General features: G+C 65.2%; 47 protein-coding genes (1 of these 47 cut by a window edge). 32 read left to right on the top strand and 15 right to left on the bottom strand.

Annotation, left to right across the window (positions count from 1 at the left end; all coding sequences use genetic code 11):
* From E2I15_RS22395 to tolQ, 3 genes are all read left to right on the top strand, one after another.
* A partial coding sequence (locus tag E2I15_RS22395; RefSeq protein WP_196238927.1) for a superoxide dismutase occupies positions 1 to 264 on the top strand: 264 nt, incomplete at its 5' end.
* Between the two features lie 187 nt (positions 265 to 451).
* Positions 452 to 838: a fluoride efflux transporter CrcB gene (crcB, locus tag E2I15_RS22390; RefSeq protein WP_137479081.1), complete on the top strand. Its 387-nt coding sequence runs from the start codon at positions 452 to 454 to the stop codon at positions 836 to 838.
* A 746-nt stretch (positions 839 to 1584) separates the two neighbouring features.
* Positions 1585 to 2298, top strand: a complete 714-nt coding sequence (tolQ, locus tag E2I15_RS22385; protein ID WP_016846954.1) for a protein TolQ — start codon at positions 1585 to 1587, stop codon at positions 2296 to 2298.
* Positions 2299 to 2310: 12 nt separating this feature from the next.
* Here the strand turns inward: tolQ and E2I15_RS39320 are convergent, their stop codons facing one another.
* Positions 2311 to 2457 carry a hypothetical protein gene (locus E2I15_RS39320; RefSeq protein ID WP_246729432.1) on the bottom strand — a complete coding sequence of 49 codons (147 nt, stop codon included), beginning with the start codon at positions 2455 to 2457 and terminating at the stop codon, positions 2311 to 2313.
* Between E2I15_RS39320 and E2I15_RS22380 the strand changes: the two genes are divergently transcribed.
* The 10 genes from E2I15_RS22380 to E2I15_RS22335 all read left to right on the top strand — a co-directional run bounded on the left by E2I15_RS22380 (position 2396) and on the right by E2I15_RS22335 (position 14306).
* Positions 2396 to 2800: a biopolymer transporter ExbD gene (locus E2I15_RS22380; protein ID WP_063709267.1), complete on the top strand. Its 405-nt coding sequence runs from the start codon at positions 2396 to 2398 to the stop codon at positions 2798 to 2800. The two genes, E2I15_RS39320 and E2I15_RS22380, sit on opposite strands and share 62 nt — an antisense overlap.
* 30 nt (positions 2801 to 2830) lie before the next feature.
* Positions 2831 to 3763 carry a cell envelope integrity protein TolA gene (tolA, locus tag E2I15_RS22375; protein ID WP_137478958.1) on the top strand — a complete coding sequence of 311 codons (933 nt, stop codon included), beginning with the start codon at positions 2831 to 2833 and terminating at the stop codon, positions 3761 to 3763.
* Positions 3764 to 3800: 37 nt separating this feature from the next.
* Positions 3801 to 5159: a Tol-Pal system beta propeller repeat protein TolB gene (gene tolB / locus E2I15_RS22370; protein ID WP_092080739.1), complete on the top strand. Its 1359-nt coding sequence runs from the start codon at positions 3801 to 3803 to the stop codon at positions 5157 to 5159.
* Positions 5160 to 5343: 184 nt separating this feature from the next.
* Positions 5344 to 7668 (top strand): putative bifunctional diguanylate cyclase/phosphodiesterase, encoded by a 2325-nt coding sequence (locus E2I15_RS22365; RefSeq protein ID WP_155262513.1) that lies wholly within the window; start codon positions 5344 to 5346, stop codon positions 7666 to 7668.
* A gap of 183 nt (positions 7669 to 7851) precedes the next feature.
* Positions 7852 to 8586 (top strand): N-acyl amino acid synthase FeeM domain-containing protein, encoded by a 735-nt coding sequence (locus tag E2I15_RS22360; RefSeq protein ID WP_170991517.1) that lies wholly within the window; start codon positions 7852 to 7854, stop codon positions 8584 to 8586.
* 271 nt (positions 8587 to 8857) lie between these two features.
* Positions 8858 to 9340 (top strand): peptidoglycan-associated lipoprotein Pal, encoded by a 483-nt coding sequence (gene pal, locus E2I15_RS22355; RefSeq protein ID WP_021078622.1) that lies wholly within the window; start codon positions 8858 to 8860, stop codon positions 9338 to 9340.
* Positions 9341 to 9590: 250 nt separating this feature from the next.
* Positions 9591 to 10634 carry a tol-pal system protein YbgF gene (ybgF, locus tag E2I15_RS22350; protein ID WP_170991518.1) on the top strand — a complete coding sequence of 348 codons (1044 nt, stop codon included), beginning with the start codon at positions 9591 to 9593 and terminating at the stop codon, positions 10632 to 10634.
* Between the two features lie 52 nt (positions 10635 to 10686).
* The gene (gene tilS / locus E2I15_RS22345; RefSeq protein ID WP_137478962.1) at positions 10687 to 11721 is read left to right on the top strand and encodes a tRNA lysidine(34) synthetase TilS; all 1035 of its coding nucleotides are present in this window, start codon (positions 10687 to 10689) and stop codon (positions 11719 to 11721) included.
* Between the two features lie 259 nt (positions 11722 to 11980).
* Positions 11981 to 13903 (top strand): ATP-dependent zinc metalloprotease FtsH, encoded by a 1923-nt coding sequence (gene ftsH, locus E2I15_RS22340; protein WP_028335979.1) that lies wholly within the window; start codon positions 11981 to 11983, stop codon positions 13901 to 13903.
* Positions 13904 to 13916: 13 nt separating this feature from the next.
* On the top strand, positions 13917 to 14306 hold the full coding sequence (locus tag E2I15_RS22335) for a DUF3052 family protein (protein ID WP_137478963.1): 390 nt from the start codon (positions 13917 to 13919) through the stop codon (positions 14304 to 14306).
* A gap of 104 nt (positions 14307 to 14410) precedes the next feature.
* Here E2I15_RS22335 and E2I15_RS22330 read toward each other — a convergent pair whose 3' ends face one another.
* Entirely contained in the window at positions 14411 to 15910 is a 1500-nt protein-coding gene (locus tag E2I15_RS22330) for a hypothetical protein (protein ID WP_137478964.1), read from the bottom strand.
* 394 nt (positions 15911 to 16304) lie between these two features.
* On the opposite strand from E2I15_RS22330, the gene E2I15_RS22325 reads away from it, so the two are divergent.
* Positions 16305 to 16979, top strand: coding sequence for a TetR/AcrR family transcriptional regulator (locus tag E2I15_RS22325; protein ID WP_026191806.1), 675 nt, complete (start codon positions 16305 to 16307; stop codon positions 16977 to 16979).
* 93 nt (positions 16980 to 17072) lie between these two features.
* A complete protein-coding gene (locus E2I15_RS22320; protein ID WP_016841620.1) occupies positions 17073 to 17501 on the top strand; it encodes an OsmC family protein in 429 nt (142 codons plus the stop codon).
* Between the two features lie 69 nt (positions 17502 to 17570).
* On the opposite strand, the gene pyk is transcribed toward E2I15_RS22320, so the two are convergent.
* Entirely contained in the window at positions 17571 to 19007 is a 1437-nt protein-coding gene (gene pyk, locus E2I15_RS22315) for a pyruvate kinase (protein WP_026191805.1), read from the bottom strand.
* Positions 19004 to 19612 carry a DUF1036 domain-containing protein gene (locus E2I15_RS22310; RefSeq protein ID WP_137478965.1) on the bottom strand — a complete coding sequence of 203 codons (609 nt, stop codon included), beginning with the start codon at positions 19610 to 19612 and terminating at the stop codon, positions 19004 to 19006. The genes pyk and E2I15_RS22310 overlap by 4 nt, the downstream gene beginning before the upstream one ends.
* Before the next feature lie 197 nt (positions 19613 to 19809).
* On the opposite strand from E2I15_RS22310, the gene E2I15_RS22305 reads away from it, so the two are divergent.
* The 3 genes from E2I15_RS22305 to E2I15_RS22295 all read left to right on the top strand — a co-directional run bounded on the left by E2I15_RS22305 (position 19810) and on the right by E2I15_RS22295 (position 22486).
* Positions 19810 to 20112, top strand: coding sequence for a DUF1244 domain-containing protein (locus E2I15_RS22305; protein ID WP_050422684.1), 303 nt, complete (start codon positions 19810 to 19812; stop codon positions 20110 to 20112).
* A gap of 174 nt (positions 20113 to 20286) precedes the next feature.
* A complete protein-coding gene (locus E2I15_RS22300; protein WP_016841616.1) occupies positions 20287 to 20559 on the top strand; it encodes a DUF2312 domain-containing protein in 273 nt (90 codons plus the stop codon).
* Between the two features lie 163 nt (positions 20560 to 20722).
* Positions 20723 to 22486 carry an adenylate/guanylate cyclase domain-containing protein gene (locus E2I15_RS22295; protein ID WP_137478966.1) on the top strand — a complete coding sequence of 588 codons (1764 nt, stop codon included), beginning with the start codon at positions 20723 to 20725 and terminating at the stop codon, positions 22484 to 22486.
* Positions 22487 to 22525: 39 nt separating this feature from the next.
* On the opposite strand, the gene E2I15_RS22290 is transcribed toward E2I15_RS22295, so the two are convergent.
* From E2I15_RS22290 to E2I15_RS22280, 3 genes are all read right to left on the bottom strand, one after another.
* Positions 22526 to 24124: a peptidoglycan L,D-endopeptidase MepK gene (locus E2I15_RS22290; protein ID WP_137478967.1), complete on the bottom strand. Its 1599-nt coding sequence runs from the start codon at positions 24122 to 24124 to the stop codon at positions 22526 to 22528.
* 264 nt (positions 24125 to 24388) lie between these two features.
* Positions 24389 to 26695 (bottom strand): L,D-transpeptidase family protein, encoded by a 2307-nt coding sequence (locus E2I15_RS22285; protein WP_137478968.1) that lies wholly within the window; start codon positions 26693 to 26695, stop codon positions 24389 to 24391.
* Between the two features lie 307 nt (positions 26696 to 27002).
* Positions 27003 to 28493, bottom strand: coding sequence for a sigma-54-dependent transcriptional regulator (locus E2I15_RS22280; RefSeq protein WP_137478969.1), 1491 nt, complete (start codon positions 28491 to 28493; stop codon positions 27003 to 27005).
* Between the two features lie 142 nt (positions 28494 to 28635).
* On the opposite strand from E2I15_RS22280, the gene E2I15_RS22275 reads away from it, so the two are divergent.
* The 10 genes from E2I15_RS22275 to E2I15_RS22235 all read left to right on the top strand — a co-directional run bounded on the left by E2I15_RS22275 (position 28636) and on the right by E2I15_RS22235 (position 37649).
* Complete coding sequence (locus tag E2I15_RS22275; protein ID WP_137478970.1) at positions 28636 to 30552, top strand: M3 family oligoendopeptidase; 1917 nt, start codon at positions 28636 to 28638, stop codon at positions 30550 to 30552.
* A gap of 244 nt (positions 30553 to 30796) precedes the next feature.
* Complete coding sequence (locus E2I15_RS22270; protein WP_016841611.1) at positions 30797 to 30949, top strand: aa3-type cytochrome c oxidase subunit IV; 153 nt, start codon at positions 30797 to 30799, stop codon at positions 30947 to 30949.
* Between the two features lie 144 nt (positions 30950 to 31093).
* Positions 31094 to 32218, top strand: coding sequence for a Re/Si-specific NAD(P)(+) transhydrogenase subunit alpha (locus tag E2I15_RS22265; RefSeq protein ID WP_137478971.1), 1125 nt, complete (start codon positions 31094 to 31096; stop codon positions 32216 to 32218).
* An 11-nt stretch (positions 32219 to 32229) separates the two neighbouring features.
* Complete coding sequence (locus E2I15_RS22260; protein ID WP_137478972.1) at positions 32230 to 32547, top strand: proton-translocating transhydrogenase family protein; 318 nt, start codon at positions 32230 to 32232, stop codon at positions 32545 to 32547.
* A 43-nt stretch (positions 32548 to 32590) separates the two neighbouring features.
* Positions 32591 to 33988 carry an NAD(P)(+) transhydrogenase (Re/Si-specific) subunit beta gene (locus E2I15_RS22255; RefSeq protein WP_018268744.1) on the top strand — a complete coding sequence of 466 codons (1398 nt, stop codon included), beginning with the start codon at positions 32591 to 32593 and terminating at the stop codon, positions 33986 to 33988.
* A 10-nt stretch (positions 33989 to 33998) separates the two neighbouring features.
* On the top strand, positions 33999 to 34169 hold the full coding sequence (locus E2I15_RS38840; RefSeq protein WP_170991519.1) for a hypothetical protein: 171 nt from the start codon (positions 33999 to 34001) through the stop codon (positions 34167 to 34169).
* Between the two features lie 15 nt (positions 34170 to 34184).
* The gene (locus E2I15_RS22250; RefSeq protein ID WP_170991520.1) at positions 34185 to 35003 is read left to right on the top strand and encodes an alpha/beta hydrolase; all 819 of its coding nucleotides are present in this window, start codon (positions 34185 to 34187) and stop codon (positions 35001 to 35003) included.
* Positions 35004 to 35057: 54 nt separating this feature from the next.
* Entirely contained in the window at positions 35058 to 36155 is a 1098-nt protein-coding gene (locus E2I15_RS22245) for a calcium:cation antiporter (RefSeq protein WP_137478973.1), read from the top strand.
* A gap of 40 nt (positions 36156 to 36195) precedes the next feature.
* Positions 36196 to 36480 carry a cupin domain-containing protein gene (locus E2I15_RS22240; RefSeq protein WP_028340624.1) on the top strand — a complete coding sequence of 95 codons (285 nt, stop codon included), beginning with the start codon at positions 36196 to 36198 and terminating at the stop codon, positions 36478 to 36480.
* Positions 36481 to 36755: 275 nt separating this feature from the next.
* Positions 36756 to 37649: a hypothetical protein gene (locus E2I15_RS22235; protein ID WP_137478974.1), complete on the top strand. Its 894-nt coding sequence runs from the start codon at positions 36756 to 36758 to the stop codon at positions 37647 to 37649.
* 48 nt (positions 37650 to 37697) lie between these two features.
* Here the strand turns inward: E2I15_RS22235 and E2I15_RS22230 are convergent, their stop codons facing one another.
* On the bottom strand, positions 37698 to 38360 hold the full coding sequence (locus E2I15_RS22230; protein WP_137478975.1) for a tetratricopeptide repeat protein: 663 nt from the start codon (positions 38358 to 38360) through the stop codon (positions 37698 to 37700).
* A 113-nt stretch (positions 38361 to 38473) separates the two neighbouring features.
* On the bottom strand, positions 38474 to 38770 hold the full coding sequence (gene rpsU, locus E2I15_RS22225; RefSeq protein ID WP_021078544.1) for a 30S ribosomal protein S21: 297 nt from the start codon (positions 38768 to 38770) through the stop codon (positions 38474 to 38476).
* Positions 38771 to 39034: 264 nt separating this feature from the next.
* On the opposite strand from rpsU, the gene aqpZ reads away from it, so the two are divergent.
* A complete protein-coding gene (aqpZ, locus tag E2I15_RS22220) occupies positions 39035 to 39757 on the top strand; it encodes an aquaporin Z (RefSeq protein ID WP_137478976.1) in 723 nt (240 codons plus the stop codon).
* A 174-nt stretch (positions 39758 to 39931) separates the two neighbouring features.
* On the opposite strand, the gene E2I15_RS22215 is transcribed toward aqpZ, so the two are convergent.
* Both E2I15_RS22215 and purE read right to left on the bottom strand, forming a co-directional pair.
* Positions 39932 to 41038, bottom strand: a complete 1107-nt coding sequence (locus E2I15_RS22215) for a 5-(carboxyamino)imidazole ribonucleotide synthase (protein ID WP_137478977.1) — start codon at positions 41036 to 41038, stop codon at positions 39932 to 39934.
* Complete coding sequence (purE, locus tag E2I15_RS22210; RefSeq protein WP_137478978.1) at positions 41035 to 41523, bottom strand: 5-(carboxyamino)imidazole ribonucleotide mutase; 489 nt, start codon at positions 41521 to 41523, stop codon at positions 41035 to 41037. The genes E2I15_RS22215 and purE overlap by 4 nt, the downstream gene beginning before the upstream one ends.
* A gap of 331 nt (positions 41524 to 41854) precedes the next feature.
* Here purE and E2I15_RS22205 point away from each other — a divergent pair, with 331 nt between their 5' ends.
* Positions 41855 to 42385: a GGDEF domain-containing protein gene (locus E2I15_RS22205; protein WP_502707177.1), complete on the top strand. Its 531-nt coding sequence runs from the start codon at positions 41855 to 41857 to the stop codon at positions 42383 to 42385.
* Between the two features lie 14 nt (positions 42386 to 42399).
* Here the strand turns inward: E2I15_RS22205 and E2I15_RS22200 are convergent, their stop codons facing one another.
* The 3 genes from E2I15_RS22200 to E2I15_RS22190 form a co-directional block, all read right to left on the bottom strand.
* Complete coding sequence (locus E2I15_RS22200) at positions 42400 to 42651, bottom strand: hypothetical protein (RefSeq protein WP_018268738.1); 252 nt, start codon at positions 42649 to 42651, stop codon at positions 42400 to 42402.
* Positions 42652 to 42717: 66 nt separating this feature from the next.
* Positions 42718 to 42927, bottom strand: coding sequence for a hypothetical protein (locus E2I15_RS22195; protein ID WP_028336001.1), 210 nt, complete (start codon positions 42925 to 42927; stop codon positions 42718 to 42720).
* A 196-nt stretch (positions 42928 to 43123) separates the two neighbouring features.
* The gene (locus tag E2I15_RS22190) at positions 43124 to 43330 is read right to left on the bottom strand and encodes a YdcH family protein (RefSeq protein WP_016847372.1); all 207 of its coding nucleotides are present in this window, start codon (positions 43328 to 43330) and stop codon (positions 43124 to 43126) included.
* Between the two features lie 240 nt (positions 43331 to 43570).
* Between E2I15_RS22190 and E2I15_RS22185 the strand changes: the two genes are divergently transcribed.
* Positions 43571 to 43756 carry a YdcH family protein gene (locus E2I15_RS22185; protein WP_016847370.1) on the top strand — a complete coding sequence of 62 codons (186 nt, stop codon included), beginning with the start codon at positions 43571 to 43573 and terminating at the stop codon, positions 43754 to 43756.
* Between the two features lie 96 nt (positions 43757 to 43852).
* Here the strand turns inward: E2I15_RS22185 and E2I15_RS22180 are convergent, their stop codons facing one another.
* Positions 43853 to 44968 (bottom strand): NAD(P)/FAD-dependent oxidoreductase, encoded by a 1116-nt coding sequence (locus E2I15_RS22180; RefSeq protein ID WP_338134467.1) that lies wholly within the window; start codon positions 44966 to 44968, stop codon positions 43853 to 43855.
* Between the two features lie 261 nt (positions 44969 to 45229).
* On the opposite strand from E2I15_RS22180, the gene E2I15_RS22175 reads away from it, so the two are divergent.
* Positions 45230 to 46803, top strand: partial view of a sensor domain-containing protein gene (locus E2I15_RS22175; protein ID WP_137478981.1) — the 5' portion only. It continues 1114 nt past the right edge of the window; 1574 of the gene's 2688 nt are visible here — the first part of the coding sequence; the start codon lies at positions 45230 to 45232; the stop codon falls past the right edge of the window.

The raw sequence follows: 46803 nt of genomic DNA, 5'->3' as shown, positions 1-46803 counted from the left end.
GCCGACTTCGCCGCCGCCGGCGCCGGCCAGTTCGGCTCCGGCTGGGCCTGGCTGCAGGTCAAGGGCGGTAAGCTCGAGGTCGCCAAGACCCCGAACGGCGAGAACCCGCTGGTTCATGGCGCGGTGCCGATCCTCGGCGTCGACGTCTGGGAGCACTCCTACTACATCGACTACCGCAACCGCCGTCCGGACTATCTGAAGGCGTTCGTCGAAAATCTCGTCAACTGGGACTATGTCGACGAGCTGTTCGGCAAGGCCGGCTGAGCGCACACGTGGTCATTCCGGGGCAGCCCGCAGGGCTGAACCATTCCCCGGTGCGCAATTGCGCACCTGAGGTTCGATGCTACGCATTGCCCGGAATGACATTGAGCTGAATTTCGAGGGCGGTAGCCACGGCTACTGCCCTCTTTGTTTCCTTGCGACGACCGTAGCGTTGCGGCACAACGTTCGGATGGGGCAACTCACCGGCTATCTCCTCGTCTTCTTCGGCGGCGGTCTCGGCGCCACGCTGCGGCAATTGATCAACGTCACCTGCGCGCGCTGCATCGGTACCGCATTTCCCTACGGCACCTTCATCATCAACATCACGGGTTCGACCGTGATGGGCCTGATCGCCGGCTATCTCGCCTTCAAGGGCGACGCCTCGCAGCCCTGGCGGCTATTTTTGATGACCGGCATCCTCGGCGGCTACACCACCTTCTCCGCCTTCTCGCTCGACACCGCGCTGCTCTATGAGCGCGGCGAGCTCAGCCTTGCGGTGCTGTATGTCGCGGGCTCGGTGGCGTTGTCGATCGCGGGCCTGTTCGCCGGGCTTGCGATCGTCAGGCATCTGACCTGAGGCGGATTCCTCTGCTCGTCATTCCTCAGGTGCGCAATTGCGCACCTGAGGGCTCGCGAGGCGAGAGCCCGGGATCCATTTCACCACGGGTTCTGCGGCCTGATGGTTTCCGGATTCGACGCAACGCGTCGCGAACTGCGTCCCCACTACAACTGTCATCGCCCGGCACTCGACCGGGCGATCCAGTACGCCGCGGCCTCTCGGCTCAAGCGGCCCAGCCTCTGGAATACTGGATCACCTTTTGCGGGTGATGACACCGCGTGGTGTGGCAACTTGAATCGCGACCCACCCTCATCGTCGTCCTGGCGACCCATTACCCCGAATCTCGATTGTTGCGCGACGCTGGGGCCGCGATCCCGTTCATCACCGGTGCGGTGGTTATGGATCCTGGCTTTCCGCCAGGACGACGCAAGGAGAGGGGCACCGGCACCCCCTCCATTCCGCGGCAATCCATTCATCCGTGGAACCCGCCAACCGCCTCCGCTGGCGGCATTTCCCGCCTCCAAATTTCCCTTTGGTAACCTCGCCTTAACCATGATTAGCGTTTGGTTAGGGTCGGAATGACGCGTGAAAAGCCCTCGTTTTGACATGTTGGCAGGGGAAGCAGGGCCCGGCTTTGGACGGGCCCCCCATGCGACAGATGTAAGAGGCTCTCGCGCAGTTTTGCCGCGCCGGGCGCAGCCGTGGAAGGGGTGCCGATTGGCGGCCCGCCGAATTGGGACACTTGCGTTGAGAGGATATTGCCGATGAATCCCGCCGACGTGGCTCAGTCAACTCTGCCACTGGCATCGAGCGACGTGTCGCTGATCGCGCTGTTCTGGCAGGCCCATTGGGTCGTCAAATGCGTGATGTTGGGACTTCTGTCCTGCTCGGTGTGGGTCTGGGCGATCGCAATCGACAAGATCCTGCTCTACGCCCGCACCAAGCGGGCCATGGACAAGTTCGAGCAGGCTTTCTGGTCCGGCCAGTCGATCGAGGAACTCTACCGGGCCCTCTCGGCCAAGCCGACCCAGTCGATGGCGGCCTGTTTCGTCGCGGCGATGCGGGAGTGGAAGCGCTCCTTCGAGAGCCAGTCGCGGTCCTTTGCCGGCCTGCAGGCGCGGATCGAGAAGGTCATGAACGTCTCGATCGCCCGGGAGGTGGAGCGGTTGGAACGCCGGTTGCTGGTGCTCGCCACCGTGGGCTCGGCCGGCCCCTTTGTCGGCCTGTTCGGCACCGTCTGGGGCATCATGTCGAGCTTCCAGTCGATCGCGGCCTCCAAAAATACCTCCTTGGCGGTGGTGGCGCCCGGTATCGCGGAAGCGCTGTTTGCCACCGCAATCGGCCTGATTGCCGCAATTCCGGCGACTATTTTCTACAATAAGTTCACTTCGGAGGTGAACCGGCAGGCCGCGCGCCTGGAGGGCTTCGCCGACGAGTTCTCCGCCATCCTGTCGCGTCAGATCGACGAGCGGGGCTGAGTTAGATGATGGTCACTTTTGCGGGTGTGCGATCATGGCGATGAGCATGGCAGGGTCCGGCGGAGGCAGACGCCGCCGCGGCGGGCGCAAGCCGGTCATGGCCGAGATCAACGTCACGCCGATGGTCGACGTGATGTTGGTGCTGCTGATCATCTTCATGGTGGCGGCGCCGCTGATGACGTCGAACATCGACATCGACCTACCGGTTGCGAGCGGCGGCAAGTCGATCTCGTCGAACCAGCCGCCACTGACATTGTCGGTCAAGCGCACCGGCGGCGGCTGCAACTCGAATGTTGAGCTCTATCTGGGCGACGCGCCGGTCACGGCCGCCGATTTTCCGGCCAAGATCAAGGCTATCGGGGACGCCCGGTCGGATGCCGAAAAAGTGGTCTATCTGCGCGGCGACAAGGACGTCTGTTACACGGATATGATGAAACTGCTCGGGGAGGTCCGGGCCGCGGGATTCAAGGCGAATATCGTCATCATCCCGGAAGGCGGATAACCACCATGCCAAGGCACGGGGAAGCCTGATTTGAAGGTCAAGGTCGACAAGACTCTGGCGGCATCGATTGTCCTGCACGTCCTCGTGATCGGGTGGGGCCTCGTGTCGTGGTCGACCAAGGCGTACGTGATGCCTGAAGAAGAGTCGGTTGCCGTCGACGTGATCTCGCCCGACCAGCTCTCCCATGTCATGGCCGGTCAGAAGGACGGCAAGAAGGAAAATCCCAAGCCGCTGGTCGACAAGGTCGCCGAAGCCAAGCCGGTCGACGACACCGTCGGCAAGGTCGAGGAGAAAAAGCCCCCTGTCGTGACCGACACCGCGCCGCAGCCCGCGCCGAAGGTGGAGAAGCCGGAAGACAAGAAGCCGGATCCGCCGAAGAAGGTCGAGAACAAGCCGAAGGAAGAGCCGAAGCCGGTCGAGAAGAAGCCCGATCCGGTCAAGCCCGACCCGATCGCCGAAGCGATCAAGAAGGAAGAGAAGAAGCCGCCGCCGAAGCCGGTTGCACAGGCCGCCAAGCCGCCGCCGGAGCAGAAGCCGAAGGATCGCGTGTTCGACCAGAGCAAGATCGCAGCCTTGCTGGACAAGCGTGACCCGACGCGCGCCGCGGCGACCGGCGATACGCTCAATGCCAATGCGGCGCTCGGTACCGCGAAGGGCAAGGCTGCCGACAATTCCGCGACCTGGGGCGCGATGTTCCGGCAGCAGGTCGAACGCTGCTGGAAGAAGCCTTATGGTGGAATCGAGGCCCCGACGGCGGAGGCCGTGTTCTCCATCCATTTGAAGCGCGACGGCACGCTGGAAGGCATGCCGGTCGTGGTAGGAAACGCGAAGACGCCCTATCTTCGAGTGTATCAGGAGAGCGGCCTGCGCGCGATCATCGAGTGCCAGCCCTATCGATTGCCTCCAGCATTCTTTGAGGAGTGGCAGTTCTTTGAGCCGGCCTTCACCGAGAGGCAGAGCTGAAATTGCACGCTACCGTTTACGAGCATGAGTTCGAACGATGATTGACAAGACCCGCTTGCCTCACACGCTCTTCCGTCCGAGCCGCCGGCAGATTTTAGCTGGAATGGCGTCTGCCGGCGCGATGCTGGGTGGTCTCACTGGCCCTGCATCCGCTCAGAAGCGGATCACCATCACCGAGGGCGAGTTCGCGCCGGTGCCGATCGCGATCCCGAACTTCGCCGCCGGAACGCCCGGTGACGCCGAAGTCGGCGTCGGTGTCACCCAGGTGATCACCAACAATCTGAAGCGCAGCGGCCTGTTCGCGCCGATCGATCAGGCCGCCTATCTCGAGAAGCAGATCAACATCGACGCGGCGCCGAACTTCAACAACTGGAAGAGCATCAACGCGCAGGCGCTGGTCACCGGCCGCATGACGCGGCAGGGCAACGGGCGCGTCAAGGCCGAGTTCCGGCTCTGGGATGTCAACACCGGCCAGCAGCTCGCCGGCCAGCAGTACGACACCTCGGCCGAATACTGGCGGCGGATCGCGCACATCATCTCCGACCAGATCTATGAGCGCATGACCGGCGAGAAGGGCTATTTCGATACCCGCGTCGTGTTCGTCGACGAGAGCGGCTCGGCGGATCGCCGTGTCAAGCGGCTCGCGCTGATGGACCAGGACGGCGCCAATGTGCGCTACCTGACCCGCGGCTCGGACCTCGTGCTGACGCCGCGCTTCTCGCCGTCGACCCAAGAAATCACCTACATGGAATTCGGGCAGGGCGACCCGCGCGTCTATCTGCTCAACATCGAGACCGGCCAGCGCGAGATCGTCGGCAACTTCCCGGGCATGTCGTTCTCGCCGCGCTTCTCGCCCGACGGCCAGCGCGTCATCATGAGTCTGCAGCAGGGCGGCAACTCCAACCTGTTCGTGATGGATCTGCGTTCGAAGTCGATGACGCGGCTGACCGACACGCCGGCGATCGACACCTCGCCGTCCTATGCGCCCGACGGCACGCGGCTCTGCTTCGAATCCGATCGCGGCGGCAAGCCGCAGATCTATGTGATGCCGGCAACCGGCGGCGGCGCACAGCGCATCTCGTTCGGCGACGGCACCTATTCGACGCCGGTGTGGTCGCCGCGCGGCGACTACATCGCCTTCACCAAGCAGGGCGGCGGGCAGTTCGCGATCGGCATCATGAAGCCGGACGGCTCGGGCGAGCGCATCCTGACCTCGGGCTTCCACAATGAAGGCCCGACCTTTGCGCCGAACGGGCGCGTCGTGATGTTCTTCCGCGATCCCGGCGGCAACAGCGGCCCGTCGCTGTTCACCATCGACGTCTCCGGGCGCAACGAACTGCGGGTGCCGACCCCGGGTTTTGCCTCCGACCCGGCCTGGTCGCCGCTGTTGTCGTGAGCTGGGCGCAGAGCTGCTCCGGGAACCCCGGCGGCGATCGCAGCTTCTCACCTAGCGCACTGAATTTCATGGTGAATTCCGGCCGTCGCCTGGGCACGGCAAGGACTTGCTAACGATGTTCGCTCAGAAAGACTTCACCTGCGATCAGTAAGAGTGCGAGCTGAAAAGGACGCGCGCTCTCACAATGCAGTTTGCAAGTCAGACGGGTGAACCGGACCGGTCGATGTCGCCGACGATTTCGGCGGCGCTGGTCGATTCCCTGTTCATGAACCCCGCGCCCATGATCTTCGTCGCCTTCGGCCCCGCCATTGCGGGCGCCGTGATTGCGGCTGTCACGAGCAATCTGTTGTGCTGGCTGTGCGTGCCGCTGTTCATCGTGGTCGGGCTGGCGCGCGCGCTGCAGATGTACCGCTACCAGCAGCGCAATTCCCGGCTCACCGTCGAAGAGTCCGTGACCTGGGAGAAGCGCTACCGGATCGGCACCATCGCCTATGGCATTTCGCTCGGCATCTGGGGCGTCACGGTGCTGCTCACGACCAGGGATGCCGCCGCGCACATGCTCTGTGTGACCACGGTGGTCGCCTACACCTCGGCGGGGGTAGGGCGGACCTTCGGCCGGCCGCAGATCTTCCACCTGCATCTGTTGATGTCGATCGGTCCCTTGATCCTGGCGCTGATGTATGTCGGCGGCCCCTATCACATCGCCCTTGCGCTGCTCAGCCTGGTGTTCTTCAGCGCCATCCGGCACCTGACATCCAGCCTGCAGCGCATCTACGTCAACGCCTGGATTGCCAAGGAGCGCGAGGCCGCACTGGCGGGCCAGTTCGATACCGCGCTGAACAACATGCCGCACGGCCTGTGTATGTTCAGCGCCGACGGCCGCGTTGCGGTGATGAACCACCGCTTCATCGAGATGATGCAGCTGTCGGACGATTTCGTGCAGCGCGGCGCCAGCGCGACCGACATCTGCAACGCCTGCGTCCTGTCCGGCTCGATCTCGGCCGCCGCCGCGCAGCAGATCCTCTACGAGATCGAGAGCTCGCAGCGCGGTGATATCGTCACCAGCGACCCCGACCCAACCAAGAACCGCTCGCTCGACTGGACCTTCCAGCCGATGGCCGGCGGCGGCACGGTGGTGCTGGTCGAGGACATCACCGAGCGCAAGGACGCCGAGGCCCGGATCAGCCATCTCGCGCGCTACGACGAGCTGACCGCGCTGCCCAACCGCGTCAATTTCCGCGACGAGATCGGCCGGCTGCTCGCCATGCAGCACGGCGATCATCGTTCCGCATTGCTGTTCGTCGACCTCGACCAGTTCAAGCAGGTCAACGATACGCTCGGTCATCCCTGCGGCGACCAGCTGCTCTGCGCGGTCGCCGAGCGGCTGCGCGAGATGCTGCGGCCGGAGGATTTCGTGGCGCGATTCGGCGGCGACGAGTTCGTGGTGTTCCAGCAGAACATCCACTCGCACGAGGACGCCGCCGCGCTGGCGCGGCGCATCGTCGACCGCCTCAGCGAGCGCTACAAGATCGACAATCATTTGGTCGAGATCGGCGCCAGCGTCGGCATCGCGATGACCGCGCCCGGCGTCGGCGCCGACACGCTGCTGAAGAACGCCGACATGGCGCTCTACCGCGCCAAGGCCGACGGCCGCGGCACCTTCTGTTTCTTCCGCGACGAGATGGCGCAAACCGTCGAGGCCCGCCGCATCCTCGAGCTCGACCTGCGCAAGGCGCTCGCCAATGAGGAATTCGAGCTGTTCTACCAGCCGCTGATCAACCTGAAGTCCGGCAAGGTGAGCACCTGCGAGGCGCTGCTGCGCTGGAACCATCCGGCGCGCGGCACGGTCTCTCCGGTCGACATCATCCCGGTCGCCGAGGACATGGGCCTGATCGTCGATCTCGGCCGCTGGATCCTGCGCAAGGCCTGCATGGAATGCATGAAGTGGCCCGAGGCGGTCAGCGTCGCAGTCAACTTCTCGCCGCAGCAGTTCCACCAGCGCGACGTGCTGAGCGAGATTCGCTATGCGCTCGAGGTCTCCGGCCTGCCGGCGCACCGGCTCGAGATCGAGATCACCGAATCCTCGCTGCTGCACAACACCGAGCTGACCCACGACGTGCTGTCCCAGCTGCGCTCGCTCGGCGTGCGGATCTCGCTCGATGATTTCGGCACCGGCTACTCGTCGCTCAGCTACCTGCACAATTTCCCGCTGCAGAAGGTCAAGATCGACCGCTCCTTCCTCGAGGGCATCGACAGCGACCGTCCGCTGACCTTGCTGCGCGGGGTGGCGCGGCTGTCGGCGGATCTCGGCATGTCGGTCGTGGTCGAGGGCATCGAGACCAATGAGCAGCTCGAACTGATCAGCGCCGACGGCGCGGTGACCGAAGCACAGGGATACCTGTTCAGCCGGCCGGTTCCCGCGGTCCGCATCCGCCAGCTGCTCAATGCCTCGCACGGCCGACGGGCCGACGAGCAACTGCACGTGGTTCCCTCGCGCTCGATCGCTTGATCTAGCGCAATATCCTCAATCGATAGTTGTGTGAGCCTTCAAGCGCACCAATTGTAGTGCGTTGTGGTGCACCCTTGCGGTCGGAGGTTAACTGTATTGCCTCGATTGCTTTGACGGAAATTAAGAAGCTGTTAATCTTTTGGCTCGCGCGTTGAAGTTGTTGAGTTGTTCAGGGAGTACCAAATGAGGTCCGCGGCCGAAGCCATCAAGCCCGCGACAGGAAGGCTTGCGGACCCTCTGGATCAAGTCGACTACCGCCTCGCTCAGACCCCGGAACAGAAAGACGAGATCTACCGGCTTCGCTATCGCGCCTATCTGCGCGAAGGCGCGATCCGGCCCTCGGCGGACGAGCGGGTCGTCGACCGGTTCGATGATGCGCCGAATGCCTGGATCTTCGGTGTCTATCTGCAAGGCGAACTCTGCAGCTCGATCCGCATCACCGTGGTGACGCCGGAATGGCGCACCTCGCCGACGCTCGAGGTGTTCGGCGACGTGCTGCTGCCGAAGCTTGATCAGGGTCTGGTCTTCATCGACTCGACGCGCTTCGTCGCGGATCCCGAAAAGGCCCGGAACACTCCGGAACTGCCCTATGTCACGGTGCGCCTCGGCTCCACCGCGGGCGTGCATTTCAATGCCGATTACGGCCTAGCACCGGTTCGGCCCGAGCACATGGCGTTCTACCGGCGCGTGTTCCTGCACGAGACCTGGTCGGAGCCGCGGCTCTATCCCGGGCTGGTGAAGCCGGTCGGCTTGATGGCGTCGCATCTGCCGACGGTGCGGGAACGCGTGCTGGCTCGCTATCCCTTCCTGCGCTCCAGCGCCTTCGAACGACGAATGCTGTTCGACCGCGAAGGCCAGTTGCAGCCCGATGGCTTCGTGCAGCCGTTCGAGCGCGCGTCGATCGTGCCGAATCCCTGAGGGAAGCGGCATTCTCATTGACTCAGCGCCGTTCGACTGTTGCGCGCAGGCCAAATTATCCTGCAAAAGCGGCCGGTTCCCGCGAACCTTGCCTTCCCTTCACCATCGCGCCACATTTGCCACCCATTAACCATCGGGGGCGCTTTTCGCCATTGCTTGGCATTTGATGGGGTTCAGCAAGGTCTCGTCAAGGTTGACGGAACGTTCGCTTAACCATCGCCCTGTAGACCGATTGGGTAGTACGAAGAGCGCGAGCGTGGAGGCTCCGGGAATGAAATATCTCCAGGGTATGAAGCTGGTTGCGGTTCTGGCGGTGGCACTGTCGATGGGTGCCTGCGCCAACAAGAACCCGTTGGACGCCAATGGCGCGATTGGGGGCGCCGCGACCCCGGGCAGCCAGCAGGATTTCGTGGTCAATGTCGGCGACCGCGTGTTCTTTGAGAGCGATCAGACCGATCTGAGCCCGCAGGCGACGGCGACCCTCGACAAGCAGGCGCAGTGGCTGCAGACCTATAACCGTTACTCCTTCACCATCGAAGGTCATGCCGACGAGCGCGGCACCCGCGAATACAACATCGCGCTCGGTGCCCGCCGTGCCCAGTCGGTCCGCGCTTACCTCGCCTCGCGCGGCATCGACCCGAGCCGCATGCGCACCATTTCCTACGGCAAGGAGCGGCCGGTCGCGGTCTGTAACGACATCTCCTGCTGGTCGCAGAATCGTCGCGCCGTCACCGTGCTGAACGCCAGCTCCTGACGCGATCCGAGATAAGTGTTTTCAAGCCGGCGCCTTTGGGCGCCGGTTTTGTTTTGGCCGCGTGAAAGCCCGGCCTGCCGTCATCAAGATGAACGAAGCTGCGCGCAATTCGCCGCTTGCTTGTTCCAGCGTCCGTACTAAACCGGTATCCCGCGACGCTGTCCCGGATTTGAAGTGCCAGTCACAATTCCGGCGTACTCCGTCCCTCAATGTCGCTCGCTTTTCACGTCGATCTCGTCGTCAGGGCAAAATGTCATCCAGGATTCATTTTCTTTCTTCCGCCGCGGCGATCGCGGCGCTGTTCGCCGTTTCCGCGCCAGTATTTGCCCAATCCGACGATTCCGATGCTGAAATGCGGATCGAGCGGCTCGAAAACCAGCTGCGGCAGCTGACCGGCCAGAACGAGGAGCTGCAATACCGCAACCGTCAGCTCGAGGAACGCTTGCGCCAGCTCGGCGGCCAGCCGCCCGGCCCAGGTGGACAGGCTCCGGCAGGCCAACCCGTCGCGGCGGTGCCTCCGGCGCAGCAACCGCAGGCCTACCCGCAGGCGCAGCCGGGCTACGCCCCGCCCCAGCAAGGCTACGGCCAGCCGCAGCAAGGATATGGCCGGCAGCCGCAGGGCGGCTATGACCAGCAACAGATCGCGGCGCCCGCGCCGATCGTGCAGGAGCCGGCGCCGGCAACCGCTTCCGGCCGACGCGGTCGCGGCGATGCCTTCGATCCGACCCAGAACCCGAACGCCCCTGGCGCGCCGCGCGTGCTCGGTGGCGGCGGCCAGATGCCGGTGCAGAGCAATGCTGCGGTCGGTGCCCCGGGCGGTCGCGGGGCGGGCGAGCCGCTCGATCTCGGCAACACCAGCCCGCAACGTGCGCCCGGCGCGAGTGCAGCCCTGACCACATTGCCGCCGTCAGCGACGCCGAAGGACGAGTTCGACCTCGGCATCGGCTACATGCAGCGCAAGGACTACGCACTCGCCGAAGAGACAATGAAGAACTTCGGCCAGAAGTATCCGAACGATCCCTTGGTGGCGGACTCGCAATACTGGCTCGGCGAAAGCTATTTCCAGCGCCAGCAATATCGCGATGCTGCGGAGACCTTCCTCGGCGTGACCACGAAGTTCGACAAGTCCGCGAAGGCGCCCGACGCGCTGCTGCGGCTCGGCCAGTCGCTGGCGGCGCTGAAGGAAAAGGAAGCCGCCTGCGCCGCGTTCGGCGAGATCTCGCGGAAGTATCCGCGCGCGTCCGGCGGGGTCAAGGCTGCGGTTGACCGCGAGCAGAAGCGCGTGAAGTGCTAAACCAGATGCGGGAAGGCCGCTTCCGGCCTCTCCGCCAGCAGCTGGTTTTGCGATGCCCGACGATCAATCCGCCATCCCGGCAAGGGACGCCAAGCGCCTGTTCGCGGGTCTTGCGGGCGCGCCGGCGCTCCTGCTTGCGGTGTCCGGCGGTCCCGATTCAGTCGCGCTGATGTGGCTGGCCGCGCGCTGGCGCCGCGCGCTCGCGCAGGGCCCGCGGCTGGTGGCGGTCACCGTCGATCACGGGCTGCGTCCTGAAGCGGCTCGCGAGGCGCGCGACGTCAAGCGGCTGGCGCGAAGTCTCGAGCTGCCGCATCACACGTTGCGCTGGACTGGACCAAAGCCTGGAACCGGCGTGCCGGCGGCCGCGCGCGCGGCCCGCTATCGCCTGCTCGCGCAGGCCGCCCGCAAGCATGGCGCCACGCATATTTTGACTGCGCACACCCGTGACGATCAGGCCGAGACGCTGTTGATGCGGATGCTGCGCGGCAGCGGCGTTGCGGGTCTGTCGGCAATGGCGCGCGAGACCGAGCGCGACGGCGTCTTGCTGACACGGCCGCTGCTCGACATCTCCAAGGCGCAGCTGATCGCGACGCTGAAGAAGGCGCGCATCGGCTTTGCCGACGATCCGACCAACCGCGATCAATCCTTCACGCGTCCGCGGCTGCGCGCGCTGATGCCGATGCTGGCGGCGGAGGGCGGCGACGCGCGGAACCTTGCGCGGCTTGCCGCAAGGATCGCGCGCGCCAACGCCGCCCTGGAACTGCTGGTCGACGGCGCCGAGCACTATCTTGCGTTGAAAAGCGAGGATAACCCTCGTACCGGCTTCGACGCGGCGCTGTTCGCGGTGATGCCCGAGGAAATCCGCGTCCGTCTGCTCAAGCGCGCCATCGACCGCGTCGGACATGAGGGGCCGGCCGAGCTCGGCAAGGTCGAAACCTTGCTCGTCGCGATGGACGAGGCCTTGGAAGGGACATTGGGAAAACGCGAATCCAAGCTGAAACAGACCCTTGCCGGAGCGGTCATCAGCGTCGCCGCCGGCCGTATCAGGATCGGGCCGGCGCCACCCCGCCGGGCGCGCTCCCGCTGAGCCGGGTTCGATTGTTTCAATCGCTGTCATAATCCGGCAAGGAGGCTTAACCACCCCGGAAAAACACCGGATTCAGCGCCATTTTTTGACCGGGAATCGCGCTAGGATGCGGTAAATAGTCGTGCGTGGTTCCCTTGGCATCGACCCCAGCGGCACCTAGATTGTAAGGCATCGACGGGATGGATTCCCTGGGGATTCCCACAGAGCCTGCCCAAGGATTAGAGAGAGGCCGCGATCCGCGCGACCACGAAGGAAGACCATGAACGCCAATCTGCGGAATTTCGCCCTCTGGGTCATCATTGTCCTGCTGTTGCTGGCGTTGTTCACGCTTTTCCAGAATCCCGGCCAGCGCTCGTCGTCCTCGGACATCTCGTTCTCGCAGCTTCTCACTGAGGTCGATCAGGGCCATGTCCGTGACGTCGTGATCCAGGGGCCTGAGATTCACGGCACGTTCAACAACGGCACGAGCTTCCAGACCTACGCGCCGAGCGATCCGACGCTGGTGAAGCGCCTCTACGACGCCAAGGTGCAGATCACCGCGAAGGCGCCCGGCGACAACGTGCCGTGGTTCGTCTCGCTGCTCGTCTCCTGGTTGCCGTTCATCGCGCTGATCGGCGTGTGGATCTTCCTGTCGCGGCAGATGCAGGGCGGCGCCGGCAAGGCGATGGGCTTTGGCAAGTCGCGCGCCAAGATGCTGACCGAGGCGCATGGCCGCGTCACCTTCGAGGACGTCGCGGGTGTCGACGAGGCCAAGCAGGACCTGCAGGAGATCGTCGAATTCCTCCGCGACCCCGGCAAATTCCAGCGGCTCGGCGGACGGATTCCGCGCGGCGTGCTGCTGGTCGGCCCTCCCGGCACCGGCAAGACGCTGATCGCGCGCGCGGTCGCCGGCGAAGCCAACGTGCCGTTCTTCACCATCTCCGGTTCCGACTTCGTCGAGATGTTCGTCGGCGTCGGCGCGAGCCGCGTCCGCGACATGTTCGAGCAGGCCAAGAAGAACGCGCCCTGCATCATCTTCATCGACGAAATCGACGCGGTCGGCCGTCATCGCGGCGCCGGCCTCGGCGGCGGCAACGACGAGCGCGAGCAGACGCTGAACCAGTTGCTGGTCGAGATGGACGGCTTCGAGGCCAATGAGGGCGTGATCCTGATCGCGGCGACCAACCGTCCCGACGTGCTCGATCCCGCGCTGCTGCGTCCCGGCCGCTTCGACCGCCAGGTCGTGGTGCCGAACCCGGACGTCGTCGGCCGCGAGCAGATCCTCAAGGTTCACGTCCGCAAGGTGCCGCTGGCGCCGGATATCAACCTCAAGACCATCGCGCGCGGCACCCCGGGCTTCTCGGGCGCCGACCTCATGAACCTCGTCAACGAGGCGGCACTGACCGCCGCCCGCCGCAACAAGCGGATGGTGACGCAGGCCGAGTTCGAAGAGGCCAAGGACAAGGTGATGATGGGCGCCGAGCGCAAGTCGCTCGTGATGACCGAGGAAGAGAAGTTGCTGACGGCCTATCACGAGGGCGGCCATGCCATCGTCGGCCTCAACGTCGTCGCGACCGATCCGATCCACAAGGCGACCATCATTCCGCGCGGCCGTGCGCTGGGCATGGTGATGCAGCTGCCGGAGCGCGACAAGCTGTCGATGTCGCTCGAGCAGATGACCTCGCGCCTTGCCATCATGATGGGTGGCCGGGTCGCCGAAGAGCTGATCTTCGGCCGCGAGAAGGTGACCTCGGGTGCCGCCTCCGACATCGAGCAGGCGACCCGCCTTGCCCGCATGATGGTGACGCGCTGGGGCCTCTCGGAAGAGCTCGGCACCGTCTCCTATGGCGAGAACCAGGACGAGGTGTTCCTCGGCATGTCGGTCTCGCGCACGCAGAACGCGTCCGAGGCGACCGTCCAGAAGATCGACTCCGAGATCAGGCGTCTGGTCGAGGAAGGCTACAACGAGGCGACCAAGATCCTCACCGAGAAGCGCGAGGATCTCGAGGCGCTCGCCAAGGGCCTGCTCGAGTTCGAGACGCTGACCGGCGACGAGATCATCGACCTGTTGAAGGGCAAGAAGCCCAACCGCGAGTCGGTGCTGGAGCCGTCGACGCCGCGCGCATCCGCCGTGCCGCCGGCCGGCAAGCCGCGCCCGCGTCCCGATCCGGACACCGGCATGGAGCCGCAGCCGCAGGCGTAAGCCTTCGCCCGCCATGGCCGGCAGGTCCGGCAAACCCGTTGTGCAAAAGCTCGGCCTCAAGCCGGGCTTTTGTATTTTTGTCGACGGGCTGTCCGTTCCCTACCGCGACGTTGTCGGCGAACTGCCCGCCGATGTGCTGTTGGCGAAGACCGCGCGGGCACCGCTCGATGCCGTGCACTTGTTCGCCGAGCTGCGGCGTTACCGTCAGGCGATCGCCCCTGATGGCATGATCTGGGTGTCGTGGCCGAAGAAGAGCTCGGGCGTCGCGACCGACCTTACGGAGAAAGAGGTCCGCGAAACCGGGCTCGCGAACGGCCTGGTCGACGTCAAGGTCTGTGCGGTCGATGAGGTCTGGTCGGGACTGAAATTCGTGATCCCCGCCAAGGACCGCGGCAAGCGCTGAGATCGCGCTTTTCTAATATGTGCCGGAAGGCGATCAGCACGAAACCAACTACGTCAACGCCTACTACAGCGCGATGGCGATTCAGGAGAACGCTGCGGCGCGAACTAGTTCGAACCCGTTGCCGCCGCTGCGCCGGCCTTGGTCTCGCCCGAGCGCACATGGATCACGGCGATGTCGTCCTTGTACAGCCGCTTCCAGCCCTTCAGATGATCCAGCGCGTTGCCGGCGGGCGAGTCCGAGCTCAATAGCGTGGCATCGATCCGGAATTTGTCGAGCAGGCCCAGCAGCTGGCCAACGTCGCGGGCATCGAGCGCATCGTAATAGTCGAGCACGAATTGCTCGCCATAGAGCTCGGCGCGGCCGTCGATGAACACCTTCATGTCGCGGCTCACCATGTAGCCGCCGAACGGCGCCGTGCTGAACACGCGCTGCGCCTTGTGCTGCTGCAGCACATCGACCGCGGCAACGGGCGAGAACATCGGCAGGAATTTGAACTGATGCTGCGCGACGAACATCGCCGTCGTCACCCACGCGCCGATCATCATCGCGATCGCAGCCAGCATCGTGACGACGGGGAATGCGCGCGTTTCTCCGAAGCGGGCGGCGGTGGCGCCTGTCGTTGCCCATTGCTCGGCGATCGGCTTGGCGAGCACCAGCGGTGCGATGAACGCGAATACCTCGATGTTGCGGACATGACTCAGCGCCATCCAGATCAACCCGAGCAGCAGCAGGATCCGCGGCAGCGACAGCGTCAGCCTGCGATAGCAGATCAGGCCGATCAGGCCGAGCAGCGTGGCTTCGAAGAAGCTGGGCTTGCTGAAATCCGCCGGCTTCCATTCCCCGATCAGCGTCAGCAACTTGCCGAGGCTGAGGATCTTGGTCGCGCCCAGCAGGCTATTCCAGCCATAGGGCGTCACGCAGCTCGCGGCCAGCGCCGCTAGGCCGAACAGGCCCCATCGCACGACAAGCTGACGGCGGCGGCCGGGCTCCGCATTCCACACGGCCTCCAGTCCGATCGGTCCGATCAGCGCCAGGCCGAGAACGAAGCCGCCATGCAGATTGGCCCACAGCGTCATCAGCGGCAGCAGCCACCATGACGGTGAGGTGCGGCGATCCGCGGCCGCGAGCAGGCCGCCGATGAACGCCAGCAGCACCGGGAGCGCCAACACATGCGGCCGCGCCAGAAAGTGGATCGTCGACAACAGCAGCGCCAGCGCCGCGATCAGGAGCGCGCGCGCCGGATCGAAATACGGACTCAACAGATGCAGGAAGATCGCGACCGTCGCGCCGATCGCCATCGACGACAGGATCACCGGTCCGGCCCAATCGCCGCCGTAGACGAGCGCGTACATCACCTGCGACAGCCACGAGCTCGAAATCCAGGGCTCGCCGAAACGGGTGAACGAGAACACGTCCGATGTCGGCATCGCGCCGTGTTCGAGAATCCACTGTCCGACCCTGATCTGCCACATCGTGTCGGAATCGCGCAGCAGGATTTCGCCGGCCGAGAGATAAAACAGATAAGCGCCCACGGCGGCGCACAGCGGCACCAGTCCTCGCGCCGCGCTGCGGCTGCTCACGCTGCTGGTGATCGAAAGTGACATGCGCTTTCTTGCTTGTTTCGGCCGGGGCATCCAGAGCCAACGCCACGCGTGACGCCAGCGCGCACTCGACCACGGCTTCCGATAAATTCGGGTAAATGCCGCAGCGATATCGCGCGCATGCGCAAGATCAGATGACTCGATTTCGAGCGATCACCTTAGCCGGCGATTTACCATCGCGGCCCTGATCCGGTTCGGGAGAGGCCGGAGCGCCGCCGGCTCAATCAGAGGTGGTACCTGAGGTTGCAAAGAATCCTTACAATTCCAGCTTGTCATTCAGTCTGAATAGTTGTTCACTTCTTCAGACGATTGCGGGATCAATCGTTCAAAACGTTGAAGACTCGTGTGTTCTGCCGGTGGGCGCCGGCCGGGGCGCACGGCGGGGGGACGGAACGCCATGGTTTACCGGCGAACTCATCAGGTCGTGAAACGGCTGGCCGCGCGGCGCAGCGCCATCCTGTCGGCTGCGCGGGACGCGGCGGCGGCGGGCGGCATGGCGGCGGTCCAGATCGCACCCGTCGCAGTGCGGGCCAATGTCGCGGCCGGAACGGTCTACCGCTATTTTCCGTCGAAGGCCGAGCTGATCTCGGAACTGATCACGGAAGTCTCGCGCGACGAGCTCACGGCGATCCGGCGCGCCGCGGATGCCGCGCCAGGGCCGTCATCGGCGCTTGCCGCCGCGGTGACGACGATCGCCGTCCACGTGCTGTCGCAACGCAAGCTCGCCTGGGGCATTTTGGCCGAGCCGGTCGACGTCGACGTCACCGCCTCGCGCCTCGCCAGTCGCCGCGATATTTCCGGCGAGCTGGCCATGCGCATCGATGCCGCCGTGCGCGCCGGCCATCTGCCGGCGCAGGATACGGCGCTGGCCGCCACCGCCTTGCTAGGCGCGCTGCACGAAGCGCTGGTCGGCCCGCTGGCGCCGGCCAATCTCGACGATCCGATCAAGCTGCGTGACGCGGTGCAGACCGTGACGCTGCTCGCGCTGCGCGCGGTCGGCGTGATGGACGCACGCGCGCGTGGCCTCGTGGTGCAGGCAACGACTCCGGCCAAGGCGCTGGTCGGCGCCTGAGGCCAGGGTGAGGTCAAGGCGCGCGACGAACACTTCTGTCGCAATGGCGTTGTAGGTTTCGGGGCTGGGCTCAACCACCTCACGGAGCAACCCATGACGACGACCCATGGCTCGGCCAAATGGCAGGGCGGCATCAAGGACGGCAAGGGCGCGATCTCGACCAAGAGCGGCGCGCTCTCGGATTACCCCTACGGCTTCGCTAGCCGCTTCGAGGGCAAACCGGGTTCGAACCCGGAGGAACTGATCGGCGCGGCGCATGCCGCCTGCTTCACGATGGCGCTGTCGCTGATCCTGGGCGAAGCCAAGCTCACGGCGGAGCATATGGAGACCAAGGCCGATGTGACTTTGGAGAAGGTCGCAGACGGCTTCGCGATCACCGCGGTGCACTTGACGCTGTCGGCGAAGATCCCGGGCGCCGACAACGCGACGTTCCAGGAACTGGCCGGCAAGGCGAAGGCCGGATGTCCGGTGTCGAAGCTGCTCAACACCAAGATCACGCTGGACGCGTCGTTGCAGGGCTGATCGCCACGCGATGGGTTAGCGTTTTCGAGCGAAGTGGGCACCCGTGAAGAAAACGCGTCACACAGGAATCTAGAGCTGCGCGTCGCCCCTCGGGCCGACCGAGGCGATGCGCAGCATGTTGGTGGTGCCGGGCGCGCGCAGCGGCACGCCGGCAACGATGATGACGCGCTGGCCGGCCTTGGCAAAACCGTCGCGGAACGCGATCGAGCCGGCGCGGTCGACCATGTCGTCGAGATCGTGCGCGTCCTCGGCGACCACGCAATGCACCCCCCACACCACCGACAGCTTGCGGCCGGTGACGAGGTTCGGCGTGATCGCAACCACCGGCACCTTGGGGCGCTCGCGCGCCACCCGGATCGCGGTCGAGCCTGATGACGTCCAGCAGATGATCGCCGACAGGTCGAGCGTCTCGGCGATCTGCCGGGCGGCATCGGCAATGGCGTCGCCCACCGTCGCTTCAGGATCGACGCGCTGCGCGTTGATCACGTTGCGATAGGTCGGGTCGCGCTCCACTTCCTCGCCGATGCGGTTCATGGTCGAGACCGCCTCCACCGGGAATTTGCCGGCGGCGGATTCCGCCGACAGCATGATGGCGTCGGCGCCTTCGTAGACGGCGGTGGCGACGTCGGAGACTTCGGCACGCGTCGGCACCGGCGCCTGGATCATCGATTCCAGCATCTGGGTCGCGACCACCACCGGCCTGCCGGCGCGGCGCGCCATCCGGATCATCTGCTTCTGCAGGCTCGGCACCCGCTCCAGCGGCAGCTCGACGCCGAGATCGCCGCGCGCCACCATCAGCGCGTCCGATGCTTCGATGATGTCGGCGAGGCGGTCGATCGCCTGCGGTTTCTCGATCTTGGCCATCACGGCGGCGCGGCCGCGGATCATCTTCTTGGCCTCGATCACGTCCTCGGCGCGCTGCACGAAGGACAGCGCGACCCAGTCGATCCCCTCCGGCAGCGCGGCTTCCAGGTCGGCGCGGTCCTTTGCGGTCATCGCCGACACCGGCAGGTCGGTATCGGGCAGGCTGACGCCCTTGCGGTCCGACATCTTGCCGCCGATCACGACGCGCGTGACCGCGCGCTCGGGCGAGGTTTCCTCGGCGATCAGCCGCACCTTGCCGTCGTCGAGCAACAGCGCATGGCCCGGGCGGAGCGCGGCGAGAATCTCCGGATGCGGAAGCTGGACGCGGCTGTTGTCGCCCGGCGTCTTGTCGGAATCCAGAATGAAGCTCTGGCCGTTCTTGAGCTGGGTCGCGCCTTCCGCGAACGCGCCAACCCGCAGCTTCGGTCCTTGCAGGTCGACCAGGATGCCGATCGGCCGGCCGTAGCTCGATTCGACATTGCGGATGGTCTTGACCAGCTCCCGCATCTTGTCATGCGGGGTGTGGCTCATATTGATGCGGAAGACGTCGGCACCCGCCTCGAACAGCTTGCGGATCATCGCGCTGTCTGAGGAGGCCGGGCCGAGTGTTGCGAGGATCTTGATTCGACGCAGTCGTCTCATGGTTTGTTTCCGGGGGGGGCGGCTGGCGGCAGACCAGACGCGCCCGGAGGCGCTGCGCCCGGCGGCGGGTTGGGCAGGCCCGGCATCGCCCCGGGACTTCCTGGACCCACGCCGCCCGGCATTCCCGGTACTTTCTGCGGCTGTTGTTCGTTGGCTTCGGTCAGCTGGACGGTCCATGCACGCTGCTCGCCGGTGTCGACCTCGAAGAAGCCGGTGCGGTCAAACCCGCGCGCCAGGCAATTTTCGGTGCCCTTGATGGTGAATTCCTTGTCGCGCGAGCACATGAAGGCCTGGCCGGACCATTCGCCGCCGCGATCATAGTCGAGAGCGTAGATGTAGTAGTAGCGCGCCACAAGGTTGCCGCGCAGCAAGGTCTCGCAGGTGCGCGACGACACGTTCCACCAGCCCTCGGTGGTCCAGCCCTCGGCGTCCTTGTAGCCGAGCGCGATGCCGACGCGGCTCGAAGTGTTGTTGCAGAGCCGGAAATCGGCAGCCGCCGGACTCGTCCACAGGCAGGCCGCGACAAGCGCCAGCACCGGCAGCAGGCCGGCCAGGATCAGGCGGATATTGCGGGGAGCTGAGGCGAGGGAATCTGTTGGGCTCATGCAGCGAAGCTATATCAAATCATGGACGATTTCGCGTGCCCGGCCGGCACTGTCAACGGGCGGGCGCCCGTCTGCGACGCTGTCGGACCGTGGCCGGGGTGGCCGGACGGGTCCGTTTTGCGCGCCGATATGGCAAAATCTGTGACAATTCCCACCTGATATCAATATGGTGAGCGCGACACCACGGGATCACGATCATGAGCATTGACGACAAAACCAGAACGGAACTCGAGGCCGCGGTCTTCCGGCGTCTCGTCAGTCACCTGCGCAACCGCACCGATGTGCAAAACATCGATCTGATGAACCTCGCCGGCTTCTGCCGCAACTGCCTGTCCAACTGGATGAAGGAAGAGGCCGACGCCAAGGGCCTTGCCGTGAGCAAGGACGAGAGCCGTGAGGCGGTCTACGGCATGCCGTATGAGGAATGGAAGGCGAAGTATCAGGGCAGCGCGACGCCGGAGCAACTCGCGGCGATGAAGAAGGCCCAAAGCGGGCATTAACCCTCAACCTCTGTGACGTCAGTTCCGCGGCCGTCCGCATCTCCTGTGGGCGCGCTGTGGATGAGCGCGATGTTTCCTTGACGGAAGGCGCGCCAAAATCGAGGGTCGCCCGCAGCAAGCGGTGCGCGAGGCGCGTATTCGCGTAACGTTTCAATACCTGTTCAGGAGTGCGCGATGGCCACCACGTCTGCCGCCGTCAAGGAAGAGCCCGCAACGCGATTTGCCAAGGACCAGCTCAAGTCCATCATCGAGCGCATCGAGCGGCTGGAAGAAGAGAAGAAGACGATCTCGGACGACATTCGCGACGTCTATGCCGAGAGCAAGGGCAACGGCTTCGACGTCAAGGCGCTGCGCGCCATCATCCGTCTGCGCAAGCAGGATCCGAACGAGCGCCAGGAGCAGGAGACCATCCTGGAGACCTACATGCAGGCGCTGGGGATGCTCTGAGGCGCCCAGCGGCCACCTCCTGCCGGGCGTTCGCCAAGGCGTGCCCCCCAAGGCGCGCCCCCAAAAGCCCAGGTCAAAGCTGCTGGCGGGCCTCCTGTCGAGGCTTGGGTGAAATCCCGGGATTTGCTACACTGCCAGCGAGGTAACCGGGCAGATCGTTCAGATGGACGTGCCAGGACCAGAGCGCCGGCTCGCTGCGGTCCTCGCCGCCGACATGGTCGGCTATAGCCGCCTGATGGAGGCTGACGAGACGGGCACCCTTGCGCGCCTCAAAACCCATCGCATCGAGCTGATCGATCCGGCCATCGCCAAGAATCGCGGCCGCATCATCAAGACCACCGGCGACGGCCTGCTGGTCGAATTCCACAGCGTCGTCGACGCGGTGCTGTGCGCAGCCGAGGTCCAGAGCCGGATGGCGAAGCGCAATGCCGACGTCGCGCCGGCGCGCTGGATGCAGTTTCGCATCGGCATCAATCTTGGCGATGTGATCGTTGACGGCGCCGATATCTTCGGTGACGGCGTCAACGTCGCGTCCCGCCTGGAGACGCTGGCCGAGCCCGGCGGCATCTGCATTTCCAGTGCGGTCCGCGATCAGGTCGGCGATCGCCTGGAAGATCTGAGCTTCGAGGATCTCGGCGACCAGACCGTCAAGAACATCGCGCGCCCGATCCGGGTTTTCCGCGTCCATCTCGAATCCGGTGCCAGGCCCGTTCCGGAGCACCCGAGTGCTGTGGCCGTCCCGGTCGTCGCCAAGAAGCCCTCCATCGCCGTGCTGCCGCTCGTCAACATGAGCGGCGATCCCGAGCAGGAATTCTTCGCCGACGGGCTCACCGAGGACATCATCACCGAGCTGTCGCGCTTCCACGATCTGCTGGTGATCTCGCGCAACTCGACCTTCGTGTACAAGGGCAAGGCCGTGAAGGTGCAGGACGTCGCGAAGGAATTCGCCGTCGACTATGTGCTGGAGGGCAGCGTGCGGAAGGCGGGCGGCCGGATCCGCGTCACGGTGCAGCTGATCGACGCCGTGGCCGACCGGCACGTCTGGGCCGAACGTTACGACCGCGAGTTGGCCGACATCTTCGCCATCCAGGACGAGATGACGCGCGCGATCGTGGCGACCTTGCCGGGGCGCCTCGAGGCTGCCGCGCATGACCGCGTCAAGCGCAAGCCGACCGACAACATGGCGGCCTACGAGTGCGTGCTTGCCGCCAAGGTGCTGCATCATCGCTCGGCACGGGACGACAATGCGGGGGCGCAGCGCCTGCTCGAGCGGGCCATCGTGCTTGACCCGAACTATGCCCATGCCCACGCCTGGCGGGCCTGCGTGCTCGGCCAGACCTGGGTCTACAACTGGTGCACCGATCGCGACGCGACCATGGCGCAGGTCGCCGCCGAGCTCGAGATCGCACTCAAGCTCGACGACAATGACAGCGACGTGCACCGGATCCTCGCCGCGCTGAACCTCAACCGCGACGACCACGACAAGGCGGCCTTCCACCAGGAGCGCGCGCTCGCGCTCAACCCGAATTACGACCTCGTCGTCGTGCAGCAGGGCGAGCTCCTGACCTGGCTCGGGCGGCCCGAGGAAGGCATCGACTGGATCAAGCGGGCGATGCGCCTCAATCCGTTCCATCCGGAGCGCTTCTGGAGCCATCTCGGCCGCGCCTGCTATTGCGCCGAGAAATACGCTGACGCCGCCGAGGCGTTCTCGCGGATCACGCGGCCCGACCACACTCATCACGCCTTCCTCGCGGCGACCTTCGCGCAGATGGGCAATACGGTGGCGGCCTCCGCCCACGCCGCCGAGGTGCTGAAGCGCGAGCCGACCTTCTCGGTTGCCGCGCACCTGACCACCCAGCGCTACAAGTGCGAGCCCGACCGAGCGCGCTACGAGGCCGGCCTGCTCAAGGCAGGGCTGCCGGCCTGAACCGGCGGAAAGCCATCTTGTCGGCAGAGGCGTAGCGGCTCAGCGCAGCGAGGCGGTGCGCAGCACGAAGGACTGGGTCGTCAGGAGGGCGGTCGCCGAACCCGAGAAGCGGTCGCAGGTCATGCCCATCATCGGATCTTCCGAGAAGGTCATGACGACGGCGGCCTGCGGCTTGACGAAATGAGTCCGCATCATGGTCATGTCGGTGTCGCCGAGCACCGTGGTCAGCATGGCATTGCTTGCGCTCGGCGCCAGCATCACCACGCGCATCCAGATATCGTTGCCCTTGGCTGCCGAGATCCGCGCGGAGGTGGTGATCACACCCTGGCTCGGTGCGCCCTTGGCAACGACGGTGTTGATTTCGGTGCTAGGAACCGCGGCATTGCGCGTCGGGCGCACGTTGCGCGGGATCGGCGCGGTCGCTGCGACGATGTTGGCGCGATCGACCGGTGAGGACGCCGCGGGCGCATAGGCCAGCGCCTTGTTGAAGTTTTCGGTCGTCGTGCTGGCAGTGGTCTGCGGATCGCTACCGCCGACCGCCTCGCGGGCCTTCAGCGCGGCAATCTGCGCCGCCGACGCCTGCTTCGGCGCCGCGCCCTCGTCACCCCAGAAGCCGCGGGCATTGATGATGTCGGCAGGCGATTGCGGCGCGGTGTTCTCGGCCACCTGCACCACTTGCACCGCGGGTTTCGCCTTCGGCATCGGCACGAGCTGGGCGTCGGCGGCGGCGAGCTGGATGGCGGCGGCGAACTGCGGCTTGGCGCGCGGCAGCGGAATCGGATCGGCGGATTTGGCGGGCGCGGCGGCGGCCACCACGGTGTTGGCGGCGGGCTTGTCGTTCACGCTGGCCGCGCCTTCGTCCTCATCGTCACTCGACTTGCCGCCACCGAACAGCTTCGCGAACAGGCTCGGCTTGCCGATGGTCGCGGCATCGTCACCATTGCCGCGGCGCTCGATATCGGCCTTGGCAAGCTCATAGCCCTTGAGCGGCGTGCCGTCGGTCGGGACATGGACGGTGCGGCCGTCGGGGAACACCCTGACCAGCTGCTCGCGGGTCATGCGCGGCCAGTGGCGGATGCTGCCGGTGTCGAGATGGACGAACGGCGAGCCCGAGGTCGGATAGAAACCGACGCCGCCGCGCTGCAGGCGGAGGCCGGCGTAGCGGATCTGCTCCAGCGGCACGCCCGGGATGAAGAAGTCCATCGCATGCCCCAGCATGTGCTGGCTGTGGCGCGCGACGCCCGAGGAGCGGCGGCGGAGCATGGCGTTGGTGGCAGGGGCGCGATAGGCGGAGATGATCTGGATCGGCTGCTTGCCGCCGACGTCGTTATAGACTTCCCAGAGGATGTCGAAGAGGTGACGGTCCATCACCGTTTCATCCTGGGAGCGCCAGTCGCGCAGGAAGTGGTTGAGCTGCTTCAGCGCGCCTTCGTCGTAGCGGCCGTCGCGCTTGAAGGTGACGGTGAGGTCTTCGCCGGAATGGGTGTGATGGAAGGAGAGGCTGCGGGTCTGGTTCAGCGCGGTGGCATCGTGCACCGATCCCGCGCCCGCCAACAGCAATAGCGCAGTCAGGCCGACTTGGTATCCGGCCTTAGGCAACGACAGCGGATTGCAGCGGCGTGCGAAGACAGCCAGCACTATGAGCCCACCCAGTCGACGAGCGTTCGGTCGGCATCTTTCGCAGACCCCCTGCGGAAGACGGTGAACGCTTTCTTAAAGCGGGAGGGTTAACCGAGGTTTACCGACCCGCCCCCAAGTTGGGCTTAACTAACTGGGCGAGTGTGGCAAAAGATAGCCCTGTTTCCGGCCGAGACCCGAAATGGTTAACGTAAACGATCCCGCCTTTTGAGCGAGATCGTTGATTTTGCTTCAAAATTTATCCCAATCGGGTGGAAATGCAGATTAGCGGGTGATCACCCGGCGCTGCTGCTGGGCCTGCCCACGACGGATCGGCTGCGGCTCCGGCTGCCCGAATCCCCCGAACAGGCGCTCGAAGAAGTTTGGTCCGGAGGAGCCAAAGCCGTTGTCGCCGGCGACATTGACGCCGGCGGGCAGGCTGCTGCTCGGCGGACGCGAGTAGCTCGGCTGGGAGTGCGCCACCACCGTTTCGAGGTCCTTGCCCCGGCTGTTCCTGAGCAGCGACAGCATGGCGGCGTCGCGGCCGTAAACGTCCCTGCGGAATTGCAGCTTGCCGGCATCGTCCACGAACGCGGTCTGGTAGGTGATGTTCACCGGGATCGGCGTCGGGAATTTCAGGTCGACCTCGCTCGAACCGTACATGCTGCGGATCCGCTCCGGCGTGTAATGCTGGTTCGGCTCGGTGATGTTGAGCAGGACGGCGGCGTACTGATCGGGATTCTGCACGCGCATGCAGCCGTGGCTGAAAGCACGCTCGTCCTTCGCGAACAGGTACTTGTCCGGCGTGTCGTGCTGATAGACCAGGAACTTGTTCGGGAAGTTGAAGCGGATGCGGCCGAGTGCGTTGGCTTCACCCGGCGGCTGCGAGATGTGGATCGAGCCGTCGCGGTTGCGCTCGAGCCTGAGGCCCATGCGCTGCAGCACCGTCGGATCCTGCTGCAGGGCCGGCAGATACTCGTTGTAGATGATCGACGGCGGCACGTTCCAGGTCGGATTGACGGTGATGTACTTCATCGTCTCGGTCAAAAGCGGCGTGGCATGCTGGCCGGGCTTGCCTGTGACGACGCGGGTGGTCCAGACCTGCGCGCCGTTCTGCATCACCTTCAGCGAGTAGTCCGGGATGTTGAGGATCACATAGGCATTGCCGACACTGGCGGCGCCGAGCTGGCGCGGCAGCCAGCGCCAGCGCTCCATGTTGACGATCACGGTGTCGATCTGCCGGTCGCGCTTCGGATTGTTCAGCGCCTTCACCGTGCGCTCGTCGAGAACGCCGGTCGGCTTGAGATCGACGCTGCTCTGGAATTTCTCCACCGCCCGCGCGACCGTCGCGTCATACTTGGTGCTGTCGGCATCCTCGGTGATGCCGAGCTTGTTGCGCAGGTCCGGCACGCGCGGATCGTCCATCTCGACCGCAGCCTGCTTCTTGCGCGCCGGCAAATATTTCAGCGCCGGGCCGTCCGCGATCGTGATGACCGGACCGTCGCCCTGGCCACGCAGCTCGGCGAGCTTCTTCTTCAGCTCCTTGTAGAGCTTCTGCTGCGGGTTATAGCCGTCGAGCGCGGCGGAGGCGTCCTTGGCGGAGGTCACATTGCCGAACACTTCCGCCGGATCGATCGGGTGTTCCGGATAGAGAATGTCCGCCGACACCTGCGACCAGTGCATGCGTCCGCTCTGGGCCTGGCGCGCATAGTCCAGCATGCTGGCCGCGAGCTTCAGCTCGGCGTCGGCCAGCGCGTCCGGCGAGGTCGCCGCGGCGAAATCCGGCACCGGATAGTCGGCGGCATCGAGGCCGTCGGCGGCCGCGTCCTTCAGGCGCGCGATGACGCCCTTGCCGGCGTCGGTCAGCTTGCCGGCCTTGGTGAAGACCGGCGCGTATTCGCGAGCCGAATAGAATTTCTCGGCCGCCGCGCGCTCGTTCTTGCGGTCGAAGGTGCGCAGCGACTTGCCGGCGAGCAGTTCGCGCAGCTTGTCGGCAACCGGCTGATCCTCGGCGGCAACGTTGCTCGCGGCCTTCGCAGGCTCCGTAGCCGGGGCTGCGGCGGTCGCGGGAGCAGGCGCTGTGGCCGGCGCCGCGGCCGTTGCAGGCGCGGGGCTTGCGGCAGGCGCGTTGGCAGTTGCAGGGGCGGGGGCCGCCGGCGCGACCGCGGTATCGGTCTTCGGTGCGTCGGCGGGCTGCGCCGCCGGCGCGGTTACGACATCGGCAGGCTTCGGTTCGACGGCCTTTGCGGTGGCGCTCGGCTCAACGGGCCTTGTCTCAGCGGGCTTGGTTTCAGCGGGCTTGGTTTCAGCGGGTTTGGCCTCGGTGGCTTGCACGTCGGCGGGCTTCACGCCGGCCGGCTTGGCTGCATCGGGCAGCGCTGCGGTGGTGTCGGCTTTGAAATCGCTTGCGGTGGGGGGCGGCACGTTGGCTGGTTCGGGGCGCGGGATCGCCGCGTCGATCGCGAGTTCCGAAGCGCTGGAGTGCGGCGTGTCCTGCGCGAGGGCCGAGGTCGCGGACACCGTGAGGAAGGTTGCCGCGACGGCCATCAATACGCGGTCAAATCCTCGACGGTTGTTCGAACAGTCACGCATCGTCACACCCCCTGGGTGAAACTGCCCCTCGTCAAACCGGAACAGTTCAATTCAGAATTTGGTTTCATAGCTTGCGCGAAGCGCCGGCCTCTCGATCGACTCGCACGCCTGCACACAACGAACGCAGACGATACCTTTGCCCCTCTCATGCAGCCAGCGCCATGCGGGGCAACTCACGACAAACTGACCTCGAAGCAGCTGATTTCGCTCCAGGCTGTGCGTTTTTGCCACGCGGCACAGCCTTTGTCTGTCACCGCCACGACACGGTTCAAAAGGTTCCCTGGTATGGCCCTGTCGGTCTTGAGGGCTAAGTGGCGTCGCTTGCGCGTGCGCCGGCCGCAGCTTCGTCGAGCTTGCGATAGAGCGTCGAGCGGCCGATCTTGAGGCGGCGCGCGACCTCCGACATCTGTCCGCGGTAATGCGAAATCGCGAAGCGGATGATCTCGTTCTCGAGATCTTCTAGGGGGCGCACCTCGCCCGCGGCATTGAGCATGGCGAGGCCGCCGGCGGTGGGTAGCGAGACGGCAACCGGTATTTCGTTACCGGAAATCATGGCGGGCGCCGTTGAAGGCGACACCACCAGCGGTTCGCCCGGCAGCGATTTGCCCTCAGCTACCGGATGTGCCGTTCCTTGCGGGAAATCGGCGAGCCCGAGCTGGTCGCCGTCGCTCATCACCACGGCGCGATACACCGTGTTCTCGAGCTGGCGGATATTGCCCGGCCAGTCGAGCTGCGAGAGGTGGGCCATCGCCTCGCCGCTGATGCCGGTGATGTTGCGGTTTTCCTCGGCGCAGAACCGCGCCAGGAAATGCCGCAACAGATGCGGGATGTCTTCGCGCCGCTGTCGCAGCGCCGGAATGGTCAGCGGCAGCACGTGCAGGCGATAGAACAGGTCCTCGCGGAACTGACCGCCTTTCACGAGATCGAGCAGCTTGCGGTTGGTCGCTGAGATGATCCGAACATCGACCTTGACCGGCTTGCGGCCGCCGACCGCCTCGACGGTGCCTTCCTGCAGCGCGCGCAGCAATTTCACCTGCGTGGCCAGCGGCAATTCACCGACCTCGTCGAGGAACAGCGTGCCGCCATGCGCTTCGACGAACTTGCCCTGATGGCGCTCGGTGGCGCCGGTGAAGGCGCCCTTCTCGTGGCCGAACAGGATCGATTCGACGAGATTGTCCGGGATCGCGCCGCAATTCACCGCAACGAACGGCCTGGCCTTGCGCTCGCCGCTGCCATGAATGGCACGCGCGAACAGTTCCTTGCCGACGCCGGATTCACCCTCGATCAGCACCGGGATCGTCGAGGACGCGGCCTTTTGCGCGGTGCGCAGCACCCCGGCCATCGCCTCGCTGCGGGTGATGATGTCGGAGAAGGTCAGCCGGCCCTCGCGGCTGTGGCGGATCCGCTGCAATTCGCCCTTCAGCGCCGAGGCGTTGAGGGCGTTGCGCAGGGAAACCTGCAGTCGCTCGAAGCCGACCGGCTTGACGACGAAATCCTGGGCGCCGGCGCGCATCGCCGACACGACATTGTCGATGCCGCCATGCGCGGTCTGCACGATGACCGGGACGGTCAAACCAGCTTCACGAATTTTTGCGAGGACTCCGAGACCGTCGAGCCCCGGCATCACGAGGTCGAGCACGACGGCGTCAATCGCCTGCGTCTCGGATGCGGTCAGGGCCGCGATCGCCGCGTCGCCACTGTCCACGACGAGGGGCTCATAGCCGCACTTCTGCACCATGTTTTCAACCAAACGGCGCTGTACTGCGTCGTCATCGGCGATCAAAATGGTGGCAGCCATGGTTTTCCCCGCACGCTACGTTTATTTGTCTCGAATCGGGGCAATGTCGCCGATGCCGATTAACGCACTCTTAAATGTTGCAAACCCGCATTCATTCCGCCGCCGCCGACATCTTTCCGACTGAACCAAGGTTACGAACAAGATGACCTCGCGCTCCAAAACTGCATCCAACAAGTCTGCCCTCAGCAAGCCCGCTCTCCGCAAGGAAGCCGCGCTGCGCAAGACGGCGGCGCAACGCAAATCGTCTGCAAGCGGCCCGGCGGCAAAAAAGGCAGCCAGCAAGACCGGCAAGCTTCCGGAATGGAATCTGGCAGATCTCTACTCCGGTATCGATGCGCCGGAGGTCGCACGCGACTTGCAGAAAATGGACGCAGATTGCGTCGCGTTTGAGACCGACTACAAGGGCAAGCTTGCCGAAAATACCGCCAAAGAGGGCGGCGGAAAGTGGCTGGCCGAGGCGATCCGGCGCTATGAGGCGATCGACGATCTGGCTGGCCGTCTCGGCTCTTACGCCGGCCTCGTCCATGCCGGCGACAGCGTCGATCCCGCGATCTCGAAATTCTACGGCGATATTTCCGAGCGGCTGACCGCCGCGTCGGTACATCTGTTGTTCTTCTCGCTCGAGCTCAATCGGGTCGACGATGACGTGATCGAGCGCGCGATGGCCGAACCCGAACTCGGCCATTACCGGCCGTGGATCGAGGATCTGCGCAAGGACAAGCCGTACCAGCTCGAGGATCGCGTCGAGCAGCTGTTCCACGAAAAGGCGCAAAGCGGCTACGCGGCCTGGAACCGGCTGTTCGACCAGACCATCTCCGGCCTGCGTTTCAAGGTCGGCGGCAAGGAGCTCGCGATCGAGCCGACGCTGAACCTGCTGCAGGACAAGGCGGGGGACAAGCGCAGGGCTGCCGCGCAGGCGCTTGCCAAGACCTTCAAGGACAATGAGCGCAGCTTCGCGCTGATCACCAACACGCTCGCCAAGGACAAGGAAATCTCCGACCGCTGGCGCGGCTTCCAGGATGTCGCGGACTCCCGCCATCTCAACAACCGCGTCGAGCGCGAGGTGGTCGATGCGCTGGTCGCCTCGGTGCGCGCGGCCTATCCGAAGCTGTCGCACCGCTATTACGCGCTGAAGGCCGGCTGGTTCAAAAAGAAGAAGCTGCCGCACTGGGACCGCAACGCCCCGCTGCCGTTCGCGGCGTCAGGCACGATCGCCTGGCCCGAGGCGCGCAACATGGTGCTGTCGGCCTATAGCGGCTTCTCGCCCAAGATGGCGGAGATCGCGGAGCGCTTCTTCGACGATCGCTGGATCGATGCGCCGGTTCGTCCCGGCAAGGCGCCCGGTGCGTTCTCGCATCCGACCACGCCGTCGGCGCATCCCTATGTGCTGATGAACTATCAGGGCAAGCCGCGCGACGTGATGACACTGGCGCATGAGCTCGGTCATGGCGTCCATCAGGTGCTGGCGGCAAAGAACGGCGCGCTGATGGCGCCGACGCCGCTGACGCTGGCGGAAACCGCAAGCGTGTTCGGCGAGATGCTGACCTTCAAGCGGCTATTGTCCCAGACCAGGAACGCCAAGCAGCGCCAGGCGCTGCTCGCGGGCAAGGTCGAGGACATGATCAATACCGTGGTGCGGCAGATCGCGTTCTATTCATTCGAGCGCGCGGTTCATACCGAGCGCAAGAACGGCGAACTCACCGCCGAGCGGATCGGCCAGATCTGGCTCAGCGTGCAGGGCGAGAGCCTGGGGCCGGCGATCGAGATCAAGCCGGGCTACGAGACGTTCTGGATGTATATTCCGCACTTCATCCACTCGCCGTTCTACGTCTATGCCTATGCGTTCGGCGATTGCCTCGTGAACTCGCTCTATGCGGTCTATGAGCACGCGTCCGAAGGCTTTGCCGAGCGCTATCTCGACATGCTCGCTGCCGGCGGCACCAAGCACTACTCCGAGCTGCTGCGGCCGTTCGGGCTCGATGCCAAGGACCCCAAATTCTGGGACGGCGGCCTGTCCGTCATCGCCGGCATGATCGACGAGCTGGAAGCGATGGGCTGAGGCCCATCCGCTGTCCCGGGGGCTGAAGCCGGCCTTTTTGCGCCGGACGGCACGATCTTTCCTTATCTTTCCTTATCTTTCCTTGGCGCCGGCGCTTCGGAGATCAATCCGGCCCGGCCGCGGCCGGGCCGGATCGGGGACGATTTGCGCTTCAAATCGCCCGATCGGGACCGCGCCGTTGCCCTGCCTACCCGTTTGCGGTAATGGCTCGCGGAGGAACGCGAATTTCTGACTGGGGACAGCGATGGCAGACCATAGCGAAGTGGCCTACACGACCGCCGACGGCAACGATTACGTGGCGCATGAGCAGACCTATGAAGGGTTTATCATGTTGGTCAAATGGGGCACCATCAGCGTCGCCATTATTCTCGCCCTGATGGCCTATTTCCTGGTCTGATCCTTGAGATCGGCTAGCGGCGCCGCCGTCCCGCGGCGGTGCCGGAATTCCTGTCGAATCCGGATGTAAAAACCGGGTATCCAAATCTGGCGAAAATAACGCTAGTTTGAAGACGCGTGCGCCACTCGCGCCGCCGGAGGGCCCATGAAGATTGCCGTTGCCAAGGAAATTGATCCGTCCGAGCCGCGGGTTGCGGCCTCGCCCGATACCGTGAAGAAGTTCAAGGCACTCGGCGCTGAGGTCGCGGTCGAGCCGGGTGCGGGCATCAAGTCGGGCCTTCCCGATTCGGAGTTCACCGCGGTGGGCGCCACCGTCAGCGCGGACGCGCTCAAGGACGCCGACATCATCATCAAGGTGAAGCGGCCGGAAGCTTCCGAACTCTCCAAATACAAGCGCGGCGCGCTGGTCATCGCGATCATGGATCCCTACGGCAACGAGGTCGCGCTGAAGGCGATGGCCGATGCCGGCGTGTCCGCCTTCGCAATGGAATTGATGCCGCGCATCACCCGCGCGCAGGTGATGGACGTCTTGTCCTCGCAGGCCAATCTGGCCGGCTACCGCGCGGTGATCGAGGGCGCCGAGGCCTTTGGCCGCGCCTTCCCGATGATGATGACCGCCGCCGGCACCGTTCCGGCCGCGAAGGTGTTCGTGATGGGCGTCGGTGTCGCCGGCCTGCAGGCGATCGCGACCGCGCGGCGGCTCGGGGCCGTCGTCACCGCGACCGACGTGCGCCCGGCCACCAAGGAACAGGTCGAATCGCTCGGCGCGAAATTCCTCGCCGTCGAGGACGAGGAATTCAAGAACGCGCAGACCGCCGGCGGCTACGCCAAGGAAATGTCCAAGGAGTACCAGGCCAAGCAGGCCGCGCTGACCGCCGAGCACATCAAGAAGCAGGACATCGTGATCACGACCGCGCTGATCCCGGGCCGTCCGGCGCCGAAGCTCGTCACCGGCGAGATGGTGAAATCGATGAAGCCGGGTTCGGTGCTGGTCGATCTCGCGGTCGAGCGCGGCGGCAACGTCGAGGGCGCGAGGCCCGGTGAAGTGGTCGAGACCGACGGCATCAAGATCGTCGGCTACACCAACGTCGCCGGCCGCGTCGCGGCGTCGGCCTCGGGGCTCTACGCGCGTAACCTTTTCTCGTTCATCGAGACGATGGTCGACAAGGCCAACAAGGCGCTCGCGGTCAATTGGGACGACGAGCTGGTGAAGGCCACCGCGCTGACCAAGGACGGCGCCGTCATCCATCCCAACTTCCAGCCGAAGTAAGGAGAGAAGCCATGGAGCATCTCGCGCAGGCCGTCGATCCGTTCGTGTTCCGGCTGTCGATTTTCGTCCTCGCCGTGTTTGTCGGCTATTTCGTCGTGTGGTCGGTGACCCCGGCGCTGCATACGCCGCTGATGAGCGTGACCAACGCGATCTCCTCGGTGATCGTGGTCGGCGCGCTGCTCGCGGTCGGCGTCGGCATGGTCTCGAGCGGTTCGGGCTGGGCCCGCGGCTTCGGCTTCGTCGCGCTGACCTTCGCCTGCGTGAACATCTTCGGCGGCTTCCTGGTCACCCAGCGCATGCTCGCGATGTACAAGAAGAAAGCCAAGTGAGCGGCAATCACCTCGGGGTGATGAGGATTTTGGGGGACCTGAGATGAGCGCCAATCTCTCTGCACTGTTGTATCTCGTGGCGGGGGTGCTGTTCATCCTGTCGCTGCGCGGCCTGTCGAGCCCGGCGTCGTCGCGCCAGGGCAACATGTTCGGCATGATCGGCATGGCGATCGCCGTCGGCACCACGCTGGCGAGCCATCCGCCGGCCGACGGCGTGGCCTGGGTGCTGGTCATCCTCGCGGTCGCGATCGGCGGCGGCATCGGCGCCGTCATCGCGCGCCGGGTGCCGATGACCTCGATGCCCGAGCTGGTCGCCGCATTCCATTCGCTGGTCGGCATGGCCGCGGTGCTGGTCGCAGCCGGTGCGTTCTATGCGCCCGAGGCGTTCGACATCGGCACGCCCGGCAACATCCATCCGCAGAGCCTGGTCGAGATGTCGCTCGGCGTCGCGATCGGCGCGCTGACCTTCACCGGCTCGGTGATCGCGTTCCTGAAGCTGTCGGCACGGATGAGCGGCGCGCCGATCATCCTGCCGTTCCGCCACGTCATCAACATCGTGCTGGCGCTGGCGCTGGTGTTCTTCATCGTCGGCCTCGTGATGAGCGGCAGCGCGCTCGACTTCTGGCTCATCACCATCATCGCGCTGGCGCTCGGCGTCTTGATGATCATCCCGATCGGCGGCGCCGACATGCCGGTCGTGATCTCGATGCTGAACTCGTATTCCGGCTGGGCCGCGGCCGGCATCGGCTTCACGCTCGGCAATTCGGCACTGATCATCACCGGCGCGCTGGTCGGCTCCTCCGGCGCGATCCTGTCCTACATCATGTGCCACGCGATGAACCGCTCGTTCATCTCGGTGATCCTCGGCGGCTTCGGCGGCGAGACGGCGGCTGCCGGTGGCGGCTCGGGCGAGCAGAAGCCCGCCAAGCTCGGCTCGGCGGACGATGCCGCCTTCATCATGAAGAACGCCTCCAAGGTCATCATCGTGCCCGGCTACGGCATGGCGGTGGCGCAGGCCCAGCACGCGCTGCGCGAGATGGCCGACATCCTGAAGAAGGAAGGCGTCGAGGTGAAATACGCCATTCACCCGGTCGCGGGCCGCATGCCCGGCCACATGAACGTGCTGCTGGCCGAGGCCAACGTGCCCTATGACGAGGTGTTCGAGCTCGAGGATATCAACTCGGAGTTCGCCCAGGCCGACATCGCCTTCGTGATCGGCGCCAATGACGTCACCAACCCGGCGGCGGAAGAGGACAAGACCTCGCCGATCTACGGCATGCCGGTGCTGCAGGTCTGGAAGGCCGGCACCGTGATGTTCATCAAGCGCTCGCTCGCCTCGGGCTATGCCGGCATCGACAACCCGCTGTTCTACCGGGACAACACCATGATGTTGCTCGGTGACGCCAAGAAGGTCACCGAGAACATCGTCAAGGCGATGTAAGGCGGTAGCGATGACGCTGAACCGGGAGTGGCATCGAACGCATCGCATGCCGCCCCGGGCAACGCGCGAGCAGCGCATCAAGTGGCAGGTCGCGCATGCGGCGGCGTGCGCGTGCCGGCCGGTCCCCGACAGCATCAAGGTGGACGTCGAGAAGCTGCGCAAGCTCGGCCGCCGTAAATAGCCGCGGCCACCGGTGATGGCGCTGGCACTCGCAATCCTGAAAGGGCTCCTGTCCGCCGCGTTCGTCGTCTATCTCGGCGGACTCGTGGCGCTGTATGTCAAGCAGCGCGAACTGTTGTTTCCGATCCCGCCGGTCGGACGGACTGCGCCCGCGGCCGCCGGCCTTCCCGAAGCGGAAGAACATGTCCTGACCACCGGCGACGACGAGAAGGTCATCGTCTGGCACGTGCCGGCGAAGCCGGGCCGGCCCGTCGTGCTGTTCTTCCATGGCAATGGCGATTTCCTTGCTGGGCGCGTGGCGCGCTTCAAGGCCATCACGGCCGACGGTACCGGGTTGGTGGCGCTGTCCTTTCGCGGTTACGCAGGGTCGAGCGGGTCTCCGAGCGAGCAGGGACTGCTGCAGGACGCCGCGGCGGCTTACGCCTTCGCCACCGCGCGCTACCGCGCCGAGCAGATCGTGGCCTGGGGATTCTCCCTCGGCACGGGCGTTGCGGTTGCGCTCGCCGCCGAACATCCGCTCGGCAAGCTGATCCTGGAGGCGCCGTACACGTCGACGGCTGACGTCGCCGGCGCGCATTTCTGGTATGTGCCGGTCAGCCTCCTGATGCGCGATCAATTCCACTCCGACCGGCTCATCGCGCAGGTCAAGGCGCCGCTCCTGATCTTGCATGGCACCGACGATCCGATGATCCCGATCCGCTTCGGCGAGCGCCTGTTCGGCCTCGCCCATGAGCCCAAGCAATTCGTGCGACTGCCCGGTGGCGGGCACGACAATCTCGACGATTTCGGTGCGATGGCGACGGCGCGGCGGTTTATCGATGCCGCAAGAGGCTGACGGCGGCGATTGTCTGTCGCATAATCGCGCCACGGAAGTGAGGGGACCCCCACGATGAGCGCACACGGACCGATGCCGCGGTCGGCCTGGCTGTATCCCGTTCTGGCGGTGCTGCTGTTTGCTGTGGTCACGGCCACCGGCTACGGCTTCGCGCCGTCGGCCGGGGGCTGGGTGTTTGCGGCGGTGCTGCTGGTCATTCTGTTCGGCACCGTGTTCGCGGCCGTCCATCATGCCGAGATGATCGCCGAGCGGATCGGCGAGCCGTTCGGCACATTGCTGCTGACGCTCGCGGTGACGATCATCGAGGTGGCGCTGATCTCGACCATCATGCTGGGCGACACGCCGGCGCCGACCTTGGCGCGCGACACCGTGTTTGCGGTGGTGATGATCGTCTGCAACGGCCTGGTCGGGCTCTGCATCTTCATCGGCGGCATCCGCTACCGCGAGCAGGATTTCCAGATCACCGGCGCCAACCTTTACCTCAGCGTGCTGTTCGTGCTCGCGACCATCACGCTCGACATGCCGAATTTCACGCTCACGGCACCGGGCCCGATCTATTCCACGGCCCAGCTTGCCGTGATCAGCGTCGTGACCCTGCTGCTCTATGCGGTGTTCCTCTACACCCAGACCATCCGCCACCGCGATTATTTCGTCAGCGGCGCCAACGAGGCGGCGGCGCATGGCGAGGTGATGTCGGACCGCATGACGGCGATCAGCGTTGCGCTGCTGCTGATCTCGTTGCTGGCGGTGGTGTTGCTGGCGAAGAAATTCTCGCTGGTGGTCGATGTCGTCACCGTCAAGATCGGCGCGCCGCCGGCCTTTGCCGGCCTGGTGGTGGCGGCCCTGATCCTGTTGCCGGAGAGCGTCGCCGCGGTGTCGGCAGCGCGCAAGAACGACCTGCAGAAGAGCATCAACCTCGCGCTCGGCTCCTCGATCGCCACCATCGGGCTCACGGTTCCGGCGGTGGCGGTTGCCGCCTCTGTGCTCGACAAGCAGCTGGTGCTCGGGCTCAGCAACCAGCATATGCTGATCCTGCTGCTGACCTTCATGGTCAGCATGCTCACCTTCGGAACCGGCCGCACCAACATCCTGTTCGGGCTGGTTCACATGGTGGTGTTCGCGGTGTTCGTGTTCATGGTTTTCGTGCCGTAGAGCACGATCCGCTCAAACGAGAAACCTGGAGAGAATGACGATGCTCAGCGCCAAATCGGATGTGCAGGTGGATACTGCGGAGGTCCGCGTGACCGAATGGCGCCTCGCGCCGGGCAGCGCCACCGGCCACCACACCCATGAGATGGACTATGTCATCGTTCCGATCACGGCTGGCGAGATGACGATCGTGGCGCCGAACGGCGAGCGCTCGAAGGCGCAGCTCGGAGCCGGCAAATCCTATTTCCGCAAGGCCGGGGTCCAGCACGACGTGCTCAACGAGACGGCCAGCGAGATCGTGTTCCTCGAGGTCGAACTCAAGCCCTGACGCGGCGCAAGAACCCTGCAGGACCCCTGCAAGCAACCCTGCACCCGCCGAATGGCAGGTCCGAGCCGGCGCGGCTGTGGAAATTCATAAGCCGTTAACGGCTGCGCGATGATCTAGCAGGCGGATGCGGCCTGCGCAGGGGGCGCCTCCGGCTGAAACCAAAGCGACACCAAAGGTGACGTCGGAACGGGGGTTTGCCACCGATCCGACGCAGTTGATCCCTGAATGTGCCTCAAAGTTCCAGCATGTAATACCGGGGTGGGGAGTGGCAGGTCATGCTGAGTTACCTGAAGAAATTCGTGATGGACATCTTACCCTCGGTGGCAGCGACCATCATCGGGGCGTACATCGTTAATCATTACATCGTGGCCAAGCCGGAGGCGCCGGCAGCCGCAGCCGTGACCGCCGCAGTGGATCCCAAGGCAGATCCGAAAGCCACCGCCAAGCCCGCCACCGTCGTTAGCAGCCTCCCCGAAGCCGGTGTGAAGGCCAAAGGCATGTCCGAGCGCACGCTGATCGAGCGGTCGGCGTCCGAGAAGGCCACCGTCACCGAGAAGCCTGCCGAGAAATCGGCCGAGCCCAAATCCACCGACGCAAAGCCTGACGCACCGGCCGATACCGCCAGCATCCCCGCCGACACCCGCCATCATCCGGCGGCGCCGAAGGCCGTCGCGAAGGTCACGCCCGCCGCGCCGCAGCCGGCCGCTCCCGCGACGTCAGCCGCACCGGTCGAGGCTGCCGTGACGCCCGAGGAAAGCCGCGACGCCAACGACCTCGCGCGCGCCGCCATCGAGCGGCTGCGCAAGGAGCGTCCGCAGGAGGCAGCGCGGTCCCAAGACGCCACGCGCACCGACCTTGCCCGCCTGCCTGAGGCGCAGCGTCCGGCAGCCACCTCGGCGATCCGGCCGTTGCCGCCGCCGATCATGGTGTCGAACCCGTCCAACGATAATGCGGATCAATCCGCGCAGCAGCGTCCGCCCTACGCCGCCAATGCCCAGGACTCGAATCGGTTGACGCCGCCGGCCGACATTCCGGTCCCGGTGGTGCAGGCCCCTCTCGACCTGCGCGCCGAGGCGATCATGCCGGCGCAGAAGAACGAGCGCACGTCGGTGACCGACGACATGTTCTCCGGCATGAAGTCGATGTTCCACGCCGTCCTGCCGAAGTAGCCGCAGCGCCGCTCGATCGTTCCTGACGGGTTGTCTTCACGCCAAGCGCTAGCCGCCGGTGCGCGCCAGCCCGCTGCGCGCATTGCCGTCGCCTGGCCGTAGCGCGAGCGCGCGATTGTAGGATGCCGCCGCCTTGGCCTTGTCGCCAAGCTTTTCATAGGCCTGGCCGCGCGTGCTCCACGCCGCAACATTGCCGGGATCGGCCTGCACGGCCTCGTCGAGATCGCTGGCGGCCTGCCTGGCCTTGTCGAGCGCGAGGTAGCTGGTCGCGCGGCCGACCAGGGGCTCGGCCTTCTGCGGCGACAGCCCGCTGGCCGCCGTGAAATCGTCGATCGCCTGCTGATGCTGTCCGCGGCCCTGATAGATCAGGGCGCGGCCGTAGAGCGCCTGGATATTGTAAGGGTCGGCCGCCAGTGCCTGTTCGAACTCCGCCATCGCCTCGTCGAGCTTGCCGGAGCGCGCCAGCATTTGAGCGCGCGCGGTGTGATCCTTGGCGCTGTTGACGTCTTGCGGGGTGATGGTGTCGGCGGCGGGCTTGTCGGCGGCGGCAGCCGGCTTCGGCTTGTCGTCCGAGGAGCCCCATGATCCGAGGTCGAACGAGCAGCCCCCGAGCGGCAGGCCGAGAGCCACGGCAATGATGACGAGATGCGGCGCGCAACGGCGCTGCGCAGGTCCTGGAAAGGGCGGGCGGGATACCGGATCAGCCGTCATGCAAAATGCTCTTGCCGGTCGTTTTGCATGGGTACCCCGGAACGCGGCGTGCTTCAAAACGACAACGCGGGCCCGTGGCCCGCGCTGTTAGACTTCCATATCGGCAAAACGGTTCAGCGAGGGCCGCGACCAGCGCCTGCACCGCCCGGACGGCCGCCGCGGTCGCCACCGGGGCCAGCGCCGAACACCGGCTTCGGCTTCATCGGCAGCAGGCCTTCGCGCTGCAGCTTCTTGCGCGCCAGCTTGCGTGCGCGGCGCACGGCTTCGGCCTTTTCGCGGGCCTTCTTCTCGGAGGGCTTTTCGTAGTGACCGCGGAGCTTCATCTCGCGGAAAATGCCCTCGCGCTGCATCTTCTTCTTCAGCGCCTTCAGGGCTTGGTCGACATTGTTATCGCGGACGAGAACCTGCACGCGGCATCCTCTTTTGAATTGATCGGTTCGGAATTCTGGCGAGGTGAAGGGGCGGCAAAAGGCCTGCCTCTTAACCCTAGGCGCGCGCATGTATCAGACAAACGCGCAGATGTCCACCGGTCGAGTGACTTTCGGGCCTAGTAAAGCCACGAAATAGGGCGAAAATGCCATTGTGCGGCCCTGATTTGGGTGGTTTGGCGTCCAGATGAGGGCCGCTCCCGGCGTTTTGGATAACCCGGACATTGGAAATAGGGGAGATGCGAGATGGAGATGAAAAAATACGCTGCCGAGGCCATCGGTACGTTCTGGCTCACATTCGCTGGTTGCGGCAGCGCAGTGATCGCGGCCGGCTTTCCGCAGGTCGGGATCGGCTTGGTCGGCGTGTCACTGGCCTTCGGGCTGAGCGTCGTGACCATGGCCTATGCGATCGGCCATATCTCGGGTTGCCACCTCAACCCGGCGGTGACGGTCGGGCTCGCCGCGGGCGGGCGTTTCCCGGGCGGCCAGGTGCTGCCCTACATCATCGCGCAGGTCGTGGGCGCCATCATCGCGGCCTGGCTGCTCTATGTGATCGCGAGCGGTGCGCCCGGCTTCGATGTCAGCAAGGGCTTCGCCTCCAACGGCTATGACGCGCACTCGCCCGGCCAGTACAGCATGGTGGTTTGCTTCATCACCGAGGTGGTGATGACCATGATGTTCCTGTTCATCATCATGGGATCGACCCATGGCAAGGCGCCTGCCGGCTTCGCGCCGCTCGCGATCGGCCTCGCGCTGGTGATGATCCATCTCGTCAGCATTCCCGTCACCAATACGTCGGTGAACCCGGCGCGCAGCACCGGGCCGGCGCTGTTCGTCGGCGGGTGGGCGTTGGGGCAGCTCTGGCTGTTCTGGGTCGCGCCCTTGATCGGCGGTGCGCTCGGCGGCGTGATCTACCGATGGCTCAGCGACGAGCCGGCCGGCATCGTCGCCGGCGCGAAGACGGCGTGATCGGCGAGAGCGTTTTCGAGCGAAGCGGACGCCGGTTCGCGTGAAGAAAACGCGTAAACAAAAATCCAGAGCATCGGTTCTGATTGAACCGGAACCGATGCTCTCTTGGATCGTGGCTGCCACGATCCCATTTCCATCGATGTTGTCGAAGGCGGCTTGCGGGCCGCGTGTGAATCATGGCTTGCGAGCAGGCGTCACTTCGGTGACGTGCCCCATCTTGCGGCCGGGGCGCGGCGTGCCCTTGCCGTACAGATGCACTGTGGCGCCGGGAACGGTGAGCCACTGTTCGTAGCTCAGGATGTCGTCGCCGATCAGGTTGGTCATGACGACATCGCCGTGGCGCACCGGCTTGCCCAGCGGCCAGCCGGCAATCGCGCGGATGTGCTGCTCGAACTGTGAGATCGAGGCGCCGTCGAGCGTCCAGTGGCCGGAATTGTGCACGCGCGGCGCGATCTCATTGACCAGCACCGTCGCCTTGCTGCCGTTGCCAGGCACCACGAACATCTCCACCGCGAGCACGCCGACATAGTCGAGCGCCGAGGCGATCTTTTCGGCGACCGCGCGCGCCTGCGCGGCAAGCTCGTCGGGGATTGCGGCCGGTGCGCGGGAAATTTTCAGAATGTGGTCGCGATGCTCGTTCTCGGTGACGTCGAAGCATTCGACTTCGCCGGACGCGGAGCGGGCCGCAATCACCGAGATCTCGCGCTCGAACGGTACGAAGGCCTCGAGGATCGCCGACTTGGTGCCGAGGTCCTCCCAGACCTGCTCGAGGTCGTCGCCGGCGCGGATGATGGCCTGGCCCTTGCCGTCATAGCCGAAGCGGCGGGTCTTGATCACCGCGGGCAGGCCGATGCGCTCGATCGCCGCGCGCAGCGTGCCGACCGAGGAGACGTCGGCGTAGTCGGCGGTGCCGATGCCGAGCTTGCTGACGAAATCCTTCTCGATCAGCCGGTCCTGCGTGGTCTCCAGGATCTTGTAGGCCGGCAGCACGGGGCGACGCGCGGCGAGCACCATCGCGGTCGCGGCCGGGACATTCTCGAATTCATAGGTGACGACGTCGACGTCGTTGGCGAACAGTTCGAGCGCCTCGACGTCGGCATATTCCGCGCAGGTCGCGTTCTGCACCACGTCGAACGCCGGGGAGTCCGGATCCGGCGAAAACACCTGGCAGCGGAGCCCGAGGCGCGCCGCGGCCATCGCCAGCATCCGGCCCAATTGTCCGCCGCCGAGGATTCCAATGGTGTCGCCCGGCTTCAGCTTCACTCCGTTCGAAGCCGTCACGCCGCGCCCTCCGGATGCTCGCCGATCGCGTCGGTCTGCTGCTTGCGCCAGGCCGCAAGGCGGCCCGACAGAGCCGGATCGTTGAGCGCGAGCACGCTCGCCGCGAGCAACGCGGCATTGATCGCGCCGGCCTTGCCGATTGCCAGCGTCCCGACCGGGACGCCCGCCGGCATCTGCACGATCGAATAGAGCGAATCGACGCCCGACAGCGTCTTCGACTCGACGGGAACCCCGAACACCGGAAGTTCCGTCAGCGCGGCGGTCATGCCCGGCAAATGGGCGGCGCCGCCGGCACCGGCAATGATCACCTTGTGGCCGGCAGCCTTGGCGCCCTTGGCAAAGGCATAGAGCCGATCCGGGGTGCGGTGGGCCGAAACGATGCGCGTTTCGCAGGCCACACCGAGCGCAGCCAGCGTCTCGGCCGCATGACGCATGGTTTCCCAGTCGGACTGACTTCCCATGATGATGGCGATCGGAGCGGTCATCTCTTCAATTCTGTACAGGAATCCAAAAGCATAGGCCGATTATAGGGACGGCCCGGGCGTCATCCAAGGCGTGGCAAGGGAGTTAGAATGGACTATCCTGTCTTGGTGAATCCCGGCAAGCCTTCATAAGCAGGCCTCAACAAGGATGCGCATGAAGAAGAAGACGACGGCGGCCGCCTCTGGGGCCGCGAAACGACCCAAAGGCGCGCCCGCCGCGCGCAAATCCGGGCCGGGCAAGACTGGGGCCAAGCGGGCTGGAACCAAACGGGCCGGAACCGAAGCTTCCACGCGAGGCGCGGTCGCATCCGGAGACAAATCGACGATCCGCAGCTTGCGGGCGCAGCTGGCGCGCGCACAGGCCCGGATCGAGGAGCTGCAGGCCTCCGCCGAGACCGACTTCCTGCTCGACATCCTGAACCGGCGCGGATTTGAGCGCGAGCTCGCCCGTTCGCTCTCCTTCATCAAGCGCTATCAGGCCTCCGGCGCGCTGATCGTGCTCGACGTCGATCGCCTCAAGCCGATCAACGATGCCTTCGGCCACGCGGCCGGCGACGAAGTGCTGAAGGCGATCGTTGCCGCGATATCGGATCAGGTGCGCGCTTCCGATGTGATCGGCCGTCTCGGCGGCGACGAGTTCGCCGTGCTGCTGTGGAATCTCAGCGAGATCGATGCCCGCGCCAAGGCGGCTGCGCTGGAAGAGGCGATCGATCGGTTGACCTTCATGTTCCGCGACAGCCAGGTCACCGCAGGTGCCTCCGCGGGCGTTGCGATCCTCACCGCGCATTCGGATATCGATCGCGTTCTCGATGAGGCCGACCGTGCGATGTATGTGCGCAAGGCGCAGCGGCGCCACGAATCCTAGAGGATCCGGGCCGATCAAAGCGCACTCAGATCCTCCGGCACATTGCCGTAGGCCCGCAACAGCTTGGCATCGCCGAATTCGCCGATCGCGGGATCGCCGGTGCGGCTGAACGCGACGGCGCCGATGCTGCCGGGCATCCGCGACATGGTCTCCGCGCGGCGCAGCGCGACCGCCGAGCTCTGGCATTCCTCGGCATTGCCGGCGACCGGCGTGCCGTCATCGTCCTGCATGAAGGGCAGTGCCACGTAATAGGTTACATCGGCCATTGCTGTGCTCCCTGAAGATCAGGCCAAGGATCAGGCCAAGGATCGGGCCAAGGATCGGGCCAAGGATCAGGCGGCGTCGCTCGCCGCCCGGGTCTGCGCCGGCACGCAGCCGGCGGTGATCGCGGCCTGCAATTCCTCAAGCTCGGCTTCCAGGTATTCGTTGGCCATGATCAGCGCCTTGATCGTGCTGCGCAGGTTGCCGTCGCACATCGCGATCGCCTGATCGCAGGCCTTCTCGTAGCGGCTGTTGTCGGGCAGGGAAGGCGGTGCGGACATGGCGAAACTCCCTCTGATGGCTGGTGGCTGGGTCGGTATGTTCTCTTTTTGTTCCGACAGAGTCAAGCGGCGGGAAATCGCCTCGCGTCCGTTGCCGCGAACGTGAAGCCGGTGAGGTGCTGTGGATGACGGGGAAAACCGCCGCCCGGCCTGAACCGGAAGCGCCGAACCGCGAAGGCCCGCGCCGCGACGCGCGTCAGGCGATGATGTCGGGCGTGATCTGGTCTTCGATGAAGGCGATGCGATCGCGCAGTTGCAGCTTCCGCTTCTTCAAGCGTTGCAACATCAAGAGATCCGGCGCCGGCGACTGGTGCAGCGCGTCGATCGCGGCATCGAGGTCGCGGTGCTCTTGCTGCAGACGCGCGAGCTCGGCGATTAGTTCGCGCTCATCCTGATCGTTCATGGTTGTATATTAACTGATAAGCACGATGAGGTTGTTGCGGCGGAAGTCGCCGCTCGCCGGAATATCCTCCTTGCGCGCGCGCCGCGCAAGCCGGACCGGTTCCATTGTCACGATTGGTTACAGATAAACCGAAATGAGTGCGTGCGGCATTTCGCGTTTCCCATCGACAGCGCCGTCCACTTGTGTACACTCGGCGGTCCGGATCGAACCTGAGGTTTAACGCACCGAGGAGTGTTCGCAATGGCAATACAGGCCCATCTCATTGAGCTGGAGCGTAAACACAAAATACTCGAGAACGAACTGCACGAAGCGCTCGTTCACCCCTCCGTAGACGACCTGCATATTTGCGAGCTGAAGCGCCGCAAGTTGATGGTCAAGGATCAAATCGAGCGGTTGAGACTGTCCGCCGACGACACGGTCCACTAGACCGCCCCCCTGCAAATTAGCAAATAGCCTGGCCTTTCACCGAGGGATGAACGCCCGAGTGCGCGCGCATCCCCCGGCAGGCCATACTGTATTTGCTCAGAGTTCCGCCAACTCGCCGACATGGTCGGCGACCGCGAGCGACGACGTCAGTCCGGGCGATTCAATCCCGAACAGGTTGATCAGGCCGGCGACGCCGTGATCGGCGGGCCCCTGGATCAGGAAGTCCTGCGTCGCCACTGCCGGCGGCACGATCTTGGGGCGGATTCCCGAGTAGCTCGGCATCAGCGCGCCGTCCGGCAGGGCCGGCCAGTATTTCCGGATCGCCGGATAGAACCGCTCGGCCCGATCAGGGTCGACGGCGTAATCGATGTGATCGATCCATTGGACGTCGGGTCCGAACCTCGCCTGTCCGGCCAAGTCGAGCGTCAGGTGCACGCCGAGCCCGCCGGGTTCCGGCACCGGGTAGATCAGGTGCGAGAACGGCGCCCTGGCGCTGCAGCTGAAATAATTGCCCTTGGCCAAATAGGCCGTTGGAATCAATTCGATCGGCATGCCCGCGACGTTGCGCGCGACCGCCGTCGCGCCGAGCCCGGCGGCATTGACCAGGAGATCGCAGGCCAGCGTCATCGGCGCCGCGCCGCCGGCCTCGATCTCGAACCCGTCGGCGGTGGCCCTGGCGTGGAGCAGCGGCGTATGGAAGGCGAACGCCGCCCCGGCCTCCTCGGCGTCACCGCGCAGCGCGAGCATGTAGGCATGGCTGTCGATGATCCCGGTCGAGGGCGACAGCAGCGCTGCGTCGCAATTCAGCGCCGGCTCCAGGGCGCGCGCCGCCTCGCCGGACAACAGCTGCATGTCGTCGACGCCATTGGCCTTTGCATGCGCGCGGATCGACTGCAGCTTCTCGGTATCCGCCGCCGTTGTGGCCACGATCAGCTTGCCGCAATTCTTGTGCGGGACGCCGTGCTCGGCGCAGTAGCGGTAAAGCGCCCGCTTGCCGCTGACGCACATCCGCGCCATCAGGCTGCCGGCGCGGTAGTAGATGCCGGCGTGGATCACCTCGCTGTTTCGCGACGAGGTCACCGTGCCGATCCCCTCGGCCTCCTCGATCACAATCACTTCGCGGCCGGCCTGTGCCAGCCGCCGCGCCACCGCGAGGCCGATCACCCCCGCACCGACGATCACGCAATCAACCCTGTCCATCTCGTCCTTCAGGTCCGAAAATTTCCGCCCGGCCGCGCCCTGGCCGCTGCCGCCAGCATCGTTCAGCCGATCCGGTCGCTTTGGGCAAGTGCTTATTAGGCAAGTGTTTGGGCCATCTCAAATAGTTGGGAGCCATGCCCTGTTAGTGGAGCATTAATCATGTCAGGGCAATTGCCATAAATTAAGTCAGCATTTTCCGGTTGCATCAGTACGCGTTTACCCGATCCAAACCGCCGGAGCCGGACACTCGCCCCGGAAATCCGCGGGTGATCGATGGCTGGCAGGAAGGTGCAGGCGGGCGGGAAGAATTCGATTCCGGCAAGGGCCGTGCTCTGCCTGATCGCCGCCGTCGCGCCGTGCGCTGCAGCCCGGGCCGGCACCGGTGCGTTCGCGCCGTCGAGCTATCTCGGCAGCCTCGATCCCGGCGTGGTCTGGGAGCTCCTGATCGGCAGTGTGGTGGTGGCGTCGTTTTTCGGCGCGGTCGGGCTGTGGATCCTCTCGGCGTTGCGCAAGGCCAAGCGCGCGCAATTGCGGCGCAACGCCTTCGTCTCGTCGGCACTCAACCATTTGAACCAAGGCGTGGTGATGACCGATGCGCAGGAGCGCATCGTGTTCTGCAACGACCGCTATCTCGACATCTACGGCCTGTCGCGCGCCGACATCCGGCGCAACATGACCGGCACCGAGCTGCTCGAGCTGCGCCGCGACCGCGGCGTGCTCGACCTCAGCGCCGAGGATTTCTTCGCCAGGGCCGCGGCGCCCGAGGGATTAGTCACCGAGCTGCCCGGCGGCAGGTCGGTGCTGGTGAAGTATTTTCCACTGCCGAACGGCGGCTCGGTCGCGACCCATCTCGATTGCACCGACCAGCGCAAGCTGTCGCGCAAGCTCGCCTCCACCACGCAATTCCTGGAATCGGTGCTCGACAATGTTCCGGTCTGCGTCGCGGCCAAGAACATCGAGGACGGCCGCTACATCTTCGCCAACCGCGCCTTCGAGCGCTTCTCGCGCTTCTCGCGCGATCACATCGTGGGCAAGCGCGCCGACGAGATCTTCCGCCCCGAGACCGCCGCGAGCATCGACACCGCCGACCGCGCGGCGCTGAACGCGGCGGAAGGCTATCATCGCAGCGAATTTGTCGTTGAACGCGGTTCGGACAAGCGGATCCTCGCCTCCAACCGCGTGATCGCCCGCAACGAGGCCGGCGAGCCGGAATTCCTGATCGCGCTGTTCGAGGACGTCACCGACCGCCGCTCGCTGTCGCGCGAGCTCGAGAACAACAAGAAATTCCTCGAGCTCGTGGTCGACAACATCCCGGTCTCGCTGATCGTGCAACGGGTCAGCGACGGCCGCTACCTCCTGGCCAACCGCAGTGCCGAGACGATCCTCAATCGCCGCCGCGAGGACGCCGCCGGCCTGACCGCATCCGATATCTTCAATGCGCGTGAAGCCAAGCTGATCATCGCCCGCGACGAGGCCGCGATCAGGAAGCGCAGCATGATCGCCGAGGAGCATCCGATCTCGACCAAGGACGGCCTGCGGCTGTTCCTGACCCGCCGCATGACCGTGCTCGACGATGTCGGCGAGCCGCAATATCTGATCAAGACCCATGAGGACGTCACCGACCGGCGCCAGACCGAGTCGCGCATGGCGCACATGGCCTATCATGACGGCCTGACAGATCTGCCGAACCGCGCCGCCTTCCTGCAGGCGCTGACCCAGATGATCGAGGCCTGCGACGGCACCGACGAGGAGTTCGCGGTGCTCTGCGTCGATCTCGACGGGCTGAAGGAGATCAACGACGTCTATGGCCACGCGATGGGCGACAAGGTGCTGATCGAGGTCGCACA

The sequence above is a fragment of the Bradyrhizobium sp. BR2003 genome, from assembly GCF_009720285.1.
Classification (GTDB): Bacteria; Pseudomonadota; Alphaproteobacteria; order Rhizobiales; family Xanthobacteraceae; genus Bradyrhizobium; species Bradyrhizobium elkanii.
This window is presented reverse-complemented; position numbering and strand designations above follow the sequence as displayed.

Excerpts from the sequence above, each read along its gene's own strand:
- crcB (WP_137479081.1), top strand. The coding sequence starts at position 452 with ATGGGGCAACTCACCGGCTATCTCCTCGTCTTCTTCGGCGGCGGTCTC.
- tolQ (WP_016846954.1), top strand. The coding sequence starts at position 1,585 with ATGAATCCCGCCGACGTGGCTCAGTCAACTCTGCCACTGGCATCGAGC.
- E2I15_RS22380 (WP_063709267.1), top strand. The coding sequence starts at position 2,396 with ATGGCCGAGATCAACGTCACGCCGATGGTCGACGTGATGTTGGTGCTG.
- E2I15_RS39320 (WP_246729432.1), bottom strand. The coding sequence starts at position 2,457 with ATGAAGATGATCAGCAGCACCAACATCACGTCGACCATCGGCGTGACG.
- tolB (WP_092080739.1), top strand. The coding sequence starts at position 3,801 with ATGATTGACAAGACCCGCTTGCCTCACACGCTCTTCCGTCCGAGCCGC.
- E2I15_RS22365 (WP_155262513.1), top strand. The coding sequence starts at position 5,344 with ATGCAGTTTGCAAGTCAGACGGGTGAACCGGACCGGTCGATGTCGCCG.
- E2I15_RS22360 (WP_170991517.1), top strand. The coding sequence starts at position 7,852 with ATGAGGTCCGCGGCCGAAGCCATCAAGCCCGCGACAGGAAGGCTTGCG.
- pal (WP_021078622.1), top strand. The coding sequence starts at position 8,858 with ATGAAATATCTCCAGGGTATGAAGCTGGTTGCGGTTCTGGCGGTGGCA.
- ybgF (WP_170991518.1), top strand. The coding sequence starts at position 9,591 with ATGTCATCCAGGATTCATTTTCTTTCTTCCGCCGCGGCGATCGCGGCG.
- tilS (WP_137478962.1), top strand. The coding sequence starts at position 10,687 with ATGCCCGACGATCAATCCGCCATCCCGGCAAGGGACGCCAAGCGCCTG.
- ftsH (WP_028335979.1), top strand. The coding sequence starts at position 11,981 with ATGAACGCCAATCTGCGGAATTTCGCCCTCTGGGTCATCATTGTCCTG.
- E2I15_RS22335 (WP_137478963.1), top strand. The coding sequence starts at position 13,917 with ATGGCCGGCAGGTCCGGCAAACCCGTTGTGCAAAAGCTCGGCCTCAAG.
- E2I15_RS22330 (WP_137478964.1), bottom strand. The coding sequence starts at position 15,910 with ATGTCACTTTCGATCACCAGCAGCGTGAGCAGCCGCAGCGCGGCGCGA.
- E2I15_RS22325 (WP_026191806.1), top strand. The coding sequence starts at position 16,305 with ATGGTTTACCGGCGAACTCATCAGGTCGTGAAACGGCTGGCCGCGCGG.
- E2I15_RS22320 (WP_016841620.1), top strand. The coding sequence starts at position 17,073 with ATGACGACGACCCATGGCTCGGCCAAATGGCAGGGCGGCATCAAGGAC.
- pyk (WP_026191805.1), bottom strand. The coding sequence starts at position 19,007 with ATGAGACGACTGCGTCGAATCAAGATCCTCGCAACACTCGGCCCGGCC.
- E2I15_RS22310 (WP_137478965.1), bottom strand. The coding sequence starts at position 19,612 with ATGAGCCCAACAGATTCCCTCGCCTCAGCTCCCCGCAATATCCGCCTG.
- E2I15_RS22305 (WP_050422684.1), top strand. The coding sequence starts at position 19,810 with ATGAGCATTGACGACAAAACCAGAACGGAACTCGAGGCCGCGGTCTTC.
- E2I15_RS22300 (WP_016841616.1), top strand. The coding sequence starts at position 20,287 with ATGGCCACCACGTCTGCCGCCGTCAAGGAAGAGCCCGCAACGCGATTT.
- E2I15_RS22295 (WP_137478966.1), top strand. The coding sequence starts at position 20,723 with ATGGACGTGCCAGGACCAGAGCGCCGGCTCGCTGCGGTCCTCGCCGCC.
- E2I15_RS22285 (WP_137478968.1), bottom strand. The coding sequence starts at position 26,695 with ATGCGTGACTGTTCGAACAACCGTCGAGGATTTGACCGCGTATTGATG.
- E2I15_RS22280 (WP_137478969.1), bottom strand. The coding sequence starts at position 28,493 with ATGGCTGCCACCATTTTGATCGCCGATGACGACGCAGTACAGCGCCGT.
- E2I15_RS22275 (WP_137478970.1), top strand. The coding sequence starts at position 28,636 with ATGACCTCGCGCTCCAAAACTGCATCCAACAAGTCTGCCCTCAGCAAG.
- E2I15_RS22270 (WP_016841611.1), top strand. The coding sequence starts at position 30,797 with ATGGCAGACCATAGCGAAGTGGCCTACACGACCGCCGACGGCAACGAT.
- E2I15_RS22265 (WP_137478971.1), top strand. The coding sequence starts at position 31,094 with ATGAAGATTGCCGTTGCCAAGGAAATTGATCCGTCCGAGCCGCGGGTT.
- E2I15_RS22260 (WP_137478972.1), top strand. The coding sequence starts at position 32,230 with ATGGAGCATCTCGCGCAGGCCGTCGATCCGTTCGTGTTCCGGCTGTCG.
- E2I15_RS22255 (WP_018268744.1), top strand. The coding sequence starts at position 32,591 with ATGAGCGCCAATCTCTCTGCACTGTTGTATCTCGTGGCGGGGGTGCTG.
- E2I15_RS38840 (WP_170991519.1), top strand. The coding sequence starts at position 33,999 with ATGACGCTGAACCGGGAGTGGCATCGAACGCATCGCATGCCGCCCCGG.
- E2I15_RS22250 (WP_170991520.1), top strand. The coding sequence starts at position 34,185 with ATGGCGCTGGCACTCGCAATCCTGAAAGGGCTCCTGTCCGCCGCGTTC.
- E2I15_RS22245 (WP_137478973.1), top strand. The coding sequence starts at position 35,058 with ATGAGCGCACACGGACCGATGCCGCGGTCGGCCTGGCTGTATCCCGTT.
- E2I15_RS22240 (WP_028340624.1), top strand. The coding sequence starts at position 36,196 with ATGCTCAGCGCCAAATCGGATGTGCAGGTGGATACTGCGGAGGTCCGC.
- E2I15_RS22235 (WP_137478974.1), top strand. The coding sequence starts at position 36,756 with ATGCTGAGTTACCTGAAGAAATTCGTGATGGACATCTTACCCTCGGTG.
- E2I15_RS22230 (WP_137478975.1), bottom strand. The coding sequence starts at position 38,360 with ATGACGGCTGATCCGGTATCCCGCCCGCCCTTTCCAGGACCTGCGCAG.
- aqpZ (WP_137478976.1), top strand. The coding sequence starts at position 39,035 with ATGGAGATGAAAAAATACGCTGCCGAGGCCATCGGTACGTTCTGGCTC.
- purE (WP_137478978.1), bottom strand. The coding sequence starts at position 41,523 with ATGACCGCTCCGATCGCCATCATCATGGGAAGTCAGTCCGACTGGGAA.
- E2I15_RS22200 (WP_018268738.1), bottom strand. The coding sequence starts at position 42,651 with ATGGCCGATGTAACCTATTACGTGGCACTGCCCTTCATGCAGGACGAT.
- E2I15_RS22195 (WP_028336001.1), bottom strand. The coding sequence starts at position 42,927 with ATGTCCGCACCGCCTTCCCTGCCCGACAACAGCCGCTACGAGAAGGCC.
- E2I15_RS22190 (WP_016847372.1), bottom strand. The coding sequence starts at position 43,330 with ATGAACGATCAGGATGAGCGCGAACTAATCGCCGAGCTCGCGCGTCTG.
- E2I15_RS22185 (WP_016847370.1), top strand. The coding sequence starts at position 43,571 with ATGGCAATACAGGCCCATCTCATTGAGCTGGAGCGTAAACACAAAATA.